We start from the raw sequence: 50608 nt of genomic DNA on the forward strand, positions 1-50608 counted from the left end.
TAGTCTCTTTGATGTATAGCTCCATTTTACTATGTCTATAATTTTATTTTTATCCTGGAAATATTAGTCTATTTTATGATTTTTTCTTAAATATCTTTTTTTCTTTATCTGTTAACCTCTCCAGGTGGTGTTCATTCTTATTGCTTCTTATTGAGAATAGGTTTTGATGACATTTTTGGTGATTTACTGTTTCTCAAATGCTTTTTTCACTGTATATGTCTGTTTTTACGCTAACTTTGATTTTTCATCTCCGTAATTTCCCTCTGGGACAGTTTGGGGTGCGGAATGTGGGATATAAGACACAAGCATCATATATAACTGTAAAATTAGACACTATTATTGCCCTGTTATTTTTTAAATATTAACCTTGGTACTCATAACAAATTTACTTGACAAGTAAAGTTTCTACTAAGTAAATTTTGACCATAGCTTAAAGTTTTGATAACACTGAAGATAAAACTAAGTCAGGGAGCGATTTAGCAACTAATTGACTTAGTTTTACTTGATTTTTAAATGTATTCCAATTTCCAAAGTTTCCTTGTTAGCAGTGCATCTGGCTAATTATGACTATTCATAGCCCATATCTAGTTCTTGAGCTTGAGCAGTAAGCTCATCAAGAGCTTCCATCCGTAAAGCATCAATTTGGTTTTTGTAATTGAGTAGATCCAGATAACGCACCCGTCTCCGTGTTCCTACCTTACGGAATGGGATCTCTCCTCCTTCCAATAGTCCTACCAAATAGGGACGAGAAACATTTAAAATATCAGCAGCTTCTTGTGTTGTGAGTTCTGCGTGTACAGGTATGAAAGTAACAGCATGACCTTTAGCCATTTGTCCCAGTATGTCAACAAGCATCTGAAAAGCCAGTGATGGGATCTTAACCGTTTGACTTACACCGTCATCTAGCTCAACTTTAATACTATGAAAGGCATCCTTATTCCCTATATAAGCAGCCAAAGTTTGACTACTTTTTTTTGCTAAAGTAGCATCTTCTTCCGTAGGTACTCCAATCCTGCTAGTTTGATATGTACTGAGTGTCATAGATATCAGCCTCGTCTAATATCGAATTGCACTCCATTTATCTATTCCTTATGAAAAATATGGATTGCAATTACCATTCACTACATACTAACTCTGATTCAAAATAAACGCAACCAACGAAATGAGCGAAATGAGCGAAATAAAAGTCCGGTTATTTTTTCCTGACTCCTGACTCCTAACTCCATAATTTTGCATATCCTTTACTGGGTGAGAGATAGATATTTATAAATCAAGTGCAGTTGTCGGTCAAAAACTCTAAATTCCAGTAAACACTTATGAAACGCATTAAATCTAGCATTTGCCTCACTACTTTTATCACCACCTTTATTTTATCCAGTGTGGATATATTTCCTATCCCACCTCAAGCAATTGCACAAACTCAAGAAAATGGTGATTTATTTTACCTATATAAAGGACAACGTATACTATTAAATCAAAGACAGGATGCGATCGCTGTTTCTTTTAAACAACTCGGTAGAACCCGTAGTCTGTCCGCTCCTCCTTTATACCTGCAACTGCAACAAGATTTACAAAGTGGGATTCGTAGCACTACACCACCCCAGGTAACACCTTTAGGTGAAAATTACGCTCTGGTAAATTTGCCTAAAGACATCCAAAATGCTGAAGCTATTTTACAGCAACGCATTCAACAACAGCCTTATGTACAAACTACTTTACCAGTTCTGACCCGCAACGAACATCAAGAAATCATTGTTGTACCTAACGAAATTATCCTCAGCTTTCAATCGCAACTTTCCCAAAGTCAGAGACAAGCAATTTTACAACAAAACAATCTGGAAATTGTCCGTCCCCTACGTTTTAACCGCGATCGCTATCTCGTAAAATCCACAAGTGCCTCTGGTACAAAAATTCTCAGTGTATCTAATCAACTTAATAGCGTTAAAGGAGTAACATCTGCTACGCCTAATTTTATCCAATCTTTGACGAACCACAATCTAGAAACTGCTACCAAACAAATCACAAATATGCAGAAAACTGGAGATTGGTTACAGACAACAAAACCAGAAAATACCAATCGAACCAACCCATCTCAAAACAGTTCTCAATCTAGAAGTATTGCTGCAAGAAGTACACCAAAAAGTAATTTATTAGGATTAGCTTGGCATTTAGATAGTAGACCTTTACAACAATGTTTACAAGAAAAAATATCAAGTTGGAAGTCCCTACAAACTTGTTTACAAAAACCCATAAATGTCCGTAAAAAATCAGCCGTAACTCGTACAGATGTCCGGGTGACAGATGCTTGGAAACGCAGTAACGGGGGACGTGGTGTAGTTGTGGCAGTTTTAGATAGTTTGATTCAGTGGGATCATCCTGATTTGATCAATAATATTTACACCGTCAAAGCTGCTGATAAATGTCCCGGAGAAGTTCACGGTTGGGATTTTTCCTCTAACAGTAACAGTTTAGATCCTTGTGAAAACGGTGATGGTGATACTCGAATTAGTCCCACAGAATTAGCCATTTTAGGGTCTATATTTCAGGATACATTTCAACTATCTGATGCTAAATTAGTGCAGCAATATTCTAGAGAAGCACTGCAAATAAAACGTCAAAAACCTGATTATTCATTAGAACAAATTGCTACCGTTCTGCGTTATGTTTTTCGCAATCAAGTCGGTGGAGAATTTCATGGTACTTATGTCAGTGGTGCGATCGCTGCCAAACCCCAAAATGGCGAAGGAGTATTAGGAGTAGCACCCAACGCGCAGATTTTACCAATCCGGTTATTTGGGTTAAATGGTAGTTATAGTCCTGCTGCTTACATTGAAGCTATTGGTTATGCAGCAGACAGGGGTGCAGATATCATTAATCTCAGCTTAGGTAGTAGCTTACCAAGTCCAGGAGAAGAAGAGGCGATCGCAGATGTTCTCAAAGCGAACCCGAAATTAGTCATTGTCGCTGCTGCTGGTAATGAAAACAGGAACAGAGTCACATTTCCTGCTGCTTATCCAGGGGTTATATCCGTTGGTGCAACCAATATTAAAGGTAATCGTGCATCCTACAGTAATTATGGTCGAGGATTAGATTTAGTTGCACCAGGAGGGGACTTAAATACACCGGGATTATTAGGTGGCATTCCCACCACAGGAGGAACGTCTTTAAATGCCTTTTGGCAAGGTGTACCTGATCCTAGCAGTCGTTGGTCTGCTGTAGTTGATGGCAAAGGTAAATATTGGTGGGTAGAAGGAACATCTTTTGCTTCACCAACTGTAGCGGGAGTTGTGGCTTTAATGAAGGGGGAAAATAAAGCAATCAGTAGAGAAAGATTGGTGAGTATTTTGGAATCTACAGCTAGTTATCAAGGACTGACTATTTCTCCACAAGATGCCGAACTTTATCGTTTACAACGCAGTGAGGGAGAAATTTCCGCATCTGTGAAAGAACAGCAATATTTCTTTGGTAAAGGACTTGTAAATGCTGATGCAGCAGTGCAAGCTGTTAAGAGGAGAAGGTGATTGGTGATTGGTGATTGGTGATTGGTGATTGGTGATGGGTGATGGGTGATGGGTGATGGGTGATGGGTGATGGGTGATGGGTGATTGGTGATTGGTGATTGGTGATGGGTGATGGGTGATTGGTGATTGGTGATTGGTGATGGGTGATTTTTTCCTATTACTTATTACTTTTTTTCAAGGTAGTTCAAAAATAAAATCTACTCTATCTCAGTTAAAAGGGATTTTTATGAAACTTAATCTGGTCGCATTTATGATATTACTGGGAGTACAAATTCTCCTAATCAAAGGAATTTCAATCATATCTCCCACTGAGAAAAAATCTGAAAATCAAGCAACTTCTCAAACAACTTCCATAGGAACAGAAAAAAAACCTGAACCTCCAGCACCTAAAGTAGAACATAAACCCTTACTAACTACTCTTACAGGTCATGCGTTAACAGTAACTTCTGCGGCAATAACGGCAGATCATAATACTCTAATTAGTGGTAGTAAAGATAATACTATCAAACTTTGGAATCCAGAAAGTGGTGAATTAAAACGCACACTTACTGGTCATACAGGAGTTGTAAATTATCTCAATGTTACCCCTGATGGAAAGTATATCGTGAGTGCTGACTCTTACAATGTCAGAATTTGGAATCTGCTATCTGGTGCATTAATACGTCAATTCAATAACTCAGAAAAAATTGGTTTTATTAAAACAACTCAAGATGGAAAAACTTTAGTAATTGATGGTGGCACTCAAATCATTAAAAGCACCAAAACTACCGATAGCAATGGCTATAAATATTCTTCTGAAGTAGAAATCAAAAAATATCTCATTAGGGTTCTCAATTTAAACACAGGTGTACTAAGAAATAATCTTGTCCATAACCAACCACTGACTCATGTGGCAATAAGCTCTAGTGGTAACATTTTAGTAAGTGGGGATAAAACCGGAAACTTAAATATCTGGAACTTACAAAATGGGAGATTAGAAAAAACACTAACAGGACATAATAGCGCCATAAATTCTATTGCTATCAGTCCCGATGAAAAGACTATTGTTAGCACTGAGGAAGATGGACAAATTAAAATTTGGGATTTGAGTTCTGGCAAACTCAAAAGTACCTTTACTGGACATGATAGATCATATAAAGATCGTGTTATTGTCCTCATAACTAATAATACTCTTATTAGTTGGCTTCAAATATATTATAATGATGGAGGTGATGTCAAAATTTGGGATTTACAAACTGGTAACTTCAAATATACTCTGAATGGCACTAATTTCAATTTTCTTAAAGTTAGTGCAGATGCTAAACATCTGATTACTTATCGTGAAAATGGTATCAACAAATGGGAATTAGCTACAGGTGAGTTGAAAAATAATGTGAAAATAGCAGGAGATATCCTTGCTATTAGTCCTGATAATAAGATTGTAGTAACTTCTGAAGGGGTGAATAATATTAATCTTTGGAAAATGCCCTTTATAAATGGTACAAATCAGTAGATACAAATTCAACAATAGCCACAAAAATACATTTCACAAAACCAGCATAGATATTATGAACAGCAAACCAGATTTCTCAGAACAAGGTTATAAAGTTATCAACCAATTAGGACATAACCAACAAGGAGGAAGAATTACTTGGTTAGCCTTATCTATTGCCACAAATCAACAAGTAGTTATCAAGCAATATTCTTTTGCTCAAATAGATTCCAATTGGTCAGGATTTAAAGCTCACCAGCGAGAAATAGACATACTCAAAGGACTCAATCACCCCAAGATTCCTAAATATTTGGGAGCTTTCCCTACAGTCAATGGCTTTTGCTTAGTTCAGGAATATATTCCTGCTGATTCTTTAGCTGTTTCTCGCAGTTTTGAACCAGAAAACATCAAACAAATTGCCATTCAATTATTAGAGATTTTGGCATATCTACAAAGTCTTATTCCTGTTATCATTCATCGGGATATTAAACCCGAAAATATTTTAGTGGACACAGAATTAAATGTTTACCTAATTGATTTTGGTTTTGCTCGTATTGGCAGTCAAGAAGTATCAAATAGTAGTGTTTTTGTGGGTACACCTGGTTTTATTGCCCCAGAACAGTTATTAAAGCCTACAACAGCTACAGATTTGTATGCCTTGGGAATAACATTAATTTGCTTACTCACAGGAACTAAATCAACAGAAATTGAAAATTTAATAGATGAAGATGACCCCTCGCAAATTCGATTTCGACATTTATTACCTAATGTTAGTCTGCGATTTTTGGACTGGTTGGAAATGATGGTACAACCCCGACTCAAAGAGCGTTTTACAGATGCAAAACAAGCCCTTAATGCTTTGATACCTCTTGATGTTACCCGCAGTCCACAAGTTGAGATTAGCCAGCAGATTCAGGATTTTGTCGCCACACGCTTAGGTGAAAAAATTCGCCAATCTATTACTATTAAAAATGTGATGCCAGACACTTTATTAAAAGGTCGTTGGGAAGTTGCTCCCCATCCCCATGACCCATCCCATACACGAAAATATCACCCTTGGATTAGCATCACACCAACTAAATTTCATGGTAATTATACAAGGTGTGAGATTCAAGTTGATACCAGCCTTTTGATGGCGGACAAATTGTATAAACGCCAGTTATTTTTACATACAAATGCCTACCCTGCAACTCATGTTGTAAATGTAAAAGTCCAGACATCTCCTATGCCAATTGAAAGAAGAGAATCAAAATCTTCTGCGAGTTTAATTTGGGCGTTTTTAACTGGAGAGATAGCTACATTTACAGTTTTAGCAGTTATACCTTGGATTATTGCACTTTTAGCAGATAATAAAATCGTTTTCTGGAATATGCCTACTATTAAAGACAGTATGGAAGGTGCTGCGATCTTTGGCACAGTAGGCGCAATATTGGGTGCCGTAGGAAGTGTTTTAATTTATGCAATTCGTCTAATTTACGACTCTTTTAAAGAAAACGAACAAATGTCATTATATAACTATTGGAACAATACGTACGAAACTATAGTTGTTGGAATGATAATTGTTGGTGCATTGGGAGTTATTATTGGCAGTATTGTGGGAACAATTTTTGATTCATCTAGACCTAGTGATTTAGTGGGTATTATCTTTAATGTGATACTTGGAATTTTAATGGGAGGCTTTTATGTTTGTTTCCTGGGAGGAATTGCTGGCGGAATAATTGGGTTTGTAACCAGTTTTTTGATGTGGATTATTTTGAGTATTGTCAATGATTTTTTATCATTACTCGCAGCAGTATTAGGAGTTAGTGTAGGTCTTGGTTTTGTCTGGGGCTTTTTCAATGTATCTACTATCTTGGCATTAGGAATTACAGGCATACCATTTTTGTATATGCTGCTTTATGCACCTATTCAGCATCAAAAATTAATTACTAAATACCGTCATTCTGAGAAAAATCTGATCAAGCCGTAGTTAATGAATAAACTGTACAAGCAGTGAAAAAAGGACGTTAAAAAATTGGTGATTGGTAATTGGTGATTGATTATTAGCGGGCAAGACTTGTACTGAGCGCAGTCACAGTATGCCCGCACCACAAATAATATTTGGATATTTTTTTATTTGGAAGTTCCTAATTAACCGGATATCATCCACAAGTATGGATTAAACGTATTAAGATATACTTAATGACATCTATTATCAAATTATAGTAGCTGTATTTATTTTTACAGGCTTAACCAAAATCTCCCCAGTCAGAAATCTGACAATGATTTGATTTTGCATATCCTCCAGTAAATGAGAGATATATGTTTTCAAGGTATCGGCTCCATTCTCTTTACTCTCTCAGGAATTGGGATAAAATCCATGTTTCATCGCCAAATTCGTTTAATTGCATTGATCACATTTATTCTGACGGTTTTACAACCTGCGGTTAATTTGCCTGTGTTATTCCAGGTATCACAGGTATTAGCACAAACACCAGCAGCGCGGAGAGCAGAAGCAGATAGACTATTACAGCAAGGTATTGAACAGTATCAAACAAGTCAATTTACAGCAGCATTACAGTCTTGGCAACAAGCATTGATCATTTATCGGCAAATCAAAGACCGTTTAGGTGAGGGTCAATCTCTAGGTAATCTGGGAGTTGCTTACTATGCACTAGGAGATTACACCAAAGCCATTGAATACCACACCTCTAGTTTAGCCATTGCCCGTGAAATCAAAGACCGTAAAGGTGAGGGTGCTTTTCTAGGTAATCTAGGAAATGCTTACTACTCTCTAGGAGAATACAGCAAAGCCATTGAATACCACACCTCCCGTTTAGCTATTGCCCGTGAAATCAAAGACCGTTTAGGTGAGGGTCAATCTCTAGGTAATCTGGGAAATGCTTACCATGCACTGGGAGATTACACCAAAGCCATTGAATACCACACCTCCAGTTTAGCTATTGCCCGTGAAATCAAAGACCGTTTAGGTGAGGGTCAATCTCTAGGTAATCTGGGAAATGCTTACAATGCACTGGGAGATTACACCAAAGCCATTGAATACCACACCTCCCGTTTAGCCATTGCCCGTGAAATCAAAGACCGTAGGGGTGAGGGTCAATCTCTAAATAATCTGGGACTTGCTTACTATGCACTGGGAGAATACAGCAAAGCCATTGAATACCACACCTCCAGTTTAGCCATTGCCCGTGAAATCAAAGACCGTTTAGGTGAGGGTCAATCTCTAGGTAATCTGGGAATTGCTTACTATGCACTGGGAGAATACACCAAAGCGATTGAATACCTCTCCTCCCGTTTAGCCATTGCCCGTGAAATTAAAGACCGTTTAGGTGAGGGTCAATCTCTAGGTAATCTGGGAGTTGCTTACAATGCACTGGGAGATTACACCAAAGCCATTGAATACCTCTCCTCTAGTTTAGCCATTGCCCGTGAAATCAAAGACCGTAATGGTGAGGGTGCTGCTTTAGGTAATCTGGGAATTGCTTACTATGCACTGGGAGATTACACCAAAGCCATTGAATACCATACCTCCAGTTTAGCCATTGCCAGTGAAATCAAAGACATTGCAGGGGAAGGAAGAAGTTTAAATAATCTAGGTGCAACTTTCTATAAATCTGGCAACCTCCCACAAGCAGAAACAACTCTCTTTACTACCATTGAAGTATGGGAATCTATCAGAGGAAAATTAGGTGACAATGATAGCTACAAAGTCTCTATTTTTGAAGAACAAGCTCGCACTTACCGCGCATTACAACAAGTCCTCATTACTCAAAATAAAACTCATGAAGCTTTAGAAATTTCTGAAAGAGGACGTGCTAGGGCTTTTGTGGAGTTATTGACTTCACGCTTATCTAACACAAATACCAGTCAAACCTCACAACCTACTGTTGATAAACCCACTATTTCCTTATTACAAAAAATCGCCAAACAACAAAATGCTACACTGGTTCAATATTCCATTATTCCTGATGATTTGAAAATTGATGGTAAACAACAAACCAAAGAATCAGAACTTTATATCTGGGTGATTAAACCCACAGGTGAAATTACTTTTCGTAAATCTGATTTAAAACCCCTGTGGCAAAAAGAAAATACCACTCTAGCAAAACTCGTTGATAATAGTCGTGAATCTATTGGTGTGAAAAGGAGAGGGGGTATTGTAGCTAGTCTAGATCCTAATGCTGCCCCAGTCAAAGGAAGATTTCAAAGACTCCATGAATTACTAATTACACCTATTGCGGATCTTTTACCCAAAAAGGAAACTGAAAGAGTTGTTTTCATTCCTCAAAGTCAATTATTCCTTGTTCCTTTCCCCGCACTGCAAGATGAAAAAGGTAAATATTTAATTGAAAAACATACTATTCTGACTGCACCATCTATTCAGGTTTTAGATTTAACCCACAAGCGAAAAAACGCCCTTAAAAAATCAGGAGTTGGTAGGGAAATATTAGTAGTTGGTAATCCTACTATGCCAAAAAATCCTATCACCAATGAACAAGAATCACCTCTCCCTGGTGCAGAAATAGAAGCGGTAAAAATTGCCGAATTGTTGAAAACTCAAGCAATTACAGGTAATAAAGCTACTAAAACAGCTATTGTCCAAAAAATGCCCAAAGCCAGAATTATTCATTTTGCCACTCATGGCTTTATTGATGATTTTAAAGGATTTGGTGTACCAGGTGCGATCGCTTTTGCTCCCAGTGGTGAAGATAATGGTTTTTTAACATCAGGGGAAATTCTGGATTTAAAACTTAATGCTGAACTGATAGTTCTTAGTGCTTGTGATACAGGACAAGGAGATATTACTGGTGATGGTGTGGTTGGTTTATCCCGTTCTTTAATTAGTGCTGGTATTCCCAGTATTGTAGTTTCTTTATGGTCAGTTGGTGATGATTCTACATCGTTTTTGATGACGGAGTTTTATAAAAATATGGCACAAAAACTTGATAAAGGTACGGCATTAAGACAAGCGATGTTAACAACAATGAAACATAAAAATTATCAAAGTCCTTATCATTGGGCTGCTTTTACTTTAATTGGTGAGGTTGAATAAATGGTGATGGGTGATTGGTGATTGGTGATTGGTGATTGGTGATTGGGGATGGGTGATGGGTGATAGGGTGAAATTATCCTTAATCTCCTGACTCTTGTACGGGTTTAGCACTGATCATAAGTGTCAACTTAACGTAAAACCCATAGCCCGACTGGGAATGAATTCCCAGTCTAATAGCAAAAGTCATCTAAAGATGACTAATAAGCTGATAAACCTTTAATTTGCATAATTATTACAGGCAGGATGCCTGTCAATACTGTTCGGTTAAGGATTTTTGTAGGTTGGGTTAAGCGATAGCGCAACCCAACAAACCCTCAGATAATGTTGGGTTTCGTTCCATTGCTATGGCTTCTGCGTCGCCACGCAAGCTATCGCAACGCTAACGCGAACAACCCAACCTACAGAATTTTATTTTTTGGGCTTAACCGAAAAGTATTGGGATGCCTGTTCCACAAGAGTTTTAGTTGTCAGGAATATGCAAGTTAAATGTCCAACAGCTTAATTGTCTAAATCTTTAGTTTACTTTAGTAAACTTTGATTATTAGCCATGAAATTCATTTCATGGCGGGCTTGGAAGCTAAACAAATAAACCACTTTTAGCTTAAATTGACACCAATGATCACTGCTAAACCCGTACAGGAGTCAGGAGATTAAGGATAATTTCACCCAATCACCAATTACCCATCACCAATTACCCATCACCCATCACCCATCACCAATTACATACAATAAATAACGAGGAATAAATCATGTTAAATATCAAACGCCGTCATTTTCTACAACTAGCTGGTTCTACCTTAGCAACAGTTGGTATTAGCCAATTAGATATAATGCACCAGGGCGATCGCTATGCTCAAGTTCTCGCTCAAAATACACCCCGCAAACTAGCTTTACTGGTGGGAATTAATCAATATTCTGGGATAATTCCACCTTTAAAAGGTTGTGTAACTGATGTCAAATTACAACAAGAGTTATTAATTCACCGCTTTGGTTTTAACCCTCAAGATATCGTCACATTGACAGATCAACAAGCTACTCGTCAAGGTATCCTGACAGCTTTTGAAGAACATTTGATTAACCAAGCACAACCCGGAGATGTGGTAGTATTTCACTTTTCTGGACATGGTTCAAGAGTTATAGATCCAGATCGAGATCAACCAGATGGACTCAATAGCACTTTAGTTCCTATAGATAGCAAACTACCAGAAGCATATCGAATTACTGGTGGTGTGGTATCAGATATTATGGGACGCACTTTATTTTTACTTATGTCTGCCTTGAAAACAGAAAATGTGACTGTAGTATTAGATTCTTGTCATTCTGGTGGTGGGACAAGGGGAAATTTGCGGGTGCGATCGCGTTCTGGTGGTGAAGGGCTTAAACCTAGTTCAGTAGAACTTAATTATCAGAAACAATGGTTAGGACGTTTGAATCTATCACCAGAAAAGTTTATTGAACTTAGCAAAAAATCAGTAGCTAAGGGAGTTGTTATTGCTAGTGCCAAACGGGATCAATGGGCTGCTGATATGAATTTTAGTGACTTCCATGCAGGTGCTTTTACTTATGCTTTAACCCAGTATTTATGGCAACAAACCAATAATCAATCTATCAATAATGCGATCGTCAATGTTGGTCGAAGTACAGCAGCTTTGGCTTATCAGCAAGGAAACTATCAAAATCCACAAGTAGAATCGAATCTGACCCAAGAAAACACCAACACACCCATTTATTTTACACCCCAACAAGCAATCTCAGCCGAAGCTGTAATCACTAAGGTCGAAAACAACCAAGTACAATTATGGTTAGGTGGACTAGATTCACAAACTCTAGAAGCATTTAAAAAAGGCGCTATTTTTACGGCTTTAGATAGTCAAGGTAGTCAACGAGGATTAGTCAAACTAGAGTCACGACAAGGACTGATCGGCCAAGGTAAACTACTTCCCACAAAGCAAAATTTACAGCTACAACCAGGAACATTATTACAAGAACGTATCCGTAGCATTCCCAACAATCTAACTTTAAAAATTGGTATTGATCAATCTTTTGATAATAACACTACCCAGCAAGCAATCAAATTTCTGCAAGCAGTTAATCGTATTGAACCTAAGCGATTAGGCATTTCTGAAGTACAGTACATTTTTGGGCGTATGACTCAAGCCAAGTATGCAGAATTACAAGAATTACAAAAAAATAGAATCAAAAATCTTCCCCAAGTAGGTAGTTTAGGCTTATTTTTACCCAGCCAAGATGCGATTCTCCCTGCTTCTTTTGGTGAAACTACAGAAACTATCCAAGAAGCAATAACCAGATTAAAACCGAAATTTAAATCCCTGCTGGCAGCACGAATTATTAAGCAGGTTTTAGGGAATACAAATTCATCACGGCTAAATGTGACTGTTTCCATGAATATTGCTAATAGCCAAAAAATCATTGCTGAAACTTTTGCTATTCGTGGTGTTAAGAAAGTTCCCGTAGATTCAAACCCAACCGTACCAGTATCACCTGTCAAGTTTTCTGAGTTAGGGATACCTCAATTAACCGTAGGAACACAAATTGCTTTCCAAATAGAAAATAATGAATCTAGTCATCTCTACGTGAGTATTTTAGTGATTGATGCTGAAGGAACAATGACGATTATTTATCCTAATGATTGGTCAGCTTCAGAAACAGCAGCATTGATCAAGCCAAAACAAAAATTAGTAATTCCTCAAGCTGGTCGTGATGGCTTTAAACTTACCATTGGTGAACCCTTGGGCGTTGCCGAAGCACTTGTTATTGCTAGTACCACACCTTTACGAACTTCCCTAAGAGTATTACAAAAAATTGCTAAACGCAGGGGTCTAGAAAATCGTAGAAGTCCGATGAATGTTAATGATGATCTGTTAGAAGTGACAGATAATTTGCTCAATGATTTAGATGCAGGTACTCGTAACAGTGCTGACTGGGCGACAACCGAACTCCCAGATAATGTTCGTGGTATTGATACGAAAAAACTGGCAGCAATGGCGATCGCCTTTGAAGTTTTAAGGGGTTGAAAAAGGAAAAATCGCTCCCATCGAACTCTTGAAACTGTTCCCTGTCTCCACTACAAGACTTTTTCAGCAACCCCTAAGTAAGTCGGCATGAAAAAAACAAGTTATGTAACAAAATGTAAAATGCCTAAAAACCTCATCCCTCCCGCCTTACCACAACGATAAATTTCAACGCCTACCTACTTAACCAATTACCCATTATCAATTATCAATTATCAATTATCAATTATCATGTTCTTCCCGCTAAATTAGCAACCACCGCTGCTAATTCTCCAGCATTTACTGGTTTAGGAATATGTAATTGAAAACCTGCTAATAAAGCTTGGGTGCGGTCTTCTGATCTAGCATAAGCTGTTAATGCCACTGCGGGAATTTTTCCGCCTTCATTAATAGGAAGACTTCTGACTTTACGAATTAATGTATAGCCATCTTCTCCTGGCATTCCAATATCACTAATTAATATATCTGGATGGAATTGTGATAAAGCTGTCATTGCTTCTTGAGTAGAGGCAACAGCAGTCACTTGAGCGCCATATTGTCCTAAAATTGTAGTTAGTAAATTCCTTGTATCTGCTTCATCGTCCACTACCAAAACTCGCACATTTTCCAAGATTGATAATTGGTAATTCACAGATTCGCTATTTGTGAGAAATGGTTGTGATTTGGGTGTATCCTCTTCATTAATAACGGCTTTCATTGGTAAATTGACGATGAAAGTTGCACCTTTTTCTAGTCCTGGACTGGTAGCGAAAACTGTACCTCCGTGCATTTCTGCTAAATGCCGGACTATAGCTAATCCTAATCCTAACCCACCATGCGATCGCGTGGTTGAACTATCAGCTTGACAAAAACGCTCAAATACATAAGGTAAAAATTCGGGAGCAATTCCCGCACCAGTATCACTAACTTGAATTTGCACACGGGACTTAATGCGCTGTATTTTTACCTGGACTATTCCCTCCTTGGGTGTAAATTTTACAGCATTGGAAAGCAAATTCCAAACTATTTGTTGCAAGCGGTTAGCATCACCTATCACTACTCCCACTGCTGGATCAAATTCCGACTCAATGCAAATATGTTTAGCATCCGCAGCAGGACGCACTGTGTCTATTGCTGCTTCTACTACTGGCACAAGTTCCACTTGACGCATATTTAAACGCAGTTTACCACGAATAATCCGAGAAACATCTAATACATCTTCAATTAACTGAGCTAAAGACCGACTATTGCGATCAATTGTTTCCAATGCTTTAGCAGTGGTAGCTTCATCAAATTTACGCCTTCTGAGCAACTGTGTCCACCCTAACATGGCATTGAGGGGAGTGCGGAGTTCGTGGGATAGTGTGGCTAAAAATTCATCTTTGATGCGGTTAGCTGTTTCTGCTTCAGTCCTTGCTGCTTTTTCTCGTTTGAGCAATTGTTCCCTTTCTTGTTCTGCTTGCTTGCGTTCTGTAATGTCAATCATGAACCCATGCAACTGCTTTAGTCCATCCTTACCCCGCACCACATTCACAATGTCATATAACCAAACCACTCTGCCATCTGCGGCTAACATTCTATATTCAAATTCGTAATTTTCCTCGGTTTGTGAACTCATCAAGCAATAGTTAACTGCCCACTGTTTGTCATCAGGATAGATGTGTTCTTCCCAAAACTTATCACTGTAACAATCAGTTAATGGATAACCGAGTATTTCTTCTGTTTGCGGACCAATGTATGTAAAATTCCCAGTTTTAGGATCTGCTTCCCAAGGAATGACGCGCACTTTTTCTGTTAATTTGCGGAATTTTTCTTCGCTTTGTTTGAGAGCATTTTCAGCTTGCTTTTGTTCTGTAATATCTCTAATTAAAGCAACAAATCCTTCTACTTTTCCTTGATTATTGAATTGGGGAACGTAAGTCACGCTTGTATTATGTTCTGTACCATCTGGATGCAAGAGTTTATTTTCGTAGGTGACTTGCTTTCCAGATAATACTGTTTCTACATAGGAATAAATTTTTTCATAAACCGAATCTCCTAAAATTTCTTTTAGGTGTTTGCCATCCATTTGAGATGTAGGTATACCAAACCATTCTTCATATCTTTTATTATTAAAGCGATAACGCTGTTGAGCATCTACATAGGAAATCTGTACTGGTAAAGAATCAGTGATCAAGCGCAGTTGTTCTTCCTGTTTTCTCAGGGAATCTTCTGCTTTTTTGCGTTCACTCACATCAACAACAAAACCAATTACTTGATCTGAATTATCTTCTAATAAAGCTAAACCCAGTAAAACACTCACCCGACTGCCATCTTTGCGGATGTATTGTTTCTCAAAAGGTTGACAAACTCTTTGGTTTCTCAGTTCCAGTATTGAGCGATCGCTTTTTTCCAGATATTCTGGAGGTGTCATTTTTCGGCAGTTTATTCTTCCTGCTAGTAGTTCTTCTCGTGTATAACCCACCATGTTTAAAAAGGCATCATTCGCTTCTAAAATTCCGCCTTTTATATCACTTATAATTACTCCAATAATGTTGGCATCTTTCAACCTCCGAAATCTCGCTTCACTCGCTGCTAGGTGTTTAAAACTTATTTCTAACTTCTGTTTAGAAGTACGTAATTCTGAATTGAGCCAACTGATAAACATTGTCACCAGCGTAAACAATCCTAACTTAATTATACTGTCTGGATTCTCAACAGAAAATGAAAATTGGGGATCGATAAAAAAGTAACTCACAGTTATGACAGACAAAACAGTAGCTAATAATCCAGGCTTAATGCCACCATACCAGGTACTAACTGCTATAGCCGCAAAAAATATCAGAAAGATAGAGCGATCTAAAAATGGCTGCAACAGGAATGTTAGTACCAAGGCGATACCAACACATAAAATGGACACAGAATAGTTTGATAGAAGAGAAATTTTTCCTTTCAATTTAGCATCTCCTCTGGTGCTGCAAGCTACTTGCAGTCATGAAATTTGTGAGCGACAGGAATATAGCTCCAGACCTATTATGCAACAGGGCAATACAAAGCTTACATTTCTGGAATAGGAATCTACCTAAAGTAGTAAAAATCAATGCAAACAAACCTTTTCTAGTATAGTATACTTTCTCTGATTGAAATTATATTGTTAGCGGTGCTGATAGCAACAGAAATTATTGATTATTAAATTTTGCTCCCAGACGGATACGAAATGATTGATTTTGTTCTTCGTTAAACTTAGCTACAGCCTGTTGCATATCTAAAGCCATATTTGCTAGGGACATAGCATGATCACTGTGATGATTAGGTAATCTAGCAACTGTCATGTAAGCATCACCAATAGTTTTGATTTTCTCGACTCCATGCAGTTCGGCTAATTCATCAAATAAGCAGAATATTTAGTTAATAAATAAATGCTATTTTCTACATAAAAATATAAAGTATGCTTAAATTTATTCAGCAAGCCCTACATAGGGTTTGCTGAAAAAGTCTTTCCTTGAAGATTAAGGATTTCCAGGAGTCAGGAGTTCAAGGATATCAAGGAGTTTTTTGTATTTGGAAACGAGGTAAAAACCAACAAAGTGCAAGGTTTTCCTACTCATAGTTTCCAAAACCTTGCACCTATTTTCTTTGTGATCACCCTCAAACTCTTTATTCATCGTGGTTTTCAGTTTATTCAGCAAGCCCTACTTAAAGAAAAAATCGTTACTATCCAACTCTTGAAACTGTCACCGTGGCGTAGCAGACATGGTATTATGCACTTTTTGGGTTATGAGTAATTAAAGATAAATGAGTTGGGAGAAAGCCTAACATGGGTCGCAACCCCACTTTAACTTTTGATCGTGGTACGTTAATTTTACATCCTCCTCCACGCTGCAAAGCTTGGATAGATTTTGCTACCTGGGATGATAGAATTGAAAAATTCCGCATTCCCGCGATTAGATACCGTTGTTTAGTCGAATCACTGCAAGCAGAAGATACTTTTTTTATTGATGAGGCCAAGGAATTTTCTCCTTTGGAGTTGGTTCCTAGTTTAGAAATGACTCCCTATCCCCACCAAAATGAGGCTTTAGCGGCTTGGAAGTTGGCGGGAAGACAGGGTGTGGTGGTGCTACCCACTGCGGCGGGTAAGACTTATTTGGCACAAATGGCCATGCAAGCAACACCCCGCACCACTTTAATTGTTGTCCCAACTTTGGATTTAATGCACCAGTGGTATGCACACCTAAAAGCGGCTTTTCCTGATGCGGAGTTGGGTTTGTTGGGGGGTGGTTCACGGGATAGAACACCTATTTTAGTGGCAACTTATGATAGTGCGGCTATTCATGCGGAAAGTTTGGGTAATAAATATGCGCTGATTATTTTTGATGAATGTCATCATTTACCCACAGATTTTAATCGAGTGATTGCGGAATATGCGATCGCACCTTATCGTTTAGGACTTTCTGCTACACCAGAACGCACCGATGGCAAACACGCTGATTTAAATATTCTCATCGGTAGAGAAGTTTACCGTCAACGTGCTGAAGATTTAGCAGGTAAGGCTTTAGCAGAACATCAAATTATACAGATTAAAGTCAAATTATCCCAACTAGAAAGAGAAAAATATAATCAGTTAATTCAAACCCGCAATGATTTTTTAAAGCAATCTCGCATTTCTTTAGGCAGTTTACAAGGTTGGCAAACTTTTGTCCAAATGAGTGCGCGATCGCAAAATGGACGCAGAGCAATGTTAGCACATCGGCAAGCTAAAGAAATCGCTCTGGGGACTGATGGTAAGTTAAGAATTCTTGCTGATTTATTAGCTGAACATTATCCCTCAAGGGTGTTGATTTTTACGGCTGATAATGCTACGGTTTACCGCATTTCTCAAGAATTTTTAATCCCTGCTATTACTCATCAAACTCCTGTGAAAGAACGGCATGAAATTTTAACTAAGTTTAAGGAAGGTATTTATAATACTTTGGTTGCTTCTCATGTCTTAAATGAAGGGGTTGATGTTCCTGCTGCTTCTGTTGCTATTATTCTTTCTGGTACTGGTTCAGCGAGAGAATATACTCAGCGTTTAGGCAGGGTTTTACGTAAAGGTAATATGGAAAATAAACAGGCGATTTTATATGAAGTTGTGGCGGAAGATACGAGTGAGGAGGGTACTTCGGCGAGAAGGAGAGGTTTAAAAAGTATTGAACCACGAAGACACGAAGGACACGAAGAGAAGAGGGAAGAGAAGAGGGAAGAGAAGAATGAGAAGAAAGAAGATAATAAGAAGGATAGAAGGGGTAATTTAAGGGTTGTTTATGGGGGTGGTAAGGAAAGAGAAAATCAAAGGGATTTGCGGGCGGCTGAACAGTTGGAAATTAATTATTCTACTAATAAGAAAGATGTTGACAACGGAGTTATTGATTCATCGTCAAAACGGGGAGGAGATTATCCCGAAGAGACTGAAACTTGATAATAAACATTTGGGTTTAGCTAGTGATTTAATTCAGTTTTTTCAGAATGCTGTGGAGAAGTCTCAAGGGGTTCTTGAACGTCAATTGGCTGATTTTGAGGGTGATACTACTGATTATCGAATGAAGCGGGGTTTGGCTTATATTCTGAAAAGTAGTTTTTGCACTTTTGAGGTTGTTAGTCCTCTCGAACCTGCTATGTTAAGAGAACGGGTCTTTTCTCTGGCTGCAAAATCGGTCTCTAGTCGGGAAAATACAGGGGTAATTTTAACTAAAATTGCTGATGATTTAAGTCGGGAATTACAACGGGAAGTTTTACCTGTTCATGTTCATGAAGGTCTTTATGCTGATTTATCGGAAAATAAAATTTTAACTGCTTTTGATGCTCCTAAACCTGAAGATTTATTACATCGTTATAATTTGTCTCAGGTGCAAGGTGTGTTTTATAAAGCTACTCATTTGGTGTTAAATGCTCATCGCAATGTACCAGGAGAATATAAGTTATTGTTCCGTTATTTGAAGTTGTTTCAATTAATGGCTTATATTGAAGGTGATGCGGATCATGGTTTTACTATTAGTATTGATGGTCCTACCAGTTTATTTAGTCCTAGTACCCGTTATGGTTTGGCGATCGCTAAATTAATTCCTGCTTTACTTCATGTGACAAAATGGAGTTTATCAGCAACTTTACAAACACGAGATTTTTATACTAATGAATGGAAAACAGGTAGATTTACTTTAAATTCTGAATGTGGTTTAGTCTCTCACTATCCTCAAGGTAAGCCTTATGATAGTATGTTAGAACAATCTTTTGCTGATAAATGGGATAATTTAAAAAGTGGTTGGATTTTAGAACGAGAAGTTGATTTAATTCCTATTCCTGGTAGTGTGATGATTCCCGATTTTCGGCTGGTGCATCCTGATGGGAGAACTTTTTTATTAGAAATTGTCGGTTATTGGCGACCAGAATATTTACAAAAGAAATTTTCTCAGGTAAGGCGTGCAAATTGTGATAATTTAATATTAGCTATTTCTGAAAGATTGAATTTAGAAAAAGCAGGTGTAAAATTAGATAATGTTCCTGCTAGAATTGTTTGGTTTAAAGAAAAATTATTACCAAAAGCAGTTTTAGAGGTAATGGGTAATGAATAAGTAATATTCCTGTCACCCAGATCCCCGAATTTTGCTTTCAAGTCACAATTTATTGATAGGATAATCAAAGAAGTCGGGGATCAATACTTTTCGGTTAAGCTCAAAACATAGAAATCATGTAGGTTGGGTTGAGGAACGAAACCCAACTTTTGCAAGCGTTTGTTGGGTTTTACTTTGTTCAACCCAACCTACAAAAACTCTTAACCGAACAGTATTGAGTCGGGGATCTCATCAGTCTTAATTATTACTGCTCAAATTTCCATTAATTACCTGTTGAAACTCTTCTAAAGAATTGACGCTAATACTAGGTAAAAGTAAATTTTCTAGCACAGACATATCATCAATTTGATTGATAGATTTGATGAGATCATCCGGTAAATTATCAAAGCGATTTTGCAGAATTTTGAGAATATCTTGTTTGCGTGTTTCTTTCGATCCTATTTGCTGCCCAATTTGTTGACCTCTTTCTAGTGCCATTTCTTCTATCGGACTTAAAAAAGGCATATTGCGCTCCTTTTCGTATTGATTGAGTTTATTCTTAAATTCCAGTTCTAGTTGTGGTGGTAAGGCCATCATTTTATCCAGGAACTTACCTAAATTAATGATATCGAATTTAGTTAAGCCCCTTTCATATAAACCTCTGACTAAATTCCATTTCCATTGTTCTCTTTGGGTTAAATTGCTAGTAGTAGCTTTGGTTTTCAAATGTGCCATTACTACTGTAGCAAAGACATTATCACTCGCTGCTAATTCCTCCCACTGATAATCTAAAAGTTTTACGTTACTGAAAGTCATTTTAACTTGGCTTTCTCCAATGCCGTATTCATAAGAATTTGGTCGCCAAGTTTTACTCTCATCTCCTAGTATAGCTAAACTGATGACGGGTTTATGATATAAATCAAAGGCGCGATAGTTATAGATAAACATTCGCTGAGAAAATGCTTTATCATATTGGCTTTGTACTTCAATATGAATCAAAATCCAAATTTCTTGGTTATCTAGTAACCAAACCTTATATAATTTATCCGCATAGCGTTTTTCTGTTGCGGAAGATGCTGTAATCTGTTCTAATTCTTTATCGAGGGAGATGGGGGTTTTTTGCCAGTTAATTTGTTGATGAAGATAGGGGTAAAAGAAAAATACAAAAGATTCAAAGTATTGTGATATTGCTTCTTTCCATGTTTCGTCATAATTGGCGGTAGTTTCATTCATTCAAGCACCAGGGAAAAAACTATTAAAAAACTATTATGTACTAAATATTAGGATCTATACCATGAGAACGTAATATTTCTTCTAAACGTTGCGATCGCAATCTTTCAGATTCAGCTTTTTTCCTTTCAAATTCAGCCCTTTGTCTTTCAAATTCTGCCCTCTCTCTTTCCTGTTGCAGTAGTTCTTCTGCTGTTAAATATCTCTTTCGTTGTTCATCATACCAATATAACCATTCTCTGGTAATTCCTTGATATTTTCCTTCTTCTCTACCTATTCCTAAATTCAATTCTGATAACCATACTGCTTCACCTGGCAATAATTGATATTTGCCATTTTCTAATTTATAAACCTCTAACCTTTGTTTCCTTTTTCTTAATGGGTTATAAATCACATAATATAAAATTCCTAATTCTGCATATTCTTGTTTCTTTTGGGTATATTCTCCCCTTCTAGTTTGAGATACTACTTCTAACACCATGATTGGTAGTTTTTGTTCTTCCCATAACACATAGGATAAACGTAAATCTGAGTCAATAATTCTCGGTACACCAATACTCAGAAATCCATCTGGTACTATTGCTGGTTTATCTGGATCATAATATATTCCCATATCTACGCCAAAAAACCAATCCATTCTTTCTGACCAAATTAAGGCGAGTATGGTTTTTAGTAACCCTGGTATTAAGTCTTGTAATTCGTTATCCACTGGTGTATCGTCTGAATCTGGTAAATCTTCAGCAGAGGGTAAACATTGCCGAAGATCATATTTTAATAACATAACTTCTCAAACCAATCAATGTTTATTTTTTACAATATAACATATATAATACATCAAGAATCATTGAATGCAGATAAACACAGATACAGATGAATAATTAATTCAATGTCCAAAATATAAAATTTTCCTTAATTTTTAATTATATGTAACTTAGCAATACAAATCTATCTAGGGCATGATTTATAATTATCCCCAGTTAGAATATTTTTATGGAAAAAAGCAAACCCATGAAAACTAAAATTTCTGTCACTTTAACAATTATAGCGGCTGTTTTTGGTGTGAATAGCACCGTTTACGCACAATCAACTGAGCAAGTTAATCAAGAGAATTTTACTTTAAAAGGTGATTCTTTAGTTGATGTTAATGATCGTTGTGCAGAAAATGATTTTAGCAGATTTTTTAATCAACAAAATAATCAAGGTGCAGAAAATAATACTTCTGAAGAATTGCCATTGAGTGAATCAATCACAATTCCTGATGCTCCTATTTTTCTGCAACCAGCAAATCAAAATCTGAATGAAAATGATGGTTTACAGTTGCAGTTTGACTTGAGAGATAGTAATAGTAATTGATACTCCCTGACAAAAAACTAAAACTTCATAGAACCCCGCATATTCAGGACTAATTCTTAATTAGTTCTATGCCTAATTTGCTTCCTATTTCCATCACATTATTTGCAAGTTTCACTTGTGCGAATTTGCCTCAAGTAATTAAAAATCTCTTTTGCATTTTTTGTATTCAGAACTTCTAAAGGTATCTCGGTGATTTGGTTGCCACTGAGGTCCAGCAGGGTGAGATTGGTTAATTTGGCGATCGCCTCTGGTATCTCGGTGATTTGGTTGTTATAGAGGTTAAGCTCGGTGAGATTGGTTAATTTGGCGATCGCCTCTGGTATCTCGGTCAAATTTTTACCCGACAGGTCTAACTCTTCCCAACCCTCAGCCCCAGCGCGATCTATCAGTGCTAACAAATCATCCTGCGTCATAATTCCAAGGTCAAAAGAAAAGAAGATTGATGAAGATTATTTTATACTGAATCAGAGCAAAATTCTATATTGTCAGAATCAGGATATCCAGGATTAAAGGATGAACAGGATAAAGATAGAGATTTTATCTTCAATTACCAGAGAAAGCGAATTTATGCTAAAATATAGTCAAAATGTCTAAAATAGTCATCCTATGCAAACCTATACTCTGACAGATGCCCGAAATAAACACGGTGAAGTTTTTGATAAAGCTGCTATTGAACCCGTATTACTAACAAAACAATCACGTCCTAGTCATGTAATTATTTCCGCCGATAGCTACCAAAAATTAATTAATAGATTGCAAGAATTAGAAGATATGCAGTTAGTTCAAAATGCGGAAACTGCGCTGAGTCAATCAGAAATGGTGGGTACAGAGGCTTTTACATCAGCACTGGAGCATTTAGCTAATGGCGCGGCTTGATGGTTTAGCAACTGTTCTTGATTTCCTCAATGGGTTACAACCTAAAATAGCAGCGCAAATAGCAAAGAAGGTTTTGGCTTTGAATGTTGAACCTTTACCAAATGATAGTGAACAATTATCTGGTTATCAGGGTTTTTATCGAGTAGATAGTGGTGAATATCGAATTGTTTATAGATACTTTCCAGATCAAGATTTAGTGGAAGTAATTTTAGTCGGTAAGCGCAATGATGATGATGTTTATAAAAGATTAAAACGGTTATTAACGTAAGTTGCTAGTTAAGCACATTGTCAGAATCAGAATATCCAGGATTAAAGGATGAACAGGATGAAAACAGGTATTTTATCATCAATTACCTATTACCAATTATCCATTACCAGCCCTAACTAGATAACTAGCAACTTGAGTTAATAAAATTATTGTTGTTGTAACCACGCTTCTAAATCTGCCACAGTGGTAAAATCTAAAAGCACATCACATAAATCTTCAATTTGTACTAAAGATAACCCCTGTACCTGCGATAATAAATCATCAGGAATATTACCCAAACGCCGATTTAATAAACGTAAAGCGATAGATACAGCTTCTTCTTCTTTACCTTCTTCTTTCGCTTCCCGTATAGCTTTTGGTTCTTCTAAATCTAATCCTAACATGGTGATAATCTCCTTGCGACTTAGTTTAGTAAACTTGTAAACAATAATCGTCGTGATTAAATCTATTATCTCTGTTTCCGACTGTTTACGTGCCTCCGCTAACAAAAACTTTGCTGTTTCTATTGCTTCGGTGTCTTCTTGAATTGTCAGCAACATCAAACCTAAACCCAATGGTTGCTGCTGTACATCTCCCAACTCATCCAAATATACCCGACGAACCTGATCACCTGCTAATAAAGAGCGATGAATCTTTAAATTTGATGGTTCTAAACTCCGCGAACCAAAAATAATCACCCCATACCAATCATCATAACGAATAGAATGGCGATGGAGAAACAGCGATAATTCCGAAAAGAAGCGAAAATATAAATTTTCATCTTTCTGAAATTGTACCTCGGCAAAGAATACCACTTGAGAAACTGCATTAGCTGGAGGTAAAAACACCCCATCAATTCGGAAAGCTGTTTCTTTTACTTCCACCGATTCAAATACATAACTATCTGCTTCTGGTGGTGGTTCATCTACTAATTGAAACAATAAACTAGGAAATTGTTTGAACAATTTATAAAAAATAGAATCCCGTCGCATTATTAATGAAAATTTTTCTGTATTTACTCATTACCTCTACATAATAAAGGATCAAGGAGTGTTTTCCTGAACAACAGGAAAATTATATAGCGTTATGCAGTTAAATGAGATACAAACTGAAACTTAAAAATCATACAGGATAAGGCTTTTCCTCCTGCTTCCTGCCCTCTGATTAAATCTACGTTATTACTTAGGTAATCCCATTAGTAATCTATTAGCCGTTTTGCAGTAAAATTAATCCTTTGGAGAGAAGAGGTTTTTTTAATGACTCGTGTCATCATTGTGCGTCATGGTCAAAGTACCTACAACATCGAAAGACGTATCCAAGGGCGTACAGATGCGTCAACTTTAACGGAAAAAGGTCAAGACGATGCTAGGAAAACGGGTAAAGCTCTGAGTGGTATAGCATTTAAGGCTATCTACAGCAGTCCCCTGAACCGCGCTAAAACAACAGCAGAAATTATTTGCAGTGAGTTAGTTGAAAAGTCTGGGGAAATTCAAGTTTCCGAAAATTTACGAGAAGTAGACTTACCCGCATGGGCGGGAATGTTATCTATTGATGTCAAAGAAAAATTCCCTGATGATTATAGTATCTGGAAAAAACGCCCCCATGAATTGCGGATGATGATTAATGACGCAGACGGGATAAGAGAACATTTTCCGGTTTTAGCTTTATATGAACAAGCAAATTCGTTTTGGCAAGAAGTTTTATCCCGTCATCAAGGCGAAACAATTCTTATAGTTGGACATAATGGTATTAACCGAGCTTTAATTAGTACAGCTTTGGGTATTCCTCCTAGTGGTTATCACGGTTTACAACAGTCTAACTGTAACATTAGTGTGTTAAATTTTGCGGGTGGTTTGGGTGAACCTGTGCAGTTAGAATCAATGAATCAAACGCAACACTTGGGAGATACTTTACCGAGTTTACGCCCCAATCATCAAGGATTTAGGTTATTATTAGTCCGTCACGGTGAAACTGAATGGAATCGTCAAGGTAAGTTTCAAGGGCAAATTGATGTACCTTTGAATGATAATGGTAGATCCCAAGCTGCAAAAGCTGGGGAGTTTCTGCAAGATGTAGAGCTTGATTTTGCTTTTAGTAGCACTATGGCGCGTCCCAAGGAAACCGCAGAAATTATTCTTAAACACCATTCTCAGATTAATTTGCAGTTATTGGACAGTTTAAGAGAAATTAGTCACGGAACTTGGGAAGGTAAATTTGAAGCTGAGATAGAACAGGAATTTCCCGGAGAGTTGGAACGGTGGCGCACTGTTCCGGCTGAGGTGCAAATGCCAGAAGGGGAAAATTTACAACAGGTACATGAACGCAGTGTAGCGGCTTGGCAGTCAATATTAGCAACTGCTGAGAAAAATCAACTACAAACTGGTTTAGTAGTTGCCCACGATGCTACTAATAAAACCTTGCTTTGTCATATCCTGGGATTATCACTGGAAAATTTCTGGAATTTCCGTCAAGGCAATGGGGCAGTGAGTGTTATTGACTACCCTAGTGGTGTGAGTGGTTCACCTGTGCTACAGGCAATGAATATCACTGGACATTTAAGTGCGGGTGTGTTAGATAAGACAGCAGCAGGAGCATTGTAATTGCGCTAATAAGCTTATCTAGGGCGGGCAAGACTTGTACTGAGCGGTTAGTGAGCGCAGTCGAACTATGTCGAAGTATGCCCACCCCACATTATATTCTTCCCTAATCACCAACTACCAATTACCACTAGAACAGATATTTTAAGTATTAAAACAGATATGATAAATGAACTTCTACAACAAGTAAGGGTAATTGATCCGGTTTCGGAAACTGACCAAATAGCCGATGTATTAATTGTTAAGGGTGAAATTCAAGCGATCGCTCCCGAAATTTCTGAGTTTAGCGCCGATACTGTTATTAAAGATTGTCGGGGTTTGGTTGTCGGTACTGGGTTAGTTGATTTATATAGTCATTCCAGCGAACCTGGTTTTGAAGAAAGAGAAACTTTGGTTTCTTTTTTGCAAGCTGCTCAAGCTGGTGGTTTTACGAGGTTAACAGTATTACCAGATACAAATCCAGCTATTGATAATCCCGCTTTAGTGGTACAGTTACAGCAAAAAAGAGTAGAGAAAGGTTCACCCCATCTTCAGGTTTGGGGGGGAATGACTTTAGATGTAGCTGGTAAACAGTTAACAGAGTTTGCGGATTTAGTTACTGCTGGAGTTGTGGGTTTTACGGATGGGAAACCTTGGGAAAATTTGGGTATAGTCAGACGGGTTTTGGAATATCTGCAACCTTTTGGTAAAGTTGTGGCGTTTTCTCCCTGCGATCGCTCTTTATCTTTAAATGGGGCAATGCGTGAAGGTGCGGAGGCATTGCGTATCGGTTTACCCCCGATTCCTGCTAGTGCGGAAACCAGTGCGATCGCGGCTTTGTTGGAATTAGTTGCGGAAATTAGGACACCGGTACATATTATGCGGGTTTCCACGGCGCGGAGTGTGGAGTTAATTGCTACAGCCAAATTTCAAGGTTTACCAGTGACAGCTAGTACCACTTGGATGCACCTATTATTAAACACCGCAGATATTAAGAGTTATCATACCAGCTTGCATTTAGAACCGCCTTTAGGTAATTCTAGTGATGTGAAAGCTTTGCGTGCTGGTGTGCGTGGAGGTGTGATAGATGCGATCGCTATTGATCATGCAGCTTTCACTTATGAGGAGAAAGTACAAGCTTTTGCAGAATCACCACCGGGGGCAATTGGTTTAGAATTAGCATTACCATTATTGTGGTCAAATTTAGTGGAGACTGGAGAATTTACAGCTTTAGAATTATGGCGTGTTTTGAGTAATCAAGCAGCAGCTTGTTTACAACAAGAAATGAAAGCGATTAAACTTGGTGAAAAAGCAGAATTAACATTATTTGATCCTGAAAAAATCTGGACAGTTAATAGACAAAATCTTTGTTCACTTGCTGATAATACACCTTGGTTTGGCAAAGAAATTAAAGGTCGAGTTTTACAAACTTGGTGTTAATTTCATTTATCAGTTATTAGTTTTCATCAGTCATAATGATATTTACAGGACAGAATAATAATAATCAATAAATCTTCTTCAACTTTGTAAACTAACCTATGTTTATCTGTAATTCGTCGTGACCAATAACCTTGTAATTCATATTTTAGAGGTTCTGGTTTACCTATACCAGAAAATGGTTCTCTTTGGATATCTTTAATTAGTTCTAGGATTTTCTTAAAAACCTTTTTATCTTCCTTTCCCCATGCACCCAGTTGTTCAAAAGCTTCTGGTTCAAATGCTACTTTTGTCATATTCATCTAAATCAACATAAATTAAATTTCCTTGTTCAACATTTTCCATAGCTTTAAGCAAATGTTTTTTATTAGCTTCTGACTTGAGAAGATAAGTAGTTTCATCTTCTTCTATGGGTGGTTCTACTAAGATGATAACTTCTACTACTGTTCCTGCTGGTAATTCTGTGGTAGATATTTCAATTTTCCCATCTTTACCAACAATAGCCTTTTGTTTAATTCCAGTGAGCATAATGGTTAATTAATCTGATAAAGTCAGATGTATAAAGTCAGATGTAGTAATTTTATTGTAACTTGCTTTGAGGCAGTTTTGTAATGAATTAGGTAGTGGGAGTTTCATTATTATATTAATAGATGTCCTAAAAACGGTAAGCATTCAGCCGTCAGCTAACAGCAGTCAGCCATAAAGAAGAAATACATTAATAATAGGCTAGAAATTGATCTCATTAACTCAGTATCTCTCTGACTGAAAAATAGCTGATTACTGATAGCTGAATGCTGACGATTAGGTTAATTCTAACCAACCTTGATAACCGGTGACAATGCGATCGCCATCTTTGAGAATATGAACTTCTATTTGATCACTCGCCCAACTAATTTGATCTTTAAATTCTGGGTTAAAAACATGAACTTTTTGATTTCTAGAAGAAACCGGAGACAAAGGAGAATTAATAGCTAAAGATTGGACAAAAGGACCATCTATTAAAATATCTAATTCTGCTAATAATTTCTGAGAACCAGGAGGTGCAGATTCAGATTGTAATTCTTTCAAAGTAAAACCAGTAAAAGCCATCACATTTAAACCAGCGGCTTTAACTTTATGTGCTAAACTAGCTAATCCGGAAGCTTGCCAAAATGGTTCTCCACCAGAAAAAGTAACGCCTGTATTTTCAGGGTTTTTAATAATATCTTCAGCTAGTTGATCAATCGCAACTAATTGATTTATTTCAAATTCCCAAGATGCGGGATTAAAACAACCTTCACACTCACGCGGACAACCTTGCACCCAAACCACAGCGCGACAACCAGGACCATTCACTTCTGATTTATCAACATAACCCATGATGTTAAGATATCCTTCGGGAATTTGTTTCAGTGCTGATAAGATTTCTGTTGTTGTTGCCATATTTATTTGACTCCTGAATAGGGAATGGGTAATTGCTAATTGGTAATTGGTGATTGGTAATTGGTAAATTTATTACTGTCACCTGTCACCTGTCACCTAATATGGGATAACGCACAGGAATTTTAGTGAATTTTTGAATTTGCTCTGCGATGGTAATTAGTTCTTCTGTGGAGATTAATTTTAAACTTTGACAAGTATAACCACAGGATTCACTAATTTCATTACCTCTTGATTCTAACTGACTAACTAGGACACGGGGACGGGAAGGAATGTTAAATTGTATTTCATCAGGTTGGAGAATTTTTAGCAAATCTATATAATCCGCTTGGGTTTCTGGTTTCCTGGCAGATAAAATCATAGTTTGTATTGCCATCCTTCCCTGATATTCTTGTCTAAATTGTGTAATTCCCTCAATAATATTTGGTAAATCAATTGTCTCTAGAGGACGATTAATTTGCCGTAGTTTATTTGACGAAACAGCATCCAATACTTTTCGGTTAAGCCCAAAACAACGAAATAACGTAGGTTGGGTTGTTCGCGTTAGCGTTGCGAAGCAATGGAACGAAACCCAACATTTACAAGGGTTTGTTGGGTTTCCACACGATAAACCCAACCTACAAAAATCCTTAACCGAACAGTATTGAAACAGCATCCAGTTTAACGGCAACAATATCCGCTATTGATATAGCAGGTGACAGTTTACAAGTCAAATTACAAGTCAAAAGTTTTACCTATTGATAAATCAAGAGGATTGAACAATATCTCATGGTTTACGCTTCACAAAAAGACTGTTTCAACTAATCCTATTGAGAATTTATCATTAGTTTGTGAGGAAGTTGTGAGGTAAATTTTTTTATCTCTTGGTAGTGAATACAGTTGTAAACATCATCACCATACCACCTAAAAGAATAGCGATCGCCAATCCTCCTGTAATCAAATCTAACGTATTATTATCTATTTTCATTGTTTAATTACTCCCAATTTGACTAAAAATTTACTGTTATTTTCCGAGTAAATCACTATTTTCACAAATGTAATTATATCATGTTTTGTGAAATACTTATCAATTGATAATTGACAATTGATAATTGTTTCATTCAAGGTTTAAAACCTCCCATTTCAAGTTGAAAAAGCAAGAAATTCCGATTTTCAATCTTGTGAATTTAAGGGATGGGTAATTATCAATTGTTCATTGTCAATTGTCAATTATCAATTATTAAAGTGAATCCTGATCCAGAAAAGGAGATAGGTTTTAATTTTTCCCTAATTCCTTACCAAACAAAGTCCGATACATCAACCGATAAATATCCGTATTATCCACCGTTCCCTTCAACAACCCAGCATTAAAACCATGCGCTTTCGCTATTATTCCTCCAGCATTATCCCCAAAACCAGACCATGATATAGCAAAGGGAAAACGTCTACCCTGTTTATCAGGTGCAGAAATAAAAGGTAACGTTCCTGTTCCTTCTTTTCCATCCCAAGGAGCGCCATTTTTCCCTTTTTCTGGTAATGGTTTATTAAAGGGAAAATCTTTTTCTGTTGCTCCCACCAATTCTAAACCACCAGCATCACTATCAGCGGCAGTAACTAATAAAGTATTCGGGTTTTTCTCAATAAATTTCATTGCCAACCCAACAGCATCATCGGCACGTTTTAAGGCCGTGAGACAACCAATGGCATTATTATAATTACCGAAATTATCGCTACCTTCTTCTTCTAAAACAATCAAGAAATTTTTACCCTTTTGCGATAAAATCTTTAACGTTAAATCCAACTGTTCCCCTACCGTCGGTGCAGTAGCAACATATAACGGTAAATTACGTTGTTTCAAGTTTTCTTCTGTTTCATCATTATAGGTATCATCCGCCGCAAAAATTCCCAACACCTTTTTAGTATTTGTTGGTAACTTCAACAATTCATCACGAGTGTAAACAACAGTGTAACCTTTCTTTTTCGCTATTTCTACTAAATTTAACCCATCAGTTCTTTGACTTTGGGTTGCAGTGGAATGTCTTCCCGCTACTCCTTTGGGAAGATACCACATTTCCCCACCACCTAAAATTACATCTGCACCAGATTCTACTATTTGTTTAGTAATATCTGCAAAATTGCGACGACTGGGAGATTTAGCTAAAAATGCACCTGTTCCCGGTTCATGAATCATCCCAGAATTAATAATAGCCGTTCCTTTACCCGCACTCATGGCTTCTTCCATAATTGTCTGTGGTTTACCAGAAAGCGCCACCACCGGTTTACCGTTTTCATCCAACCCAAAAGAGTCAGCATTGACCTTTACCCCAGTAGCATGAGTTACCGCCCCACCATTGGAAGTTCCAGATAATTGATTTTTCATGTGTCCCAAGTAAACAGCCAAATTTGACATTTGATCCCAATTTAATCTGCCATCTGGTCCAGTGTAGAGTATTCTAGTTGCGCCCCAGTGCGCTGCACTTGTACCATCTGGATGGATAAAGATCACATTACCTTGAATAGAGGTATTACTGGCTAAGATATGTGGTGTATAACTGAGGACAGATATCACAGCCAAAAGTAAGAAACCAATAACTTTTTGATTCAATCTTCGTAACATTGCTTTACATTGAAACTATAGGTACAATCAAACGTAAGGAGTCAGGAGTCAGTAGGGGGTTAGCAGTCTTTTGACAATACATACTTTAATCGGTAATTGTTAAGAAATGGTAATTAAGCTGTTGGACATTTAACTTGCATACTATCTAAAATTAAAACTCTTGTGGGGTGGGCATCCTGCCCGCCCTGGTTATGCAAATTAAAGGTTTATCAGCGGACAAACAAAAACCTATACAGTAAAATTACTATGCAGACAATTGAAAAAAAGTCAAGTAAAAAAACCTGGGCAAAAGCCATATCCCAACCGGCAAAAGAATTTCCCCCCACTCAATTACCAATAATTGCGGGTAAAATTCCCGAAGGGTTGCGTGGTACACTTTACCGCAATGGTGCAGCAAGATTACAACGAGGTGGTGTATCCGTAGGACATTGGTTTGATGGAGATGGGGCTATTTTAGCAGTCCATTTTACCGATGCAGGTGCTACGGGAGTTTATCGCTATGTGCAAACTGCTGGTTATCAAGAAGAAACCGCTGCGGGTAAATACTTATATGGTAATTATGGCATGACTGCACCGGGTCCGATTTGGAATCAATGGCAAAAACCAGTGAAAAACGCTGCAAATACTTCGGTTTTGGCATTACCGGAGCAACTTTTAGCACTTTGGGAAGGTGATAACCCCTATGCTTTAGATTTAGAAACTTTAGAAACCAAAGGTTTAAATAATTTAGGTGGTTTAACTAAAGGACAACCTTATTCTGCTCATCCTAAAGTTGACTATCAAACTGGAGAAATATTTAATTTTGGCATGACTCCTGGACTTAATGCCATATTGCATATTTATAAAAGTGATTTTACTGGTAGAATTATTCAACAAGCAAAGTTTACGTTAGCAGGTTTTCCGATTATCCATGATTTTGTTTTAGCAGGACAATATTTAATATTTTTGGCTCCGGCGGTACGGTTAAATATTTGGCCTGTTTTATTTGGGGTGAGTAGCTACAGTGATTCTTTGACGTGGCAACCAGAAAAGGGAAATCAGATTATAGTTATTGATAGAGAAAATTTATCTTTAGTCAGTCGGGGAGAAACAGAACCTTGGTTTCAGTGGCATTTTAGTAATGGATATGTTGATGATAGTGGTAATGTAATTGTTGATTTTGCTAAATATGATGATTTTCAAACTAATGAATATTTGCGAGAAGTAGCAACAGGAGAAACTCACACCTTTGCTAAAACTTCCTTGACACGGGTAAAACTAAATCCGCAAACTGGCAAAGTACAAGAAATTGCAACTTTATTAAATAGAACTTGTGAATTTCCTCATGTTCCAGCTAAAAATGTCGGTAAATTCTCTCGTTATAGCTATATGTCCATTTTTCGGGAAGGAACAGATACAGAAGGTGAGATATTAAATAGTATTGCTCGTTTTGATCATGAAAATGGAAATTTAATAGAAGCAAACTTTGGTGAAAATTTTTATCCTTCTGAACCTCTTTATATTGAAGATACTCAAAACTCTCAGCAAAGTTGGGTGTTGACAGTGGTTTATGATGGTAATACTGATAGTAGCGAAGTTTGGATATTTGATGGCGATCGCCTCAATGAAGAACCTGTTTGTCAACTTGGTTTACCCAGCGTTATCCCCCATAGTTTCCACGGTACTTGGAAACCTGGTGACTGGTGACTGGTGACTGGGGAAAAAATATTTACAGCACTTTCCGGTGTAATGAGGTACACTTTGGGGGGCAGATGCCCACCCCACAAGAGTTTCATGATGATAATTTGTACCTCATAATAACGAAATCTGCTGTATCTCCTGCCTTCGGACATCCCAAAGGCGAGTTTAGAAGTCGTCTTTAGACGGTTTTGGACACAGCAGCTAGTCAGAATTAATTATTTCAAAAGATTCTACCTGTAAAACAGGACCAATCATAGCGGTGGTCATGATGTCATCGCGTATTTTTCCTGTAATTGAAACTTTTTGACCGGACTTGAGCAAATTTTTGTCAGCACTTTTAGGAATTTCGTAAGTAACACCATCATCTGTAACAAAAGCCCAAGCGCCGAGACCAATATTTCGGCGTTCTATTTTGCCTGTAATTGTGATCATAAGGTGATTGGTGATTGGTGATTGGTGATTGGTGATTGGGAAATTAATGAATCCTGTAAAATTTGTATGTCTTTTGTGATGGAAAATCATAAATCTCCCCAGTCACCTGTCACCTCTTCCTAAGCTGGTTGTTCGTCGTTTTTCAATGCTAAACGGGCTAGTCCGTAGCACAGTAGGGCATTGACAAGTAAGAAAATGCGGGCTAAAGTGCCGTCTCCCAAGCCCCAAACTGCGGGATCATAAATAGCACTAACTATTAAACAGGCTGCTACACCAAGGCTAGAACCTATGGCAAACCATTTCCAGTTGGGATGTCCTAATAGCAATGCTATTAAAAGCATGGGAATTAATACACTGGCAAACAGGGGATTTAAATCTGCTGTTCCTTGTATACTGTTGCCTAGTTCGGGAATAGAACTACCTAAAACCCGGAATGGCCACTGGGGAAGATCAAAGATATAAATTCCTTTGAGGAAGAATAAGCCAGAACTACCAAATATTAAACCACTGGATAAAGACCAACTCCAGGTGAAGGGGAAGTAAACCCGTAAAAACCAAGCGAGAAGATAAGAACCTAGTACCATGAGGACTTTCGGTATTAAGGCTACAGCACCGCCATCTATCCAAAAACCGGGGTTGAGATAGCCGTTATCCCTTAACCACCGGAAAAAGTCGTTAAAGCTAATTTGTCCTTCACTGGCAAGTTTAACGGCTGCTTCAGCGTTAAGTTGTCCAGCGCCATAATAGTTTAATGCGTCCTCTGGCATGGCTCTAGCTGACTGTTTGAGGACTTTTAAAATTTCCTCTGGGTCTGTAACTCCGGCTGCTTTGACTAATGCTGCTACTCCTGCCACGTGGGGGGCGGCCATACTTGTGCCTTGGAGTCCTAAAAATACGCCTTGGCCTTCTTCGTTGATGGTTTCTTGGAGAATAGCACCTGCATCACTACCACCAGGGGCAGAAATATCTACTCCTGCACCAAAGTTAGAATAGTCTGCTTTTTCCCCGTCGGGTCCAAAGGCGGAAACACCGATGACGTGAGGATAACGGGCGGGATAACTAGAACCATCGGTACTTTCGTTACCTGCCGCAGCAACGATGACTACACCTTTTCTGTGGGCGTATTCAATGGCTTCTTTCATTAACTGGCTTTCACCACCGCCACCTAAGCTCATGTTAATTACGTCTGCGCCGTTATTGGCGGCAAATTTGATGGCTTCGGCAATATCAGCAACAGTACCACCACCATCAGCACTTAATACTTTTAAGGGCATGAGACTTGCTTCGTAGGCAACTCCAGCTACACCATATTTATTGTTGGTGGCTTGGGCGACTGTACCTGCTACATGAGTTCCATGTCCGTTGTCGTCTTTGGCGGTTTCGGTGTCGTTTACAAAGTCGTAACCTTTGACTATTTTGGTTTCATATAAGTCCCGGACTTTGGTGATACCTGTGTCAATGACTGCAACTGTAACGCCACTGCCTTTGGTGCGGGTCCATGCACCTTCTACACCAATTTTGTGCAAGTTCCATTGTTTGCTGTAATATTGGTCGTTTGGACCTGTTAAGGAAGGAGTTGCTTGTTCATCTCCATCTTGAGGACGGAGAAAGTCTCCTAACCAGGCAGTTTCGCCGATGGGAACTGCTGTATAAATATAGTTAGGTTCGATAAATTCTGTGTTTTGGGCATAAGCTGATTTTCTCAGGTCTTGCAATCTTTGGCGATCGCCTTTGATAATATACACATTATCAGCCGCTGAAAATTGGTTATCCAGTCTGGGTGTAATGTTATATTGTTGAGCGATCGCTTGTAAGTCTTGCTTTATGACTGTTGCTGGTAAATCTTCCCGAAAATCCAGTAATATTGTCTCAAATTCACCTTTGGTTGCCAATCCCTGAAAATTCAGGTATCCGAATACGGCAGCAACCAAGCCGATGACAAACAAGCACAATAATATAAGTCTTCTCATATCAACTCATCGCTTTTTGTCAGTTTGCACACTACGATAACTCATATAGTGGTATTTTTGGGACAGTGGAGACTAGAAAAAATCTAGGAAAAATTACGAATTACTAATTACCAATTACGAATTATGGAACGTGGTCTTTTATGGTTGCCTTTGTTAGGCGCATTTTTCTGGTTAGCTTGGCAAGGTTCCCAGGAATATCAGAAACTTGAAGCTTATAAAATTTGGGCAGAACAGTTTGAACGGGCTAAGTATGATATTTATGCTGTACTCGCTCAAAAAGGTAATGATATCACTTGGGGAAAACCTACTACTAAAGGACCTATTCAACTGCAAACTTTTAGTTTATTAGATGTTGAAAAAATTAGCTTGTTGGTAAATGATAAACAAGTGGAAATGGAAAACCCTCCCTTAAAAGGTCGTGTGATTGAGTTAGAATTTGTATTTTATGAATCTGCTAAATCAGTACGAGTTCCCTTTACAGAAATTCCTTTAGCAGCAGAATGGGGTAAATTTTTGCAGGGATTTCTGGGAAATTTAAATTCTGCAAATGAGTAAATTTTTATATTGTTAATAGACTTGTCCGAAAAAGATGTAGGGACAATTCATGAGTTGTCCCTACCAAGGGTTTCAGGTTATGCATATTTAATTTCCGGAGATGTCTAATGTTGTTAAAATTGAGAGTTAATGTTAATGACTACCAATAAAAAAACAAATCAAAAATTTATACCTGTAGCTTTAACTATAGCTGGTTCGGATAGTGGTGGTGGTGCGGGTATTCAAACAGATTTAAGAACTTTTGCCTTTCACTGTGTTCATGGTACAAGTGCTATTACTTGTATTACAGCCCAAAATACTCTCGGTGTGATCCGGGTTGATGCTATGCCTTCAGAGGCTGTTATAGCACAAATTCGGGCGGTGGTTGAAGATATTGGTGTGCAAGCTGCAAAAACAGGAATGTTGCTAAATCAAGAAATTATTTCAACTGTAGCGCAGGAAGTGAGAACTTTACAAATTGATAATTTGGTGGTAGATCCTGTGATGGTATCACGGACAGGAGCGCAGTTAATTGATGATGATGCGGTGAAAACTTTACGTGATGAATTGATTCCCCAAGCGGCTATTATTACACCTAACCGTTATGAAGCGCAGATTTTAAGCGGGTTGGAAATTGTTTCTTTGCAGGATATACAAACTGCTGCCGAAATTATACACAAAAGTTTACGGACTAAAGCGGTTTTGGTAAAGGGTGGGGGAATGTCTGGAGAGTTGAGAGGGGTGGATGTTTGGTTTGATGGGGAAAGGTTGGAAGTTTTGAGGACGAAACAAGTAGAAACGAAAAATACTCATGGTACTGGTTGTACTTTATCTGCTGCGATTACTGCTAATTTAGCTTTGGGTAAAGATTTATGGAATGCGGTACAAGAAGCTAAGGAATATGTGACAACTGCACTTACTTATTCTTTGGATATTGGGAAGGGAAGTGGACCTGTGGGACATTTTTTCCCGTTGTTGGAAAAACGTTAAAAATTGGTTGAAACTTCCTCTCCGGGATCACTTTACTCTGATAGTATATTTTGTTAATCTAAAAACTTAATTTTTATACCAATATGCAGATGAGAGCAACTACAACTAATTTTCATAATAAACCACCTACTCCCAGATATTCCCCATCTGTACCTGTTTATGTGTACCGGGAATTGGTTGCGGAGTTACAAGCAGTACAAGCGAAGTTAGATGTAGTCACCAACCATAATCAAAAATTATCCCAGGAAAATCAACAACTGCGTCAAGAAATTAACAAACTTGTTCAGTCTTGTTTAGAACTGCAAAACTTAGTAGACTCTTCTGCACCAAGTTCTCAAACTCCACCAAGTACACCAAGTTCTCCAACTGTTCCTCCAAATCATGGTTATGTGAATAATACACAAAATAATACACAAAATAATAGACCAAATAATCAAGCTGCACCTAGACCTAATGTAACTGTAAAAAATACGCCTAAAGCTCAAGATAAAGTACGTAAAAACACTGGAGGTAAAGTTCCTAACAAGAAGACAGTAAAAACAGCACCTCCCCCACGTCAACCAACTTCCAAACCACCGAAAAAAGTCCGTCGTGAGGTTATTTCTGTACCTGTGATGGATATGAATTTTCCGGTATCAGAACCAATGTATATAGAAGAACAAGAAGTACATTATTATTTACCCCTAGAGTCTGAGTCTAGGGGGTTGAATGGTTGGTGGTTGTTTTTTACTATTGTGTTTATTATGATTGGTGGGTTTAGTGCGGGTTATTTGATTGTACGTCCTTTTTTACAAAATCAAGGTCAAAATAGTAATCAGTAGTCAGGAGTCAGGAGATCAAGGAGTCAGGAGTCAGGAGATCAAGGAGTCAGGAGATCAAGGAGTCAGGAGATCAAGGAGTCAGGAGATCAAGGAGTCAGGAGTTAGATAGAGGAAGTTAATAAACTAATTATTAATTACCAATTACCAATTACCAATTACCAATTACCAATTACCAATTACCAATTACCAATTACCAATTACCAAACCTCACAGATATGATATTAAACTTTGACTGTAGCAACTGTTGGTAAGTTCACTTTTAAACGGTGAAACATTGCTTCTCTACCTTGCATTGCTAAGGTATCATCTAAATGTGTCAGTGTAATTTCTTGTTGATATTTCAAATTTAACGCTGTTTGAATTAACCAATCTGCAACAAAAGGATTTTTTGGTAATAAAGGACCATGTGAATAGGTAGCGATCGCATTTTGATAAAACGCACCTTCTGTACCATCTTCTCCATTATTACCTAAACCATAAACTACTTTTCCTAAAGCTTCTACTTTCCCTAATTTTGTTCTTCCTCCGTGGTTTTCAAACCCAACTAAATAAGGTTTTGTTCCTATCATTGCTTCTAGTTCTTTTGCTAAACGTGAAGCGGTAACTTCTATGACTAAGTTACCAATGCAGCGTTTTGTATTTTCTCCTGGATGGATAGAAACTAAGTCTAATATTCCTAAACCTTCTATTCTTTGTCCAAAACCAGGTTCGTAATAATGTCCTAAAAGTTGGGGAGAACCACAGGTGAATACTCCTGGTGTACCGTTTTCAATTTTATCTCGCATTGCGTCAGCTTTTGCACCTTGTAAGTCACGCATGACTATTTCTTGTTGACGGTCCTGCGCTCCTCCACCGACTATTACATCTACTGATTTTATATCATCTGCGGTGGCATTTTGATCTAATGGTATTACTTTAACATCATATCCCCTCCATTGGGCGCGTCTTTCTATGGTGATGACGTTTCCTCTGTCTCCGTAGGTACTCATTAGTTTGGGATATAACCAACCAATTATTATTTCCATTGTTTGACAACTTATGTTTATTTTGGGTTTTATGTTAACTCATTTTTTGGAGTTTTCAATATTTTTTAGATAATTTGTTTGGTGTTGATGGGGTATGATATTAACGAACCACAGAGGCACAGAGAACACAGAGGAATTAAGGTTTGGGTTTTGAGGGTTATTTGGGGTTGGTTTTATTATTGATTTTTCTTATTTATGAAGATGTAAAATTAGTATTTAGAAAATCAGCAGGTGTCATAATTAATATTTCTGCAAATTGGTTCAATACTAATAAATCTTGATCTCCTGTTATTAGAAAATCAGCTTGAGCAGATACAGCAGCAGCTAAAATATGATAGTCTTTCATGTCTCTTAGTTGGGATATATCTACATCTAGGGAAATATTAGGACATTTTTCAGAAAGTCCTTGAGTTATTGACATTAAATATTCAATTGTACGATTTTGCTTTTTTATTTGACCTTGGAATTTAGGACGTTTTAAAGTATTCTCTAATTCTTCTAATAAGGATTGAGAGACAACAATAGTTAGTTGTTTCTGTCGAGAAAGATGTAAAATACGAGATGGTACACCTCCCCAAAGTAAAGCTGATATCCAAACATTCACATCAATAACAACTCTCATCTATTACCCCATAATTCTTGTCTAACTTCTTTTACAATTTCACTAATTTCTTCTAAACTAGGTTGTTCTGGATCTGGTTCTAATTGGTCTAGTTCTTCCAGAAATTTGTCTAAGTCAACTGTTGAGTTATATTTTTTTTCTAGAATAATAGACCTTTCTGTTACAGTTATTTCATACTCTGATTCAGGTTGCAACTGCTGTAAGATTTCTGGAGGAATTTCTAGTTTTCCTTCTGATGTGACTTTTGCAATAAGTTTAGTAGTCATTCTTTACTCCTTTGCTTTTCTTTTGTGTAGCTTCTATTTTGGTTAATAATATTATAATTCTAAGTCTGAATAATTATAACATAAATATTACACGATTGGGTAAAAATTACTATTCAGTAGTTAATTTAATTTACGATCTTGCTTTTTTATCGTTTTACACCCTGTCATAATTAGTATTTGGTTTTATTTAGTATTTTTGGTAACAGTTTTTTTGAGCATTTTGTCACCATAATCACAAATTATCGTAGTCAGTATCCTCAAAGGTAAATCATCTATGAAACTAATTGAAAATCCCAATTTAACTGTAATTGCTGGTGAAAATGCGGTTTCCGTTTCTCAACTACCTTATATTTGGCAAAATATCGCTGCTGGAAAAGCAAATGTAGGTTTTAAAAATCCTGATGTTTATGTGAAAATGGCGCAGTTATTTCAATATAAACTCGCGCAAGGTGATGTGGATTTATTTGCTGAACGTCCAGAGTTAGCAGGTTTTCAATCTGCGTTTTCTCAGTTGTTTGAAAAGTTAGCTTATGAAACGTTGGAGTTCTACGGAAATGATTTTTTAAAGGATCAATATCCAGATTTTCAACAAATTTTAGCAGATGTTAGATCCAAAGGTTTATCTAATGAAGTGAAGGTTGTTTTAATTGGAATTGACCTTTTTAACGAGTTTGGATATGATTTACCTGCAAGTTTTTATCATGTGCATTTAGCACCAATTTACCGAGATCATGTATTTGAAGAACGTGCTTTAAGATTTGACAAACGGGATATTGAACATAAACGTTCTTGGGATGCAATTTTACACTCAGGTAAGGTTTTTGCTGTGCAAATGAAGGTACAAAGTATTGCTTCAAAATACGGTTTTACCTATCATCACGGTTGTGGTTGTAAATCTCATTTATCTTCTATTGATATTTCTGATGGAGAGTTTAATTATGAATTATCTCCTGAAAACTATCAACGTTGGGTTAGAAGTTTTATTTGGACTGCTTGGTATGAATATGCGTTTTTTCAAATTGTTCCTAATACCAGTTATTTAGTGTGAGTTCCATTAACTCTCAAGAAACAAAATTTATCCACTGTGCAAAACTCAAGGATGTTCTAATCATGTCACATAACGAAAAGAATCCTCATCCTTATGATGAAAATTCCTCTGAATTTTCTGAACCAGATTCCTATGAAGTTGAATCTCCCGAAGTAAATTTCTCTGAGAATACAGATAGTTTAGCAAAACAAGAAGAGCAAAAACCAGAAGAAACTCATGTTGTTGAAAACACTTCTATTTCTATGATGGAATTTGTAGAGAGATTAGCAAGTCTAGTAGCTAATTTAGAACAAGATACGATGCAACATTGGGTACAATCCGTTGTGTTGATCCTGAAGGACAATAACACAACGGTGGGTGTTATTTTGGCATTGGGATTAATAGCAGTACCCTTAACTATAGCTGGAGGATATCAAGCTGCTTTAATCCTGGCTATGGGTGCTTCCCTGACAGCTGTGATTTCACGTTTCTAAAACAGCAACCAGCAATTACCCCCTTAGACAGGGGGGATAAAATACTAAAATTCCCCCTTCAAAAGGGGGATTTAGGGATATCAAAATACCACTTAAAAAATATCCTTTTAAAGGATCTTCCTACCTGTTAAAACTTCCCGCACTTCTAACATTGCTGAATAGGTGGGAAGTATATGCAATGTTTCATTTTTCGGTGTATGTTTTAAAGCGATGTTAATAGCTTTCTTTAAATCTTCTTCAACAATTAAGTTAATTTTGCTGTCAATAGATTTTTCGCTATAACGCAATCTTAACGCCATATCATACACGCGATCGCCACTCACTACCAAAGTTCCACCCCGTTCTACTAATTTTTCTGTATCAACATCCCAGATCCAAGATACATCTGTTCCGTCAGGTGTGCGATCGTTTAAAACCATCAATGTAGTTGTATCCTGACTTTGAGTAACTACTCTAATAGTTTCATTCGTTCCTACAGGATTTTTTGATAATAAAATTCTCACCTTTTTACCATCTATTACCAAATCTTCCGCACGTCCAAAAGCTGCTTGAAAATTATTAATTGTTTCTCTAATTTTCCCTTCTTCAACTCCTAGTTCTTTTGCAGCAGTAGCAGCAGCTAAGGTATTATATTTATTATATAAACCTACGAGAATCTGTGACCATTCACTACTTTCTAAACTGGGTTTACTCTTACTAAACCCGCAACTAGGACAGGTGAAATCTCCTAAATGTGATAAATAAACCCCTTGATAATCTAAAGAATGTCCACATCTGGGACAATAAATGGAATCTACTGCATGAGGAATTGATTCTAAATAATGTTCTGGTTCATTTAAACCAAAAAATAACACTTTTTGATTTAATTGCTGACCCAAATATGATAAAGTTGGATCATCAGCATTGGGAATAACTACTGTTGTTTCTGGTAAAGTTGAAATTACCTTTGTCCATTTTTTACTGATAGTGTCAACTTCCCCATATCTATCTAGCTGATCACGGAATAAATTTAAACAGATAATAATTTTTGGTTGTAAAGGTTTTAAAACCTTGGGAACGATATTTTCATCAACTTCTAAAATTGCATAGTCAACATTTAAAGCACCTAATAAACTGGTATTTTCTATTAAAGCAGTCGCTAAACCATTTTCTAAATTTGCACCCGTAGAATTATGAGCAATTTTGTAACCTGCACGTTCTAAAATTGTACATAATAACAGGGCGGTTGTGGTTTTCCCATTCGTACCCGCAATTAAAATTACACCGTTTTTAACTTGTTGACTTAATAATTGTAAAAGTCTGGGTTCAATGCGTCGCGCAATAGAACCTGGTAATACACTAGCAGCACCAAGACGCAAAGAACGTACTAAAAATGTCACACTTTTAGCGATAGATACTGCTAAACCCAGTTTGACTCTATCTATAAGTTGTATTTTCTTTCCCACAGCAGTTGTTATGTAATGTCTTTATTTACAAAATTAATTTTGCCAGTTTAGCTAATATTGGTAAAAAATACCAGTCATTTATAGCTTTCAGCAGTCAGTTATCAGTATTCAGCTTTAGAACTAACCGCAAAGTACGCAAAGTACGCAAAGTTAAGAGGGTTTAAGAGAGATTTTTTTCTGTAGTTTAGAATTTCCAATTGTTGCTAAAGAGAATACCACTAAAAGTCATGGTTAAAAAATAGCGTCTAGATGTAATTATATATCTAGGATATATCTAGGCAAAAGTGTTAAGTAAGGTTTTTGTTGATGAGTAGCATAAATTGGCTTTTTTTACAAAATAACATAACTGCTAACTGGCGACGGTTGCTGTCAAAATGTCTATTATTGCTGCTTTGCCTATTTATTGTAGGTATACAACCAGCTTTTGCAGGTATGAAGGATGACAGATACGAAGGTAATATTTTCGTGGTTTTTGCGGGAAATGGTTCTCTAGTTCCTTCCAAACTAACTTTAGCGCAGACTTTAGCAGAACATAAACCCGCAATGCTGGCTTTTTATGTAGATGATAGCAGCGATTGTAAACAGTATGCGGTGTATATTTCCCAGACTCAAGCATTTTATGGACGTGCTGCGGAAATTATTCCTGTAAGTGTTGATACTATTCCTGTGAAGGACAGTTATGAACCCACAGAACCAGGATATTATTATTCTGGTGTTGTACCGCAGGTTGTTCTTTTTGATCAGTCGGGAAAGGTTGTTTTGAATAAAAAAGGTCAAGTACCTTTTGAAGAAATAGATGATAAATTTAGGGAGGTATTTAATTTGTTACCTCGTGATCAGTCTATTGAGTTCAAACAGCGTTCATTTAATGAGTATAGCAGTGAGTTGAGCCAGTAAACTCTAGACATTTTGTAATTGTAACACGGTCTGAGAATTAATTCTCAGGCTAATATCAAAAGTCGTCTCAAGACTACTCTGTAAAAATTTCGATATACTTATTTTAGATTCAGATTTGGATTTTTAGTTGGTTCTGATACTGCATTTTTATTTTTACCAAGACATAATAGTTAAATTACTAATGACTAATAATTAATGACCAATAACTAATAACCAATAACTAATGAACAAAGTTTATACTACGCTGGAACTCATTCAAATTTTAGCAGCAGAACGGCAAGCTTGCTTGAAAGGAGAACGCCTAAAGTTGGATGTGACGGTTTCAGGTAATCCAGTTATAGACCAGTTTATCCCAACGGAAGGGCTACAAAAATTCACTGCCTATCAAGATTTTAAAGCTTCTATTCATGAATATCAACGCGAAAATCAAGTTTCTGGAATTGTTTGGAAAGATTTGACTGTGAAGGGTAAAACTTTCCATTATCCAGAGGTTGACGCGCAGTTAATAGCGTTAAATACTGATTTGGAAATATTGAAAGCTGCGAAAAATTCTATGTTGGAATTTTGGGATCAAGTTACAGCAGATATGGATTTATATTTAAGTTTGAGTAATGGTAGACAACACGAAAAAATTAATACTTTAGATGTAGAAAGAATCGCCCAAAGGACAGAATGGGCAAGTTTTTTAAAGTGGGAAAATGCGAATTTTTTGGAATTAATTTTACAGATGGGTTGGGGAAAACCAGAAGAAGCAGCGTATAAACGAGGAAGGCCACATTCAGGAAGTGAATTTATTCATGCAGTTAACCCTGGGAATTATCCTATTGGGTAATTGGTAATTGGTAATTGGTAATTGGTAATTGGTAAACTTATTACTGTCACCTGTCACCTGTCACCTGTAACCTCATTTACTGGCTATTTTGATTAAGTTATCTAGTTCTTCCTGCATTTTACTTCTGACTAATTCATAGCATTCATTCACATATTTGCGATCGCTTGCGGCTTCTTTTCCATAGCGTTCAAATACAATAGGTGGACAAACTCTGGTATAAATACGCGCAGGTAAAGGAATATTCGGCAATGGTCCCACTGCTAAACCCCAAGGTAAACCTAAATAAACCGGAAACACTAAAGGATCAACATCAAACAACCAAGGCATTCCCCATTTATGGAATTGCTGCATAATATTATACAAATCAGCCAAAACTATCAGGGTATCATGCGCCCCCCAGGAAATAGCGGGAACAATGGGGACATTTTCCCGCAGTGCTAACTTAATAAAACCCCGACGTTCGGCAAAATAGATTTTATCCCGCATTTGATGGGGTCGAAACACATCTTCCGCACCACCAGGATAAACTAACACACTAGCACCAGCTTTAAAAGCAGCATAAGCCATTTTGGGATGAGCCATAATAGCACCACCTTTCATGGCCATTTCCGCTGCTGGGGGAAAAACTTCCCAAACTTTGGGGTGCATCAAACCGTAAATAGGTCTTTGTGTACCAAACCGGCGTAACCAGTCGTACAGCATCATGGATGTATCCGGGGATGCCAAACCGCCATTGTGAGAACCGACAAACAGAACTTTTCCCTCTGGAATATTTTCCCAGCCACTGGTTTGGACGCGAAAATAGTAGTTGTATAAAATGCCCAATATAGGCATGATATTTTCGATGAACTTTGGATCTCGTTCATCCAAAGACCATCCTGGTTTTCTGTTTTGGGTGTGTTGTAGTTGAAACATTAGACCTGTCCGAACTATATAACGAAAAAATGGTAGAACGGTAAATGGAAAATATACCGTTGTTCTACCGAAGATGAAATAAGCATCGGCATTTTTTCCGGGCTATACTAACAGTAACTATCTCTAGCCCTGATGATTACGTCAAGTCTGGCTGAAATGAGAACATCCTCAAAGCCATACACAGACTGCCTTTTTAATTTTCGGACAGGTCTAATGTTATAGCCGTGGACAGAGTGGTTAGGACACCAATTTATCATGAAAGAGGGCAACCACAGGGGGTTTGCCCCTACTGAATCTTGCTATAAGTACAACTTAATGAGATTTTAGAATACAGTATGAATCAGGTTTTTCGTCAAGCTTGGTTATTTTGGGCAAAACTTGTCCCATTTGATGTTTGAAGAAAATCAGTACAAATGTTCTCTATTCCCTGTTCCCTGCCTCTACCGATAATGTTGGGAATCAAACCGGATTCCTCTTATGTCATAAAATGTTAACAGATATCTAGAAAATCACACAGGCATGAATTATATAAAAATTATTAAGATTCCTATTATATATCGCTATAATCATTCTGAAATTGGGCTGAAGCTGAAAATAAAATCACAGGAATTACAAAATTAGGCTTGGCATTTGGCAGCAAACAGGAGTAAACTGGAAGCCAACACTGAGTAGACAAAAGAGGAGAAAAGCACTTGTGGCGGACAACTCGCTGTTGTCTACAAAAAACCCCCAATCGGTGTTAACCAACTAGGGGAGATTAGTTATCAGGGTGCATCTACCAATTTAATGTTCCCAGGTACAGAACCATCGTCCGGATAAATTTGTTCCTGGAAGTTTGTTTTTATTTTTGAATAAAAAACCCCCAGTGGTGTTAGCCAACCAGGGGAGATTAGTTATCAGGGTGCATCTACTAATTTGGTTCTTCTTGGTTTTCACACCATCCTCCGGAACAATTGAAGTGCATCATTATTATTGTTTATAAATTCTGGTTTGATGGGTTGTGAAACCAATAAAAAACCCCCAATTGATGTTAGCCAACCAGGGGAAATTAGTTATCAGGGTGCATCTACTAATTTGTATCTTCTTGGTTTTCATGTCAGACTCCGGAAAATTTGGTTGGTTTTTCATGATTGATATTTGGTAATTAAATAAAAAACCCCTAGCGGTGTTAGCCAACCAGGGGAGATTAGTTATCAGGGTGCATCTACTGGTTAAATGTTCATTGGTTTTAATATTATTTCCGGAAAATTGGGTTGTATTTACATGATTGATCCTTGTCAACCAAATAAAAAACCCCCATTGGTGTGAACCAAATAGGGGAGATTAATTATCAGGGTGCATCTACCATCTAAACGTTCTCATTTAATGCACTATGCTCCGGATAAATTTCAGCAAATTTAGGTGCTTGTCACTTAGCGAAAAAATTCCTATGGCTAGTAGCTGGTTAGGGGAGTTAGTTATCAGGATTTGATTTTCTATACAGTTGAGCAGAAATTCTTGGGTCAAACATTGCTTTTTTTGCCAAAATTGAAAAGAAAACCCCCAGTAGGTGTTAACCTACCAGGGGAGTTGAAGATCAAGGTGCATCTACCAATAAAGTGTTCTAGTTGGAAGTAATCCAATCCGGATAAAGTTGTACCAGCACTTGAAGGCGAAACAACCTAAAAACAGAAACAATCCTCGACAAGATGCTTCTAAAGTATCAGTTAGAGAGAAAAGACTAGAAACTTTCACGGTGAGAACCGGATTTTAGGAGGCAAACAGGAGAAGTTGTGACCCAGGAATTTCACATTTCCGTGACTCCAGTAGGGCAAAATGACTACTTGGTGCGGACGGAACAAGTCGCACCTGGGGTGCCATTGGCAGAAGAACTGGTGAGTTGGCCAGTGGCTGAGTGGTTAGCGGCCGCAGGACATTTAATGAATGACCCTTTACAGTCAGTGCTACAGGGGGATGCTATAGCCAGAAACTCTGTAAACTTGGTGGCACTGGGTCAACAATTATATAATGCACTGTTTCAAGGCACTCTCAGAGATAGTTGGATTACTGCCCAAGGCATTGCCCAGAACCAACAACAGGTACTGCGCTTGCGTTTGGGATTAAAAGATACACGGTTAGCGCGGTTGCCGTGGGAAGTGATGCACGCAGGCGATCGCCCCTTAGCCACCGGTCCTTATATCGCTTTTTCCCGTTATCAAAGTGGAATTCCTTCCACATCAAGATTACCAACACGCAACCTACCCACACCACAGGACGAAAGCGGAATAAGAGTGTTAATGGTGATTTCTTCCCCCACAGATCAAGCCCGTCTGGATTTGCTCAAACAAGAAGCAATCAACCTACAAGAAGAAATGCACCGCCAAGCCCCCCGCTCTGTGGAAAATGGTATTTATCTGCCAGAAATTGAATTGACTGTCTTGGATCAACCAGGAAGAGAAGAGTTAACCCAAGCTTTAGAACAGGCAAGATATCATGTTCTTCACTACTCTGGTCATAGTAATGTGGGTGCTAATGGGGGGGAAATATATTTAGTTAGTCGCAGAACTGGGTTAACAGAAACCCTCAGTGGTGATGATTTAGCCGGTTTGTTGGTGAATAATAATATCCAAATGGCAGTGTTTAACTCTTGTTTGGGAGCATATAGAGCTAAGTCTGATGGTTCTGGGGATACAGGAGAACGAAACTTAACGGAAAGTTTGGTGAAAAGAGGGATTAGCAGCGTTTTGGCGATGTCAGAACGGATTCCCGATGAAGTGGCGCTGACGCTGACACAGTTGTTTTACCGCAACTTAAGCCAAGGCTATCCTTTGGATCTGTGTGTGAGTCGGGTGCGTCAGGGCTTAATTTCTGCCTATGGTTCTCACCAGATGTACTGGGCATTACCGATGTTGTATTTGCATCGGGAATTTGAGGGTTTTCTGAGACCACAATTAGGTTTATCTGCTAGTTCCGAGTTCCTCAACGACTATCAGACTCCTGTGGGAGCATCTACTAATGCCATGTATGCGGCGGCGATAGATGATTTGGAAATACCTTTAACTCTGGAAGAGATGATGTCCTCTGAGTTGGCAAGAGAGCCTTCTGAGTTAGATTGGCTGGAGGATGATACTTGGGGGGATCTCATGGATGAAATTGATTATGATCACCCCGGTTATGATCAGGATTCAACGATTGTTGCGGATTTATTTCGCCAGTTGGGGAATCAACAAGCGCCAACAGTATCCGAAATGCCCATGAAGGCGGAACTGGAGTCACCAGTCACCGAAAATCATCTTCAGGAACAGCAACCTGCAAAACAGGAGGAAGAATTTGATTTTTGGGGAGATCAACCAACTCCAATCACGCTGAATGCGCCAAAGAATGTGCAAATTTCTACCAATACTAGCAATAATGCGTCAAATAATGTTGAAGGTAATCAGGTAAATTATCAACAGATACCTTTACCATCTTTTCGGCAACCACGTCGCCGTCGGCCATGGCCAATTTTAGGCATTTTGGGCGCAAGTGCTTTGGCTGTGATCATTGGTTTAAGTTGGTGGTGGAATCAGCGCCAGTCTGTAGTTCCTGAACTTCCAGTTATTCCTACTCCGACTGTTCCTGAGTCAAAAACAACACCCTTTGATTTAAAAAAATCATCAACAGGTATTGTTACTGCTAAAGCTACAGCAGAATTGAGCCAAGGTAATTTACAGGCTGGGCTAGACGCTGTGGCAGAATTACTCAATCGTGGCGCTTTAGAATCAGCAGATACGGCTTTAGCATTAGTTCCTGCTAAACAAAGCGAAAATCCATCTGTGTATTTTTTCCGTGGACGATTGGCTTGGCAATTTGCCCAAACAAGAGATAAAAAATACAGTATTGATGATGCCCGTCGTTATTGGGAAATTGCTGTGCGGGATCGCCCTGATTCGGTTCTGTATAACAATGCTTTGGGATTTGCTTACTATGCAGAGGGAAATTTGAATCGGGCTAATGATGCGTGGTTTAAGTCTGTGAATTTAGCACTTAAAGATCAGAATACAACCTTGATTACAACCCCAGACGCTAATACTATCATGCCTTCAGAGGCTTTAACGGCTTATGCAGGATTAGCTTTGGGTTTATATAAATCTGCAAATAATCAACCTGCTGATAAACAAGGACAATATATTAAAGAAGCAATTAAACTGCGTCAAATGGTAATTCAGAATGAACCTGTAAAGTTTACAGTGGATAAATTAGCGCAAAATTGGCTGTGGACAGATCAGGCGATCGCAGATTGGCGATCGCTGCTACAAGAACAGGAAAAGAGGTGATTGGTGATTGGTGACTGGTGACTGGTGACATAACTCATCGGAAACAAGTAGAGCTTGATTTACAGCTTTAGACAACGAATCTGGTTAGATATATAAACAACGCTCTGAGAAGTTAGGAATTGAAAAAAATGAAAAAAGTAGAAGCTATTATTCGTCCATTTAAGCTGGATGAGGTAAAAATTGCCTTGGTTAATGCGGGAATTGTGGGAATGACAATTTCGGAAGTCCGTGGTTTTGGACGGCAAAAAGGTCAAACTGAACGCTATCGAGGTTCGGAATATACGGTTGAGTTCTTACAAAAACTGAAGTTGGAAATTGTTGTAGAAGATAACCAAGTAGATATGGTGGTTGATAAAATCATTTCCGCCGCCCGCACTGGTGAAATCGGTGATGGTAAAATCTTCATTTCCCCTGTTGAGCAGGTTGTACGGATTCGGACTGGTGAGAAGAACACCGAAGCTGTGTAAGTTTTGAATATGTAGATATTGGGCGTTGTTGAATTTTCTTGTTCAGCAGCGCCTTTTATGCTTTGGTTGTGCTATGTAGGGGTTGCTGAGAAAGTCTTTTCGTGGAGGCAGGGAACTCTTAACAGGGAACAGGGAACAGTTTTAGCTATCTGTCATCCCCCCATTTTGGGATTTCTTGGTTTCAAAATGCACGGTTTTTCAGGTATACCCTTCAAAAGTCTTGCACTTTTTTCCTCTTTATCAACCTCAAACCTTTGATTTATAAAGGGTTGCGCTTTATTCAGCAAACCCTATGTAGTAGGAGTCAGGAGATCAAGGAGTCAGGAGTCAGGAGTCAGGAGTAAAACCCTGTGGTAGTCAGAGTTTCATAATTAATTGATGTCCTAAATACTCTGTGTACGGCTATACTAAAAGAGCTTGTCCTAAGTTGACAGTTTACTAAACAAACCTGTACACTCATGGACAAACCTATAAGTGATTTATTAAGATTCACCAATGCTTTTATCCATCAAAACAAAACTCAAGTTAAATAAAACTCAA

The 50608-nt window shown here is 37.8% G+C and carries 42 protein-coding genes; 23 read left to right on the top strand and 19 right to left on the bottom strand.

Going from position 1 to position 50608, the window contains the following annotated elements; translation table 11 throughout:
• Nucleotides 1–567: 567 nt before the first annotated feature.
• Nucleotides 568–1041: a helix-turn-helix domain-containing protein gene (locus IQ237_RS20115; RefSeq protein WP_194058407.1), complete on the bottom strand. Its 474-nt coding sequence runs from the start codon at nt 1039–1041 to the stop codon at nt 568–570.
• Nucleotides 1042–1316: 275 nt separating this feature from the next.
• Between IQ237_RS20115 and IQ237_RS20120 the strand changes: the two genes are divergently transcribed.
• The 5 genes from IQ237_RS20120 (at nt 1317) to IQ237_RS20140 (ending at nt 13080) form a co-directional block, all read left to right on the top strand.
• Nucleotides 1317–3521, top strand: a complete 2205-nt coding sequence (locus IQ237_RS20120; RefSeq protein ID WP_194058409.1) for a S8 family serine peptidase — start codon at nt 1317–1319, stop codon at nt 3519–3521.
• Between the two features lie 226 nt (nt 3522–3747).
• Nucleotides 3748–5013, top strand: a complete 1266-nt coding sequence (locus IQ237_RS20125; RefSeq protein WP_228020523.1) for a WD40 repeat domain-containing protein — start codon at nt 3748–3750, stop codon at nt 5011–5013.
• A 55-nt stretch (nt 5014–5068) separates the two neighbouring features.
• A complete protein-coding gene (locus tag IQ237_RS20130) occupies nt 5069–6961 on the top strand; it encodes a serine/threonine-protein kinase (protein WP_194058413.1) in 1893 nt (630 codons plus the stop codon).
• Nucleotides 6962–7351: 390 nt separating this feature from the next.
• Nucleotides 7352–10045, top strand: a complete 2694-nt coding sequence (locus IQ237_RS20135; RefSeq protein WP_194058415.1) for a tetratricopeptide repeat protein — start codon at nt 7352–7354, stop codon at nt 10043–10045.
• A gap of 749 nt (nt 10046–10794) precedes the next feature.
• Nucleotides 10795–13080 (top strand): caspase family protein, encoded by a 2286-nt coding sequence (locus IQ237_RS20140; protein ID WP_194058417.1) that lies wholly within the window; start codon nt 10795–10797, stop codon nt 13078–13080.
• Nucleotides 13081–13306: 226 nt separating this feature from the next.
• On the opposite strand, the gene IQ237_RS20145 is transcribed toward IQ237_RS20140, so the two are convergent.
• Entirely contained in the window at nt 13307–15991 is a 2685-nt protein-coding gene (locus IQ237_RS20145) for a PAS domain S-box protein (protein WP_194058419.1), read from the bottom strand.
• 223 nt (nt 15992–16214) lie between these two features.
• Nucleotides 16215–16439, bottom strand: a complete 225-nt coding sequence (locus IQ237_RS20150; RefSeq protein WP_309225792.1) for an adenylate/guanylate cyclase domain-containing protein — start codon at nt 16437–16439, stop codon at nt 16215–16217.
• A 183-nt stretch (nt 16440–16622) separates the two neighbouring features.
• Between IQ237_RS20150 and IQ237_RS20155 the strand changes: the two genes are divergently transcribed.
• From IQ237_RS20155 to IQ237_RS20165, 3 genes are read left to right on the top strand one after another with little or no spacing between them, the layout of a single operon-like run.
• Nucleotides 16623–16820 (top strand): hypothetical protein, encoded by a 198-nt coding sequence (locus tag IQ237_RS20155; RefSeq protein WP_194058421.1) that lies wholly within the window; start codon nt 16623–16625, stop codon nt 16818–16820.
• 32 nt (nt 16821–16852) lie between these two features.
• On the top strand, nt 16853–18493 hold the full coding sequence (locus IQ237_RS20160) for a DEAD/DEAH box helicase family protein (protein ID WP_194058423.1): 1641 nt from the start codon (nt 16853–16855) through the stop codon (nt 18491–18493).
• Nucleotides 18423–19643: a DUF790 family protein gene (locus IQ237_RS20165; RefSeq protein WP_194058425.1), complete on the top strand. Its 1221-nt coding sequence runs from the start codon at nt 18423–18425 to the stop codon at nt 19641–19643. The genes IQ237_RS20160 and IQ237_RS20165 overlap by 71 nt, the downstream gene beginning before the upstream one ends.
• Before the next feature lie 237 nt (nt 19644–19880).
• Here the strand turns inward: IQ237_RS20165 and IQ237_RS20170 are convergent, their stop codons facing one another.
• Together IQ237_RS20170 and IQ237_RS20175 are read right to left on the bottom strand one after the other, a co-directional pair.
• The gene (locus tag IQ237_RS20170; RefSeq protein ID WP_194058427.1) at nt 19881–20855 is read right to left on the bottom strand and encodes a hypothetical protein; all 975 of its coding nucleotides are present in this window, start codon (nt 20853–20855) and stop codon (nt 19881–19883) included.
• A gap of 40 nt (nt 20856–20895) precedes the next feature.
• The gene (locus IQ237_RS20175; RefSeq protein WP_194058428.1) at nt 20896–21633 is read right to left on the bottom strand and encodes a Uma2 family endonuclease; all 738 of its coding nucleotides are present in this window, start codon (nt 21631–21633) and stop codon (nt 20896–20898) included.
• 227 nt (nt 21634–21860) lie between these two features.
• Here IQ237_RS20175 and IQ237_RS20180 point away from each other — a divergent pair, with 227 nt between their 5' ends.
• Entirely contained in the window at nt 21861–22205 is a 345-nt protein-coding gene (locus IQ237_RS20180; RefSeq protein ID WP_194058430.1) for a hypothetical protein, read from the top strand.
• Between the two features lie 98 nt (nt 22206–22303).
• Here IQ237_RS20180 and IQ237_RS20185 read toward each other — a convergent pair whose 3' ends face one another.
• A complete protein-coding gene (locus IQ237_RS20185; RefSeq protein WP_194058432.1) occupies nt 22304–22618 on the bottom strand; it encodes a leucine-rich repeat domain-containing protein in 315 nt (104 codons plus the stop codon).
• Between the two features lie 193 nt (nt 22619–22811).
• On the opposite strand from IQ237_RS20185, the gene IQ237_RS20190 reads away from it, so the two are divergent.
• Together IQ237_RS20190 and IQ237_RS20195 are read left to right on the top strand one after the other, a co-directional pair.
• A complete protein-coding gene (locus IQ237_RS20190; RefSeq protein WP_194058434.1) occupies nt 22812–23081 on the top strand; it encodes a type II toxin-antitoxin system Phd/YefM family antitoxin in 270 nt (89 codons plus the stop codon).
• Nucleotides 23068–23349 (top strand): type II toxin-antitoxin system RelE/ParE family toxin, encoded by a 282-nt coding sequence (locus IQ237_RS20195; RefSeq protein WP_194058436.1) that lies wholly within the window; start codon nt 23068–23070, stop codon nt 23347–23349. Before IQ237_RS20190 ends, IQ237_RS20195 begins: the two co-directional genes overlap by 14 nt.
• Before the next feature lie 146 nt (nt 23350–23495).
• On the opposite strand, the gene IQ237_RS20200 is transcribed toward IQ237_RS20195, so the two are convergent.
• Nucleotides 23496–24320, bottom strand: coding sequence for an Rpn family recombination-promoting nuclease/putative transposase (locus tag IQ237_RS20200; RefSeq protein WP_194058438.1), 825 nt, complete (start codon nt 24318–24320; stop codon nt 23496–23498).
• A 264-nt stretch (nt 24321–24584) separates the two neighbouring features.
• Between IQ237_RS20200 and IQ237_RS20205 the strand changes: the two genes are divergently transcribed.
• On the top strand, nt 24585–25928 hold the full coding sequence (locus tag IQ237_RS20205; protein ID WP_194058440.1) for a histidine phosphatase family protein: 1344 nt from the start codon (nt 24585–24587) through the stop codon (nt 25926–25928).
• A 159-nt stretch (nt 25929–26087) separates the two neighbouring features.
• Nucleotides 26088–27344, top strand: a complete 1257-nt coding sequence (locus IQ237_RS20210; RefSeq protein WP_194058442.1) for a dihydroorotase — start codon at nt 26088–26090, stop codon at nt 27342–27344.
• A gap of 26 nt (nt 27345–27370) precedes the next feature.
• On the opposite strand, the gene IQ237_RS20215 is transcribed toward IQ237_RS20210, so the two are convergent.
• The 5 genes from IQ237_RS20215 to IQ237_RS20235 all read right to left on the bottom strand — a co-directional run bounded on the left by IQ237_RS20215 (nt 27371) and on the right by IQ237_RS20235 (nt 31356).
• Nucleotides 27371–27637, bottom strand: a complete 267-nt coding sequence (locus tag IQ237_RS20215) for a Txe/YoeB family addiction module toxin (RefSeq protein ID WP_194058444.1) — start codon at nt 27635–27637, stop codon at nt 27371–27373.
• Nucleotides 27618–27869, bottom strand: coding sequence for a hypothetical protein (locus tag IQ237_RS20220; RefSeq protein WP_194058446.1), 252 nt, complete (start codon nt 27867–27869; stop codon nt 27618–27620). Before IQ237_RS20220 ends, IQ237_RS20215 begins: the two co-directional genes overlap by 20 nt.
• A 273-nt stretch (nt 27870–28142) precedes the next feature.
• On the bottom strand, nt 28143–28763 hold the full coding sequence (locus IQ237_RS20225; RefSeq protein WP_194058448.1) for a 4Fe-4S single cluster domain-containing protein: 621 nt from the start codon (nt 28761–28763) through the stop codon (nt 28143–28145).
• A gap of 85 nt (nt 28764–28848) precedes the next feature.
• Nucleotides 28849–29250: a hypothetical protein gene (locus IQ237_RS20230; RefSeq protein WP_194058450.1), complete on the bottom strand. Its 402-nt coding sequence runs from the start codon at nt 29248–29250 to the stop codon at nt 28849–28851.
• Nucleotides 29251–30015: 765 nt separating this feature from the next.
• A complete protein-coding gene (locus IQ237_RS20235) occupies nt 30016–31356 on the bottom strand; it encodes an alkaline phosphatase (RefSeq protein WP_194058452.1) in 1341 nt (446 codons plus the stop codon).
• Nucleotides 31357–31602: 246 nt separating this feature from the next.
• Here IQ237_RS20235 and IQ237_RS20240 point away from each other — a divergent pair, with 246 nt between their 5' ends.
• Nucleotides 31603–33042: a carotenoid oxygenase family protein gene (locus tag IQ237_RS20240; RefSeq protein ID WP_194058454.1), complete on the top strand. Its 1440-nt coding sequence runs from the start codon at nt 31603–31605 to the stop codon at nt 33040–33042.
• A gap of 195 nt (nt 33043–33237) precedes the next feature.
• Here IQ237_RS20240 and IQ237_RS20245 read toward each other — a convergent pair whose 3' ends face one another.
• Complete coding sequence (locus IQ237_RS20245) at nt 33238–33468, bottom strand: hypothetical protein (RefSeq protein WP_137666090.1); 231 nt, start codon at nt 33466–33468, stop codon at nt 33238–33240.
• A 119-nt stretch (nt 33469–33587) separates the two neighbouring features.
• Nucleotides 33588–35438: a S8 family peptidase gene (locus tag IQ237_RS20250; RefSeq protein ID WP_194058456.1), complete on the bottom strand. Its 1851-nt coding sequence runs from the start codon at nt 35436–35438 to the stop codon at nt 33588–33590.
• Nucleotides 35439–35561: 123 nt separating this feature from the next.
• Here IQ237_RS20250 and IQ237_RS20255 point away from each other — a divergent pair, with 123 nt between their 5' ends.
• From IQ237_RS20255 to IQ237_RS20265, 3 genes are all read left to right on the top strand, one after another.
• Nucleotides 35562–35993 carry a hypothetical protein gene (locus IQ237_RS20255; protein ID WP_194058458.1) on the top strand — a complete coding sequence of 144 codons (432 nt, stop codon included), beginning with the start codon at nt 35562–35564 and terminating at the stop codon, nt 35991–35993.
• A 135-nt stretch (nt 35994–36128) separates the two neighbouring features.
• Nucleotides 36129–36962, top strand: a complete 834-nt coding sequence (gene thiD / locus IQ237_RS20260; protein WP_194058460.1) for a bifunctional hydroxymethylpyrimidine kinase/phosphomethylpyrimidine kinase — start codon at nt 36129–36131, stop codon at nt 36960–36962.
• 89 nt (nt 36963–37051) lie between these two features.
• Entirely contained in the window at nt 37052–37783 is a 732-nt protein-coding gene (locus tag IQ237_RS20265) for a hypothetical protein (RefSeq protein ID WP_194058482.1), read from the top strand.
• A 221-nt stretch (nt 37784–38004) separates the two neighbouring features.
• On the opposite strand, the gene IQ237_RS20270 is transcribed toward IQ237_RS20265, so the two are convergent.
• From IQ237_RS20270 to IQ237_RS20280, 3 genes are all read right to left on the bottom strand, one after another.
• On the bottom strand, nt 38005–38808 hold the full coding sequence (locus IQ237_RS20270; protein WP_194058462.1) for a type 1 glutamine amidotransferase: 804 nt from the start codon (nt 38806–38808) through the stop codon (nt 38005–38007).
• Nucleotides 38809–39001: 193 nt separating this feature from the next.
• A complete protein-coding gene (locus IQ237_RS20275; RefSeq protein ID WP_194058464.1) occupies nt 39002–39430 on the bottom strand; it encodes a putative toxin-antitoxin system toxin component, PIN family in 429 nt (142 codons plus the stop codon).
• A complete protein-coding gene (locus IQ237_RS20280; RefSeq protein ID WP_194058466.1) occupies nt 39427–39696 on the bottom strand; it encodes a hypothetical protein in 270 nt (89 codons plus the stop codon). Before IQ237_RS20280 ends, IQ237_RS20275 begins: the two co-directional genes overlap by 4 nt.
• 274 nt (nt 39697–39970) lie before the next feature.
• Here IQ237_RS20280 and IQ237_RS20285 point away from each other — a divergent pair, with 274 nt between their 5' ends.
• On the top strand, nt 39971–40744 hold the full coding sequence (locus IQ237_RS20285; RefSeq protein ID WP_194058468.1) for a hypothetical protein: 774 nt from the start codon (nt 39971–39973) through the stop codon (nt 40742–40744).
• A 62-nt stretch (nt 40745–40806) separates the two neighbouring features.
• Nucleotides 40807–41217 carry a hypothetical protein gene (locus IQ237_RS20290; protein WP_194058470.1) on the top strand — a complete coding sequence of 137 codons (411 nt, stop codon included), beginning with the start codon at nt 40807–40809 and terminating at the stop codon, nt 41215–41217.
• 107 nt (nt 41218–41324) lie between these two features.
• Here the strand turns inward: IQ237_RS20290 and IQ237_RS20295 are convergent, their stop codons facing one another.
• Nucleotides 41325–42662: a Mur ligase family protein gene (locus IQ237_RS20295; protein ID WP_194058472.1), complete on the bottom strand. Its 1338-nt coding sequence runs from the start codon at nt 42660–42662 to the stop codon at nt 41325–41327.
• Nucleotides 42663–42968: 306 nt separating this feature from the next.
• On the opposite strand from IQ237_RS20295, the gene IQ237_RS20300 reads away from it, so the two are divergent.
• Entirely contained in the window at nt 42969–43559 is a 591-nt protein-coding gene (locus tag IQ237_RS20300; protein ID WP_194058474.1) for a thylakoid membrane photosystem I accumulation factor, read from the top strand.
• A gap of 223 nt (nt 43560–43782) precedes the next feature.
• Nucleotides 43783–44391 carry a hypothetical protein gene (locus IQ237_RS20305; protein ID WP_194058476.1) on the top strand — a complete coding sequence of 203 codons (609 nt, stop codon included), beginning with the start codon at nt 43783–43785 and terminating at the stop codon, nt 44389–44391.
• 72 nt (nt 44392–44463) lie between these two features.
• On the opposite strand, the gene IQ237_RS20310 is transcribed toward IQ237_RS20305, so the two are convergent.
• Complete coding sequence (locus IQ237_RS20310) at nt 44464–45306, bottom strand: lysophospholipid acyltransferase family protein (RefSeq protein ID WP_194058478.1); 843 nt, start codon at nt 45304–45306, stop codon at nt 44464–44466.
• Between the two features lie 1772 nt (nt 45307–47078).
• Between IQ237_RS20310 and hetF the strand changes: the two genes are divergently transcribed.
• On the top strand, nt 47079–49601 hold the full coding sequence (hetF, locus tag IQ237_RS20315; RefSeq protein WP_194058480.1) for a cell division protein HetF: 2523 nt from the start codon (nt 47079–47081) through the stop codon (nt 49599–49601).
• Nucleotides 49602–49729: 128 nt separating this feature from the next.
• Nucleotides 49730–50068, top strand: a complete 339-nt coding sequence (locus IQ237_RS20320; RefSeq protein ID WP_096571842.1) for a P-II family nitrogen regulator — start codon at nt 49730–49732, stop codon at nt 50066–50068.
• Nucleotides 50069–50608 lie beyond the last annotated feature (540 nt).

It is taken from the genome of Sphaerospermopsis sp. LEGE 08334, from assembly GCF_015207205.1.
Lineage (GTDB): Bacteria > Cyanobacteriota > Cyanobacteriia > Cyanobacteriales > Nostocaceae > Sphaerospermopsis.

Bases quoted from the DNA above. Each gene is read 5' to 3' on its own strand.
- IQ237_RS20115 (WP_194058407.1), bottom strand. From the start codon at position 1,041: ATGACACTCAGTACATATCAAACTAGCAGGATTGGAGTACCTACGGAA.
- IQ237_RS20120 (WP_194058409.1), top strand. From the start codon at position 1,317: ATGAAACGCATTAAATCTAGCATTTGCCTCACTACTTTTATCACCACC.
- IQ237_RS20125 (WP_228020523.1), top strand. From the start codon at position 3,748: ATGAAACTTAATCTGGTCGCATTTATGATATTACTGGGAGTACAAATT.
- IQ237_RS20130 (WP_194058413.1), top strand. From the start codon at position 5,069: ATGAACAGCAAACCAGATTTCTCAGAACAAGGTTATAAAGTTATCAAC.
- IQ237_RS20135 (WP_194058415.1), top strand. From the start codon at position 7,352: ATGTTTCATCGCCAAATTCGTTTAATTGCATTGATCACATTTATTCTG.
- IQ237_RS20140 (WP_194058417.1), top strand. From the start codon at position 10,795: ATGTTAAATATCAAACGCCGTCATTTTCTACAACTAGCTGGTTCTACC.
- IQ237_RS20160 (WP_194058423.1), top strand. From the start codon at position 16,853: ATGGGTCGCAACCCCACTTTAACTTTTGATCGTGGTACGTTAATTTTA.
- IQ237_RS20165 (WP_194058425.1), top strand. From the start codon at position 18,423: ATGTTGACAACGGAGTTATTGATTCATCGTCAAAACGGGGAGGAGATT.
- IQ237_RS20170 (WP_194058427.1), bottom strand. From the start codon at position 20,855: ATGAATGAAACTACCGCCAATTATGACGAAACATGGAAAGAAGCAATA.
- IQ237_RS20175 (WP_194058428.1), bottom strand. From the start codon at position 21,633: ATGTTATTAAAATATGATCTTCGGCAATGTTTACCCTCTGCTGAAGAT.
- IQ237_RS20180 (WP_194058430.1), top strand. From the start codon at position 21,861: ATGAAAACTAAAATTTCTGTCACTTTAACAATTATAGCGGCTGTTTTT.
- IQ237_RS20185 (WP_194058432.1), bottom strand. From the start codon at position 22,618: ATGACGCAGGATGATTTGTTAGCACTGATAGATCGCGCTGGGGCTGAG.
- IQ237_RS20190 (WP_194058434.1), top strand. From the start codon at position 22,812: ATGCAAACCTATACTCTGACAGATGCCCGAAATAAACACGGTGAAGTT.
- IQ237_RS20195 (WP_194058436.1), top strand. From the start codon at position 23,068: ATGGCGCGGCTTGATGGTTTAGCAACTGTTCTTGATTTCCTCAATGGG.
- IQ237_RS20200 (WP_194058438.1), bottom strand. From the start codon at position 24,320: ATGCGACGGGATTCTATTTTTTATAAATTGTTCAAACAATTTCCTAGT.
- IQ237_RS20205 (WP_194058440.1), top strand. From the start codon at position 24,585: ATGACTCGTGTCATCATTGTGCGTCATGGTCAAAGTACCTACAACATC.
- IQ237_RS20210 (WP_194058442.1), top strand. From the start codon at position 26,088: ATGATAAATGAACTTCTACAACAAGTAAGGGTAATTGATCCGGTTTCG.
- IQ237_RS20215 (WP_194058444.1), bottom strand. From the start codon at position 27,637: ATGACAAAAGTAGCATTTGAACCAGAAGCTTTTGAACAACTGGGTGCA.
- IQ237_RS20220 (WP_194058446.1), bottom strand. From the start codon at position 27,869: ATGCTCACTGGAATTAAACAAAAGGCTATTGTTGGTAAAGATGGGAAA.
- IQ237_RS20225 (WP_194058448.1), bottom strand. From the start codon at position 28,763: ATGGCAACAACAACAGAAATCTTATCAGCACTGAAACAAATTCCCGAA.
- IQ237_RS20235 (WP_194058452.1), bottom strand. From the start codon at position 31,356: ATGTTACGAAGATTGAATCAAAAAGTTATTGGTTTCTTACTTTTGGCT.
- IQ237_RS20240 (WP_194058454.1), top strand. From the start codon at position 31,603: ATGCAGACAATTGAAAAAAAGTCAAGTAAAAAAACCTGGGCAAAAGCC.
- IQ237_RS20245 (WP_137666090.1), bottom strand. From the start codon at position 33,468: ATGATCACAATTACAGGCAAAATAGAACGCCGAAATATTGGTCTCGGC.
- IQ237_RS20250 (WP_194058456.1), bottom strand. From the start codon at position 35,438: ATGAGAAGACTTATATTATTGTGCTTGTTTGTCATCGGCTTGGTTGCT.
- IQ237_RS20255 (WP_194058458.1), top strand. From the start codon at position 35,562: ATGGAACGTGGTCTTTTATGGTTGCCTTTGTTAGGCGCATTTTTCTGG.
- thiD (WP_194058460.1), top strand. From the start codon at position 36,129: ATGACTACCAATAAAAAAACAAATCAAAAATTTATACCTGTAGCTTTA.
- IQ237_RS20265 (WP_194058482.1), top strand. From the start codon at position 37,052: ATGAGAGCAACTACAACTAATTTTCATAATAAACCACCTACTCCCAGA.
- IQ237_RS20270 (WP_194058462.1), bottom strand. From the start codon at position 38,808: ATGGAAATAATAATTGGTTGGTTATATCCCAAACTAATGAGTACCTAC.
- IQ237_RS20275 (WP_194058464.1), bottom strand. From the start codon at position 39,430: ATGAGAGTTGTTATTGATGTGAATGTTTGGATATCAGCTTTACTTTGG.
- IQ237_RS20280 (WP_194058466.1), bottom strand. From the start codon at position 39,696: ATGACTACTAAACTTATTGCAAAAGTCACATCAGAAGGAAAACTAGAA.
- IQ237_RS20285 (WP_194058468.1), top strand. From the start codon at position 39,971: ATGAAACTAATTGAAAATCCCAATTTAACTGTAATTGCTGGTGAAAAT.
- IQ237_RS20290 (WP_194058470.1), top strand. From the start codon at position 40,807: ATGTCACATAACGAAAAGAATCCTCATCCTTATGATGAAAATTCCTCT.
- IQ237_RS20300 (WP_194058474.1), top strand. From the start codon at position 42,969: ATGAGTAGCATAAATTGGCTTTTTTTACAAAATAACATAACTGCTAAC.
- IQ237_RS20305 (WP_194058476.1), top strand. From the start codon at position 43,783: ATGAACAAAGTTTATACTACGCTGGAACTCATTCAAATTTTAGCAGCA.
- IQ237_RS20310 (WP_194058478.1), bottom strand. From the start codon at position 45,306: ATGTTTCAACTACAACACACCCAAAACAGAAAACCAGGATGGTCTTTG.
- IQ237_RS20320 (WP_096571842.1), top strand. From the start codon at position 49,730: ATGAAAAAAGTAGAAGCTATTATTCGTCCATTTAAGCTGGATGAGGTA.